This window comes from Arthrobacter sp. AQ5-05 (assembly GCF_003287975.1).
In the GTDB taxonomy this organism is placed as follows: Bacteria; Actinomycetota; Actinomycetes; order Actinomycetales; family Micrococcaceae; genus Paeniglutamicibacter.
This window is the reverse complement of the sequence record NZ_QMKQ01000026.1, coordinates 1-52,916: the sequence shown is the minus strand read 5'-3', so window position 1 is coordinate 52,916 and position 52,916 is coordinate 1. Positions and strand designations below refer to the sequence as shown.

Annotated in this window: 49 protein-coding genes; 23 read left to right on the top strand and 26 right to left on the bottom strand. The window is 59.9% G+C overall.

Annotation, left to right across the window (positions count from 1 at the left end):
* The first annotated feature begins 209 nt into the window (after positions 1 to 209).
* The gene (locus DQ353_RS17375) at positions 210 to 692 is read left to right on the top strand and encodes a hypothetical protein (protein ID WP_113764446.1); all 483 of its coding nucleotides are present in this window, start codon (positions 210 to 212) and stop codon (positions 690 to 692) included.
* A 168-nt stretch (positions 693 to 860) separates the two neighbouring features.
* Here the strand turns inward: DQ353_RS17375 and DQ353_RS17370 are convergent, their stop codons facing one another.
* From DQ353_RS17370 to DQ353_RS17355, 4 genes are all read right to left on the bottom strand, one after another.
* Positions 861 to 2,312 carry an NADH:flavin oxidoreductase gene (locus tag DQ353_RS17370; RefSeq protein WP_286166877.1) on the bottom strand — a complete coding sequence of 484 codons (1,452 nt, stop codon included), beginning with the start codon at positions 2,310 to 2,312 and terminating at the stop codon, positions 861 to 863.
* A gap of 126 nt (positions 2,313 to 2,438) precedes the next feature.
* Complete coding sequence (locus DQ353_RS17365; RefSeq protein WP_113764444.1) at positions 2,439 to 2,702, bottom strand: hypothetical protein; 264 nt, start codon at positions 2,700 to 2,702, stop codon at positions 2,439 to 2,441.
* A gap of 219 nt (positions 2,703 to 2,921) precedes the next feature.
* Positions 2,922 to 4,103 carry a 3-ketosteroid-9-alpha-monooxygenase, oxygenase component gene (locus tag DQ353_RS17360; protein ID WP_220094051.1) on the bottom strand — a complete coding sequence of 394 codons (1,182 nt, stop codon included), beginning with the start codon at positions 4,101 to 4,103 and terminating at the stop codon, positions 2,922 to 2,924.
* Positions 4,104 to 4,249: 146 nt separating this feature from the next.
* Complete coding sequence (locus DQ353_RS17355; protein ID WP_113764442.1) at positions 4,250 to 5,005, bottom strand: SDR family NAD(P)-dependent oxidoreductase; 756 nt, start codon at positions 5,003 to 5,005, stop codon at positions 4,250 to 4,252.
* A 404-nt stretch (positions 5,006 to 5,409) separates the two neighbouring features.
* Between DQ353_RS17355 and DQ353_RS17350 the strand changes: the two genes are divergently transcribed.
* Positions 5,410 to 6,876: an MFS transporter gene (locus tag DQ353_RS17350; RefSeq protein ID WP_113764441.1), complete on the top strand. Its 1,467-nt coding sequence runs from the start codon at positions 5,410 to 5,412 to the stop codon at positions 6,874 to 6,876.
* 395 nt (positions 6,877 to 7,271) lie between these two features.
* Positions 7,272 to 8,738, top strand: a complete 1,467-nt coding sequence (locus DQ353_RS17345; RefSeq protein ID WP_113764440.1) for an MFS transporter — start codon at positions 7,272 to 7,274, stop codon at positions 8,736 to 8,738.
* 204 nt (positions 8,739 to 8,942) lie between these two features.
* On the opposite strand, the gene DQ353_RS17340 is transcribed toward DQ353_RS17345, so the two are convergent.
* Positions 8,943 to 10,127 carry a thiolase family protein gene (locus tag DQ353_RS17340; protein WP_113764439.1) on the bottom strand — a complete coding sequence of 395 codons (1,185 nt, stop codon included), beginning with the start codon at positions 10,125 to 10,127 and terminating at the stop codon, positions 8,943 to 8,945.
* Positions 10,128 to 10,338: 211 nt separating this feature from the next.
* Here DQ353_RS17340 and DQ353_RS17335 point away from each other — a divergent pair, with 211 nt between their 5' ends.
* Positions 10,339 to 11,145: a hypothetical protein gene (locus DQ353_RS17335; protein ID WP_286166876.1), complete on the top strand. Its 807-nt coding sequence runs from the start codon at positions 10,339 to 10,341 to the stop codon at positions 11,143 to 11,145.
* A complete protein-coding gene (locus DQ353_RS17330) occupies positions 11,142 to 11,588 on the top strand; it encodes a nuclear transport factor 2 family protein (protein ID WP_181578471.1) in 447 nt (148 codons plus the stop codon). Before DQ353_RS17335 ends, DQ353_RS17330 begins: the two co-directional genes overlap by 4 nt.
* 128 nt (positions 11,589 to 11,716) lie before the next feature.
* Here the strand turns inward: DQ353_RS17330 and DQ353_RS17325 are convergent, their stop codons facing one another.
* From DQ353_RS17325 to DQ353_RS17310, 4 genes are all read right to left on the bottom strand, one after another.
* Positions 11,717 to 12,931: an NADH:flavin oxidoreductase/NADH oxidase gene (locus tag DQ353_RS17325; protein ID WP_113764436.1), complete on the bottom strand. Its 1,215-nt coding sequence runs from the start codon at positions 12,929 to 12,931 to the stop codon at positions 11,717 to 11,719.
* Between the two features lie 88 nt (positions 12,932 to 13,019).
* Positions 13,020 to 14,435, bottom strand: a complete 1,416-nt coding sequence (locus DQ353_RS17320) for an MFS transporter (protein WP_113764435.1) — start codon at positions 14,433 to 14,435, stop codon at positions 13,020 to 13,022.
* A complete protein-coding gene (locus tag DQ353_RS17315) occupies positions 14,436 to 14,963 on the bottom strand; it encodes an acyl-CoA thioesterase (protein ID WP_113764434.1) in 528 nt (175 codons plus the stop codon).
* A gap of 110 nt (positions 14,964 to 15,073) precedes the next feature.
* Positions 15,074 to 15,841 (bottom strand): SDR family NAD(P)-dependent oxidoreductase, encoded by a 768-nt coding sequence (locus DQ353_RS17310; RefSeq protein WP_113764433.1) that lies wholly within the window; start codon positions 15,839 to 15,841, stop codon positions 15,074 to 15,076.
* 127 nt (positions 15,842 to 15,968) lie between these two features.
* Here DQ353_RS17310 and DQ353_RS17305 point away from each other — a divergent pair, with 127 nt between their 5' ends.
* From DQ353_RS17305 to DQ353_RS17280, 6 genes are all read left to right on the top strand, one after another.
* A complete protein-coding gene (locus DQ353_RS17305) occupies positions 15,969 to 17,180 on the top strand; it encodes an ABC transporter substrate-binding protein (RefSeq protein ID WP_113764432.1) in 1,212 nt (403 codons plus the stop codon).
* 77 nt (positions 17,181 to 17,257) lie between these two features.
* Positions 17,258 to 18,115, top strand: a complete 858-nt coding sequence (locus DQ353_RS17300) for a branched-chain amino acid ABC transporter permease (RefSeq protein ID WP_113764431.1) — start codon at positions 17,258 to 17,260, stop codon at positions 18,113 to 18,115.
* Between the two features lie 134 nt (positions 18,116 to 18,249).
* Complete coding sequence (locus tag DQ353_RS17295; RefSeq protein ID WP_220094049.1) at positions 18,250 to 19,941, top strand: branched-chain amino acid ABC transporter ATP-binding protein/permease; 1,692 nt, start codon at positions 18,250 to 18,252, stop codon at positions 19,939 to 19,941.
* On the top strand, positions 19,934 to 20,668 hold the full coding sequence (locus tag DQ353_RS17290) for an ABC transporter ATP-binding protein (RefSeq protein ID WP_113764430.1): 735 nt from the start codon (positions 19,934 to 19,936) through the stop codon (positions 20,666 to 20,668). Before DQ353_RS17295 ends, DQ353_RS17290 begins: the two co-directional genes overlap by 8 nt.
* Before the next feature lie 143 nt (positions 20,669 to 20,811).
* Entirely contained in the window at positions 20,812 to 21,627 is an 816-nt protein-coding gene (locus DQ353_RS17285) for an SDR family oxidoreductase (protein ID WP_113764429.1), read from the top strand.
* Complete coding sequence (locus DQ353_RS17280) at positions 21,627 to 22,847, top strand: acetyl-CoA C-acetyltransferase (RefSeq protein WP_113764428.1); 1,221 nt, start codon at positions 21,627 to 21,629, stop codon at positions 22,845 to 22,847. Before DQ353_RS17285 ends, DQ353_RS17280 begins: the two co-directional genes overlap by 1 nt.
* Positions 22,848 to 23,045: 198 nt before the next feature.
* Here the strand turns inward: DQ353_RS17280 and DQ353_RS17275 are convergent, their stop codons facing one another.
* Together DQ353_RS17275 and DQ353_RS17270 are read right to left on the bottom strand one after the other, a co-directional pair.
* A complete protein-coding gene (locus DQ353_RS17275) occupies positions 23,046 to 23,813 on the bottom strand; it encodes a CoA-transferase subunit beta (protein ID WP_113764427.1) in 768 nt (255 codons plus the stop codon).
* Positions 23,806 to 24,678 carry a CoA transferase subunit A gene (locus DQ353_RS17270; RefSeq protein WP_113764426.1) on the bottom strand — a complete coding sequence of 291 codons (873 nt, stop codon included), beginning with the start codon at positions 24,676 to 24,678 and terminating at the stop codon, positions 23,806 to 23,808. Before DQ353_RS17270 ends, DQ353_RS17275 begins: the two co-directional genes overlap by 8 nt.
* 217 nt (positions 24,679 to 24,895) lie before the next feature.
* Between DQ353_RS17270 and DQ353_RS17265 the strand changes: the two genes are divergently transcribed.
* The gene (locus DQ353_RS17265; protein WP_113764450.1) at positions 24,896 to 25,639 is read left to right on the top strand and encodes an SDR family NAD(P)-dependent oxidoreductase; all 744 of its coding nucleotides are present in this window, start codon (positions 24,896 to 24,898) and stop codon (positions 25,637 to 25,639) included.
* A gap of 71 nt (positions 25,640 to 25,710) precedes the next feature.
* Here DQ353_RS17265 and DQ353_RS17260 read toward each other — a convergent pair whose 3' ends face one another.
* The 4 genes from DQ353_RS17260 to DQ353_RS17245 are packed head-to-tail and all read right to left on the bottom strand — an operon-like array spanning position 25,711 to position 29,861.
* Complete coding sequence (locus DQ353_RS17260; RefSeq protein WP_113764425.1) at positions 25,711 to 26,823, bottom strand: acyl-CoA dehydrogenase family protein; 1,113 nt, start codon at positions 26,821 to 26,823, stop codon at positions 25,711 to 25,713.
* A 7-nt stretch (positions 26,824 to 26,830) separates the two neighbouring features.
* Entirely contained in the window at positions 26,831 to 27,817 is a 987-nt protein-coding gene (locus tag DQ353_RS17255; RefSeq protein ID WP_113764424.1) for an acyl-CoA dehydrogenase family protein, read from the bottom strand.
* On the bottom strand, positions 27,814 to 29,007 hold the full coding sequence (locus DQ353_RS17250) for an acyl-CoA dehydrogenase family protein (protein WP_220094048.1): 1,194 nt from the start codon (positions 29,005 to 29,007) through the stop codon (positions 27,814 to 27,816). The genes DQ353_RS17255 and DQ353_RS17250 overlap by 4 nt, the downstream gene beginning before the upstream one ends.
* The gene (locus DQ353_RS17245) at positions 29,004 to 29,861 is read right to left on the bottom strand and encodes an enoyl-CoA hydratase (RefSeq protein WP_113764423.1); all 858 of its coding nucleotides are present in this window, start codon (positions 29,859 to 29,861) and stop codon (positions 29,004 to 29,006) included. Before DQ353_RS17245 ends, DQ353_RS17250 begins: the two co-directional genes overlap by 4 nt.
* A 137-nt stretch (positions 29,862 to 29,998) precedes the next feature.
* Between DQ353_RS17245 and DQ353_RS17240 the strand changes: the two genes are divergently transcribed.
* From DQ353_RS17240 to DQ353_RS17225, 4 genes are all read left to right on the top strand, one after another.
* On the top strand, positions 29,999 to 31,168 hold the full coding sequence (locus DQ353_RS17240) for an acyl-CoA dehydrogenase family protein (protein WP_113764422.1): 1,170 nt from the start codon (positions 29,999 to 30,001) through the stop codon (positions 31,166 to 31,168).
* Positions 31,165 to 31,968 (top strand): SDR family oxidoreductase, encoded by an 804-nt coding sequence (locus DQ353_RS17235; RefSeq protein WP_113764421.1) that lies wholly within the window; start codon positions 31,165 to 31,167, stop codon positions 31,966 to 31,968. Before DQ353_RS17240 ends, DQ353_RS17235 begins: the two co-directional genes overlap by 4 nt.
* Before the next feature lie 13 nt (positions 31,969 to 31,981).
* On the top strand, positions 31,982 to 33,133 hold the full coding sequence (locus DQ353_RS17230) for an acetyl-CoA C-acetyltransferase (protein ID WP_113764420.1): 1,152 nt from the start codon (positions 31,982 to 31,984) through the stop codon (positions 33,131 to 33,133).
* Positions 33,134 to 33,528: 395 nt separating this feature from the next.
* Complete coding sequence (locus DQ353_RS17225; protein WP_181578470.1) at positions 33,529 to 33,693, top strand: ISAzo13-like element transposase-related protein; 165 nt, start codon at positions 33,529 to 33,531, stop codon at positions 33,691 to 33,693.
* Positions 33,694 to 33,816: 123 nt separating this feature from the next.
* Here DQ353_RS17225 and DQ353_RS17220 read toward each other — a convergent pair whose 3' ends face one another.
* From DQ353_RS17220 to DQ353_RS17190, 7 genes are all read right to left on the bottom strand, one after another.
* Positions 33,817 to 34,125 (bottom strand): hypothetical protein, encoded by a 309-nt coding sequence (locus tag DQ353_RS17220; protein WP_146755314.1) that lies wholly within the window; start codon positions 34,123 to 34,125, stop codon positions 33,817 to 33,819.
* A gap of 247 nt (positions 34,126 to 34,372) precedes the next feature.
* Positions 34,373 to 34,639: a hypothetical protein gene (locus DQ353_RS17215; protein ID WP_113764417.1), complete on the bottom strand. Its 267-nt coding sequence runs from the start codon at positions 34,637 to 34,639 to the stop codon at positions 34,373 to 34,375.
* A 133-nt stretch (positions 34,640 to 34,772) separates the two neighbouring features.
* Entirely contained in the window at positions 34,773 to 36,296 is a 1,524-nt protein-coding gene (locus tag DQ353_RS17210) for an FAD-dependent oxidoreductase (RefSeq protein WP_113764416.1), read from the bottom strand.
* Between the two features lie 509 nt (positions 36,297 to 36,805).
* Positions 36,806 to 37,897: an NAD(P)H-dependent flavin oxidoreductase gene (locus tag DQ353_RS17205; RefSeq protein WP_113764415.1), complete on the bottom strand. Its 1,092-nt coding sequence runs from the start codon at positions 37,895 to 37,897 to the stop codon at positions 36,806 to 36,808.
* Positions 37,894 to 38,661 (bottom strand): CoA-transferase subunit beta, encoded by a 768-nt coding sequence (locus DQ353_RS17200; protein ID WP_113764414.1) that lies wholly within the window; start codon positions 38,659 to 38,661, stop codon positions 37,894 to 37,896. Before DQ353_RS17200 ends, DQ353_RS17205 begins: the two co-directional genes overlap by 4 nt.
* Positions 38,654 to 39,499, bottom strand: a complete 846-nt coding sequence (locus tag DQ353_RS17195; RefSeq protein ID WP_113764413.1) for a CoA transferase subunit A — start codon at positions 39,497 to 39,499, stop codon at positions 38,654 to 38,656. The genes DQ353_RS17200 and DQ353_RS17195 overlap by 8 nt, the downstream gene beginning before the upstream one ends.
* 8 nt (positions 39,500 to 39,507) lie before the next feature.
* Positions 39,508 to 40,254: an enoyl-CoA hydratase family protein gene (locus DQ353_RS17190; protein WP_113764412.1), complete on the bottom strand. Its 747-nt coding sequence runs from the start codon at positions 40,252 to 40,254 to the stop codon at positions 39,508 to 39,510.
* Positions 40,255 to 40,358: 104 nt separating this feature from the next.
* On the opposite strand from DQ353_RS17190, the gene DQ353_RS17185 reads away from it, so the two are divergent.
* The 6 genes from DQ353_RS17185 to DQ353_RS17160 all read left to right on the top strand — a co-directional run bounded on the left by DQ353_RS17185 (position 40,359) and on the right by DQ353_RS17160 (position 46,859).
* Positions 40,359 to 41,288 carry an SDR family oxidoreductase gene (locus DQ353_RS17185; RefSeq protein WP_113764411.1) on the top strand — a complete coding sequence of 310 codons (930 nt, stop codon included), beginning with the start codon at positions 40,359 to 40,361 and terminating at the stop codon, positions 41,286 to 41,288.
* Entirely contained in the window at positions 41,285 to 42,100 is an 816-nt protein-coding gene (locus DQ353_RS17180; RefSeq protein ID WP_113764410.1) for a MaoC/PaaZ C-terminal domain-containing protein, read from the top strand. Before DQ353_RS17185 ends, DQ353_RS17180 begins: the two co-directional genes overlap by 4 nt.
* 61 nt (positions 42,101 to 42,161) lie before the next feature.
* Entirely contained in the window at positions 42,162 to 42,953 is a 792-nt protein-coding gene (locus DQ353_RS17175) for an electron transfer flavoprotein subunit beta/FixA family protein (RefSeq protein ID WP_113764409.1), read from the top strand.
* Positions 42,950 to 43,936 (top strand): electron transfer flavoprotein subunit alpha/FixB family protein, encoded by a 987-nt coding sequence (locus tag DQ353_RS17170; protein WP_113764408.1) that lies wholly within the window; start codon positions 42,950 to 42,952, stop codon positions 43,934 to 43,936. Before DQ353_RS17175 ends, DQ353_RS17170 begins: the two co-directional genes overlap by 4 nt.
* 233 nt (positions 43,937 to 44,169) lie before the next feature.
* The gene (locus DQ353_RS17165) at positions 44,170 to 45,306 is read left to right on the top strand and encodes a cytochrome b/b6 domain-containing protein (protein ID WP_502696412.1); all 1,137 of its coding nucleotides are present in this window, start codon (positions 44,170 to 44,172) and stop codon (positions 45,304 to 45,306) included.
* Between the two features lie 239 nt (positions 45,307 to 45,545).
* Positions 45,546 to 46,859: a TetR/AcrR family transcriptional regulator gene (locus DQ353_RS17160; RefSeq protein WP_146755313.1), complete on the top strand. Its 1,314-nt coding sequence runs from the start codon at positions 45,546 to 45,548 to the stop codon at positions 46,857 to 46,859.
* 12 nt (positions 46,860 to 46,871) lie between these two features.
* On the opposite strand, the gene DQ353_RS17155 is transcribed toward DQ353_RS17160, so the two are convergent.
* Genes DQ353_RS17155 through DQ353_RS17140 form a run of 4 tightly spaced genes read right to left on the bottom strand, consistent with a single transcriptional unit; the run spans position 46,872 to position 50,913 of the window.
* A complete protein-coding gene (locus DQ353_RS17155; protein ID WP_181578469.1) occupies positions 46,872 to 48,065 on the bottom strand; it encodes a flavin reductase in 1,194 nt (397 codons plus the stop codon).
* Positions 48,066 to 48,113: 48 nt separating this feature from the next.
* Complete coding sequence (dmpG, locus tag DQ353_RS17150) at positions 48,114 to 49,121, bottom strand: 4-hydroxy-2-oxovalerate aldolase (RefSeq protein ID WP_113764405.1); 1,008 nt, start codon at positions 49,119 to 49,121, stop codon at positions 48,114 to 48,116.
* Positions 49,118 to 50,098: an acetaldehyde dehydrogenase (acetylating) gene (locus tag DQ353_RS17145; RefSeq protein ID WP_220094047.1), complete on the bottom strand. Its 981-nt coding sequence runs from the start codon at positions 50,096 to 50,098 to the stop codon at positions 49,118 to 49,120. The genes dmpG and DQ353_RS17145 overlap by 4 nt, the downstream gene beginning before the upstream one ends.
* Positions 50,098 to 50,913 (bottom strand): 2-keto-4-pentenoate hydratase, encoded by an 816-nt coding sequence (locus tag DQ353_RS17140; RefSeq protein ID WP_113764404.1) that lies wholly within the window; start codon positions 50,911 to 50,913, stop codon positions 50,098 to 50,100. The genes DQ353_RS17145 and DQ353_RS17140 overlap by 1 nt, the downstream gene beginning before the upstream one ends.
* A gap of 331 nt (positions 50,914 to 51,244) precedes the next feature.
* On the opposite strand from DQ353_RS17140, the gene DQ353_RS17135 reads away from it, so the two are divergent.
* A complete protein-coding gene (locus DQ353_RS17135; RefSeq protein ID WP_286166875.1) occupies positions 51,245 to 51,955 on the top strand; it encodes an IclR family transcriptional regulator in 711 nt (236 codons plus the stop codon).
* Positions 51,956 to 52,916 lie beyond the last annotated feature (961 nt).

Sequence of the window (52,916 nt, the reverse complement as noted above, 5' to 3'; positions counted from 1 at the left end):
CGGCACAGTTCATCCTTGAATTCCTGGCTGAACCTGCGTCGTGTTGGTGACATTTCGGTGATTCCTCATTCCGGTGAACCCCATCATTTCATGGGGCACCACTGTCCGAAATATCCAGAGCAGCCCAGTCCTACTACGCGCAGGATCCCGCGGGCGCACGTGCAGATTATGAAGCGCATCCACGGGACATCATCACCAAAATCTTCAATATGCTCTCCTCGTCCGGGGATTTTTCCCTGCTGTACGCCCACGCAACGGGTACCGCTTACCGTGATGCGCTACCGGAGCCGCCGCGGCTTCCCTGGTCGTGGATCGATGAATGGGAAATCGAATCCTATGTTTCGGACTACTCACGCAGCGGTTTTCACGGCGGGATCAACTGGTACCTGGCAGCCGACAGCAATTGGGAATACCGTCGACGGCGCGGCACGAACGTGACGGCCGTTCCCCTGTATTTCACCGCCTCGGAGGCCGACGTCCAGCTGGCCGAACAGCACGGTGCGCGGCTTGGTGCACAGCTTGCCCAAAGCCATGCCGATGTACGCGCGTTGCGCACGATTCAGGGCGGCGGTTACCTGCTGGCAATGGAACGGGCCAGGGAAGTCAGCGAAACCTTCATCGAGTTCTTGCGCGAGCTTGATTCGACACATCCGGCAGGGACCCCGGGGCTTGCCTCGGTCACTGCACGATAAGTCGGTCCTGGCCCGGTCAATGACGTAACCGGTGTCGATTCGCTCCTTCAAAGCCGAAGGAAGCGAGGACACCGGCTACATTGGCATGCCCCTATAAAGTTTGAGACCCCGATAAAGCGGGAATGAGGCAACGCCGGTAAAGGCGTGTTCCCGCGGTCCGTCCCGGGTTTAGACGGGGGTGACGGAAAGCCGGTGTTCCTCCGGGACCGAATAGCCGGAGACCGAGTCGTCAAGCGGCGAGAAATGGCTGTCGGGTTCCAGCACGCAGTGAGTGCGTGAGTAGACGGTGTACATGCACTTGTTGCAATGAACGCAACGGCTGGTTACGTTTCCGTCTTCCTTGATTCGGTTGATCAAGTCCGGTTCACGAAGCAAGCTACGGCCCATGGCAATGAAATCAAAACCTTCCTGCATGCCCGTGTTCATGTGTTCGAGATTGTTGATACCGCCCAGCAGGATCAATTTGGTGTTTTTCATGACCGGAACAAATTGCCGGGCGGCCTCAAGCATGTACAGGTCTTTATAGGGGAAGCTGCCCAGCGCGAACTTGCCAAACAGCCGAACACCGGTCTTCATGGGTTCCTTCACGACCGCGGCGAAATCCGAGACGGGGACATCCCCACGGAACAGGTACATCTGGCGAATGATCGAGGAACCCTGGGTCAGCTCGAGGGCATCGAGCGTGCGGTCCTGATCCAGGAGCTGGGCGGTGCGGATGGATTCGGTAAGCCAAATGCTGCCCGGCAGCCCGTCATCCATGCTGATCTTGGCAATGACGGCGACCTTGTTGCCCACGACTTCGCGCACCCGTTGGGCAATTTCACGCACGAAACGTGAACGGTTCTCGATGTTTCCGCCGTACTCGTCCTTGCGGCGGTTGAGCAGCGGGCTGAGGAACGAGCTCGGTAGGTAGTTGTGGCCAAAATGCAGCTCCACCGCATCGAACCCCGCCTCGACGGCGATCTTGGCGGCTTCGCCAAATTGGTCGATGACCATGGGAATCTCCTCGCGTCGCATGGCGCGGCAGTATTCCATGGAGGAAGGGTTGACGAAGCGGCTGGGGCCCATGGAGGTGACCCCGGTGATTTTCTTTGAGGCGACCATTCCCGCGTGGCCGAGTTGGGCGGAAACGGCTCCGCCTTCGGCATGCACCGCATCGGTGAGCCGGCGCAACCCTGGCAAGGCTTTTTCGCTCATCAGGATCTGGCCTGGCGCGGAAGCCCCTTCCTGGGAGACACAGCAGTACGCAACGGTGGTCAGGCCCGCGCCGCCACGAACATAGTCGAGGTGGAAGTCGATGAGATCGTCGGTGACCAGTCCCTGGGGAGAACGGCCCTCGGAAGTGGCGGCCTTGATAATGCGGTTGCGCAGCTGCACCGGTCCCAGGGTTATCGGTGCAAACAGGTCCGGATGCGGCTGTAGTGCCTGAGGCTGGGTACTTGTCAGGGACATGGAGTGCCTTTCACGAAGAGGGGCCGCAGCGAAGATACGGGTCTTCGTGTTCGGACGGCTTATCTGGGGTTTGAATCCGTATGGGGGGGAACGGGGTGCGGGGCGCAAAAATGGAAGCGCTGCAGTCTGTTCTTTGCCAGCCTGACCAGCGTTTTGTGTGCCGTTCAATCGGTGTTGCGGGAAAAACCCGAGGGGCCCACGTCGGCATGTGGCTGTGATGACGTGGATCCCTCGGTGGCGGTTCTTCTGTTGGATTTGGCCGAGGGACAGTGATCCGTTGGAAGCCGCGAAGATTTAGCCAAGCTGGCCGATGACCGGTTCCATGCGTCCGTCGATTTCGATGCGCCCCTGACGGACCGCTTCATCAATGGTGTCGCGTAGGGAGGAGCAAGACAGTCCGGTGGTGCCGCACAATCCACCTTCGCCGTTGGCGTTGGCCTGGGCGATTCGCGGGCATGCAGACGTCGAATCGCCCAGCCACTGAATGCTGGTGTGTGGAACTGAGAATTTCTCTACCAAGACGGCGGTGCCACACTCGTGGCAATCGATCGGTTGCATGCTTGCTCCTAGAAGTTCTTGAACCCGGCTGCCGCGGAAAAGTTGGGAAAGCAGCGCAGGGAATGTGTAGCTGTTGCGTTTGTTGATCCGTCAGGTCCCGGACGGGTTTGGTGTGTGACTACCGGTACGCCGGTGCTCCCCAAGAGTTTTCAAAGAATTCTCAGGGGAGCACCGGCCAGGTCGTCGCGGACCCCGGTGGCGGGGGGCCGGGATTGGTGGTTACTCGGCCGCCGCGGCAGCCTTTTCCATGTTTTCCTGAACCTCGACGGCCCAGCTTTCCAGGGCCTTGGTGGTGTCCACCTCGAACTCGAAGCGTGCGACCATGTCCTCGGTGATGTCTTCGACGTCAACGTAGAACTGCTCGTACCAGCGGCGAAGCTGGTAAACCGGGCCGTCTTCGGCTGTCAGCAGCGGGTTCTCGATGCGGGTCTTGTGCTTCCAGATAGCCACGTCCTGCTTGAACTGGGTCTCCACGCCCTCGGTGAACAAAGCGGCCATTTCGGCTGCCTTTTCCGGTGTCACACCGTCAACGGTTTTGACGCTGGTGCCGAACTGGAGCACGAAGGAGTCCGGGGAGATCGGGTAGTGGCAGTTGACCAGCTTGGTTTCAACCGTGGTGTCACCGGCAACGGTGTAGACGGTATCGAGCATGAAGGACGGGCCGTAGTAGGCAGCATCGGAGATGGTCTCGGAATCCGGCAGGTCAAACTGAACGCCGGTCTTGATGTCTTCACGACCGGTTGAACGCATGTGCTGGGCCGCTACGTGGCCTTCAAAAATGTTCTTGAAGAACTGTGGCATCTGGTAGTGCACGTAGAAGAAGTGCGCCATGTCGACAACGTTGTCGACGATCTCGCGGCAGTTTGAACCCTCCACCACAAAGGTGTTCCAGGTCCATTCGCTCCACTGATCGGTGCCGTAGCCTGGGATTTCCGGGATCGTGATGTCGGCCGGTGGCGGGTTGCCCTGCGGGTCGTTCCAGATGAAGAACAGATCGTTCTGTTCCATGGTTTCCCAGCGTGCGGTGCGGGCACGCATTGGCACACGCTGCGCGTATGGCACGGCCTTGCACTTGCCATCGCCGCCCCAACGCCAGTCGTGGAACGGGCAGGAGATCTCGTCGCCCTTGACGAGGCCCTGCGAGAGGTCTCCACCCATGTGACGGCAGTATGCATCAAGCGCGTTGAGCTTGCCCGTGGTATCTGCCCACACGACGATCTTGGTGCCAAAAACCTCAATCGAGTGCGGCTTGCCGTCGCGGAATGTCTTGGCCAGGCCCAAGCAGTGCCAGCCACGCGCGTAACGCGTGGGGTTCTTGCCCGATTCGATCAGACGTACTTCGTCGGAATCATCAAGGTCGATCTCAACAACGTCCTTCTGGGCAGTCATTTCAGTTGTCATGACTTCTCCAATCTATGGTGTTTTTTTACTTTTCGTTGTTTTGGTGCGAGTGAATGTTTTGGTTCCAGCAAGTGTTTTCAGCGGATTCAGGAAAGGTGTTCCCGTTGAAGGTCACGTAGAGGTGCCGAAAGATTCCAAGGTTGTGTTTAGCGCATCAGCACTTGTCCGCCATCGACCGGCAGCGAATGCCCGGTGATGTAGCGCGAGCTTTCCGAGCAGAGGAATACCACGGCTGGCCCGATGTCCGTTTCGCTGTCCCCAAGCCGGCCGAGCGGAATGGTGGTCATGTACTCGGCGGATTCTTCGGGATTGATCTTGGACCAGTCGTCGAGCGCCGGAGAATTTGCCAGTGGAAGAATGGCGTTGACGCGGATGCCGTGGGAAGCCCATTCGCAGGCTGCGGTTCGGGTCAGTACGCGAATGGCTTCCTTTGCCGCCGCGTAGCCGCCGTATCCGGTTGGATTCCAACGCACGCCGGCAGCCGAACCGAGATTGACGATGCTGCCATGACCGCGCAGGTGCGGGTGGGAGGCACGCATCAGCCGCCAGGTGGCCAACGGTCCGGATTCCATGCCGCGGAAGTAGTCTTCTTCCGGAAGGTCCAGCAGTTCACCATGAACCGTGCTCTGCGCATTATTGACCAGGATTGAGAGGCTGCCGAAATGATCGACAACCCCGGCAATGAGCTGTTCAATCTGTTCGGGGTTCAGGATGTCGCATGTGAATGCGTGTGCGTCGCCGCCTTCATTGCGGATTTCCGCTGCGACGTCTTCGACTTTTTGCGTGGTCCGGCCGACTATGGCCAAACGGGCTCCCTCGGCGGCGAGTGCACGGGCAATGCCACGTCCAACTCCTTGGCCGGCGCCGGTTACCAGCGCCACGCGGCCTGTTAGTACACCCATGTCTAGTGCTCCCTTTCGTCAAGGTATCAGCACACAGTTTGCACAGCAACGATGGGCAAAATCTTTGCCTATCCCACTCTCCGGGACTCCCACGCCACGCTGGATGTGATCCGCAACATACTATTTTCGGGCCGTTTGGCGGGGAAATACACTCCTTTGCGGGCACCGTCGGCAAGCCGGTATGACGGCTTGTTTTTCGTGATCCGGCAAGCCGGGAAACCCCTAAGAACAATAAGTCTGACAATGACCGCTTCGAGCGGATCGTGTCCAGGACTTGGGCATCTGGGTATGAAAACCGAACCGTGCGTAAGGGGTTCAAATACACATTCTTGAAAGACCAGGGATCTTCCACTGGTATCGAAGAAAATCTTGGATTCGTTGATTGTTAACAGATAGGACACACCATGGCGTTGACTCGTCAACAACGAGAATCACCGAAGGCGAGTATGCCTGGCTATGCCAAAATCATTGCCGTTTTACTTGTTGCGGAGTTCGTTGGCACCTTTGAATCGGCGATGATCTTCATTGCCCTTCCAAGCCTGATGCATGATTTTCAGGCCGATGCGGCAGCGGTTGGGTGGGCCGTAACCGCCTTCCTTTTGGTTGCCGCAGCCTCGGCAGCGATCTGTGGCCGCCTCGGTGATATCTATGGCCGCAAGAAGCTCCTGGTCATTGTCCTGCTGATCTCGGTGGTTGGGTCGATTGTCAGTTTCAGCTTCGGCTCCTTGGAGGGCGTCATTATTGGACGTGCCTTGCAGGGTGCTGCCGGTGCCACGCTGCCGTTGTGCTTGGGGTTGGCTCGGGAATCCCTCCCGAAAGCGAAAGTCCCGGGTGTCATTGCGCTTATTGCCGGTTCGTCGTTCCTTGCCGGCGCCGGCGGAAATCTCATTGCAGGTATTTTGCTTGAAGTCGGAAACTGGCAGGCGCTGTTCCTGGTTTCCGGAACCATGGGCATCATTGCCGCTGCTCTGGTGCTGTTCCTGCTCAAAAACTCTCACGTTTCCCACGGCACAAACCAAAGAATTGATTACATCGGGGGTGTTTTGTTCGCCCCGGCCATCGCGTTGGTCCTCTACGGCTTGACCAACTCCACCGCGTGGGGACTTTTCAGCGGCCGAACCCTGGCATTTGTATTCGGTGGGCTTGCCGTGGCGGCGCTGTGGTGCTGGTGGGAACTGCGCGTTACCAACCCGATGATCAACCTGCGTTTGATGCGCTCAAACAAAATGGCCCTCACACAGATGTGCACGGCAGTTCTCGGCATCGGCCCACTTGTTGCCGTGGGTGTGTTGACACCAATCATCTTGCTTTCGCCAGGGACGGATCCGGTGGGTCTGGGGGTCTCCCCTTCGGTTGGAGGCATGATTATTTTCAGTGCCGCCGCCCTATGCTTCATCGGTTCCCCGTTTAGTGGCCGAGTTGCAGCCGCGGTGGGTGCCCGCCGGGCCCTGCTTACGGGCATCGTGATTAGCCTTGTTGGCTATGCTGTCATGTTCTGGGCACAGCACAACGTCATTACGTTTGTCATTGCCACATACGTGATCTCGATCGGAACGATGTTTGCCTACACGGCGTTCCCGAACCTTGTCGCCGAGGCCGTTCCGGTGGAAAACACCAGCGAGGGAATGGGCATCAACACGGTGACCCGAACCATTTTCATGGCGGTTGGCACCACCGTCATCACCATGGCGCTGGCCTCATCGACCGTTGCCGATAGCACCGTTCCAACAGGGTCTTCGTTCCTTCTGGCCTACATCATCATCGCCTCGACCTGTGTGGTGAGCTTCTTCCTGGCCCTTCGTATCAAGGACGAGCCCGCGGATTCATCCAAATCCACTGAGGCTGCAGAGAAAATCGCTGTGCTGGATTAAGAGATTTGCCAAGACCTTGGTGAACGTAGTTGCCGTCGGTCTTGGCGGGTAGGGAGCCACCTCGCATTGGTGCTTTGGGGTTCCCTCGAACAAAGCACAGCACGGAGAAATCCGTAGCTGGGCTTCTGGGACGCGAGGTTTAGAGCCATCCCTCGCGCCACCACGTTACTGGGCCATCCGACCGGTGGGCTTGCCCCGTGACTTGGGCTAGAAAGCACCGACGCGTATGGTGTCCCGACTTTGCGGGGATGCCTACGTCGCCGGTGTTCTCCGATTGCGGAGGCGCTGTGAACGCGCGAATCCGATTCGGACTGCTTCTTCTGTACGCATCAAATCAGCACCTGCATTTTGGGGACTGCTTTTCACTCATGCACCAATAACAGATTGGAAACACAATGGCGTCGTTTCTCCAGAAACAAAAACCGACGGCGGTCACGGCTGCAAGCTATGCCACCATCATCACCGTCCTCATCGCTACCGAGCTTGTGGGCACCTTTGAATCGGCCATGATTTTCATTGCGATTCCCAGCCTCATGGCCGAATTCAATGCCGATGCCGCAACGGCCGGATGGGCTGCCACCTCGTTCCTGCTAGTTGCCGCGGCCTCGGCGGCCATTTGCGGCCGCCTCGGTGACGTGTATGGGCGCAAGCGCATGCTGATCATCGTCATGTCCATCTCGATTGTCGGATCGATCATCAGCTTCTCTTCCGGCACTTTGGCAGGCGTTATCATCGGACGCGCCTTCCAAGGGGCGGCCGGCGCAACACTTCCACTGGGCCTGGGCATCGCACGCGAGTCGTTGCCGAAGGAAAAGGTTCCCGGAGCGATTGCTCTGGTAGCAGCAGTATCCTTTATCGCCGGTGCCGGTGGCGCCTTAGCCGCCGGAATCCTGCTTGACCTTGGCAACTGGAAAGCGCTCTTCCTGGTGTCGGGTATCTTGGCGCTGATTGCCACGGTCATGGCAGTGTTTATGCTGCGCCCCTCGACCGGGCTGCCCGAAGCACGTAAGAAGATCGACTACATCGGCGGGGTGCTGTTTGCTCCGGCCATCGCCTTGATCCTCTACGGACTGACGAACTCCTCGGCCTGGGGCATTACCGACAGCCGCACTCTTCAGTTCATATTCGGTGGACTCGCGGTAGCCGCAATCTGGTGCTGGTGGGAACTGCGTGTCGAAAACCCGATGATCAATTTGCGTCTCTTGAAGTCAAACAAGATGGCCCTGACCCAGCTGTGTACGGCAATCTTGGGCATGGGCCCGCTGGTTGCGGCATCTATCATCGGTCCAATGATCATGCTCTCACCGGTTGGTTCACCCGTAGGTCTGGGACTCACCGCCACCATGGGTGGTCTCATTATCTTCGGTGCGTCTTCAATCGCCTTTATCACCTCGCCGATCAGCGGAAAGATCGCCGCAGTGTTGGGTGCACGTCAGGCACTCCTGATTGGCATCGTAACCATTACCGTCGGGTTTATTTTCCTCTTCTGGGCCCAGCACGGCCTCGTCACCTTCATCATCGCCGCGACCATCATCTTCATTGGCGCGATGTTCGCGTACACCGCTTTCCCCAACCTGGTCGCAGAATCGGTGCCCATGGAAAACACCAGTGAAGGAATGGGCATCAACACCGTAACCCGAACCATCTTCATGGCCGTGGGCACCACGGTCACCACGATGGCCCTGGCCTCATCGACCGTTCCCGAGAGCCAGGTTCCCACCGAGGCGGCCTTCGGGTTGGCTTACACGATCATCCTTGGCACGTGTGTTGTCAGCTTCTTCCTGGCGCTGCTGATCAAGGACAAGAAAGCAGCAGCTCCGGGATCGGAAAACCAGGATCTGGTAGCTTCACGAGAAGGATAAAGGGCGGCGAAAAAAGATACCGGCCAGGAAGCTCCGGTCCGCTTGTGGAATGCTGACGAAGCGGAACACCGGGTCTTCATGGTTTTGCCTTTGGAATCCGCATTCTGGTGGGCAACAGCCGAAATGCAACAAGGAGGGCTCTTGCATTGCGCAAGAGCCCTCCCTTGTGGCGTATCACATGCCAATTTTTCATGATTCGGACGGTTAACCGTCAAAGCGTTTGATCAGTGCGGCCAGTGCTTGCCCGCCTCCGATGCACATCGTGACCACCCCATATTCAAGGTTTCGGCGTTTGAGGTCCATTGCTGCGCGTAACAGCAAGATGGCGCCGGTGGCCCCAATCGGATGGCCCAAGGCAATGGCGCCACCGTAGGGGTTGGTGCGTTCGGGATCCAACCGTGCATCACGGATCACCGCAAGCGCTTGGGACGCGAAGGCCTCGTTGAGTTCGATGGTGCCGATGTCCTGGGGATTCAACCCGGTTTCGGCAAAAAGCCTGTGCAGGGCCAAGGCCGGGGCAAATCCCATGAGGCCGGGGTCCAACGCGGCCGTGGTGACATGCTCCAGGGTGGCCAAGCCGGTCAGGCCCTGTTCGCGTACTTGTTTCCGGGGCATCAGGACTACTGCGGCAGCTCCGTCGTTGATCCCCGAAGCGTTGCCAGCGGTGACCGTGCCGTCGGCCTGAAATGCCGGGCGCAGCGACGAGAGGCTTTCAAGGGTCGTCTCGGCCCGGGGGTGCTCGTCTATGCCCACGGTAACCGGTGTGCGGCCCTCAATGGTGAACTGCGCAATCTCCTCGGAGAATGCGGATTTTGCCTCAGGAGCAGCGGCCCGTCGTTGGCTTTCGGCGGCAAATTCGTCTTGGTCCCGGCGTGAAACACCGTACTTTGCGGCCACGTTTTCTGCGGTAATGCCCATGTGCTGGCCGCTAAAGGGATCGGTCAACATCGCAAGGGTGCCATCGAGCAGCTTCCTGTCACCTAAACGGGAGTTGTCTCGGGCATTGAAATCCAGGAAAGGCATGCGAGACATCGATTCGGTGCCGCCGGCAACGATTGCCTGGGCTGAGCCCCAGGCCAGCTGTTGGGCGCCGGACCAGATTGCCTGCAATCCGCTGCCGCAGAGTCGGTTTACCGTGAATGCGGGCGTCGACACGGACAAGCCCGCCCCCAAGGCGACTCGGCGGGCCACGTAGGCATCGGCGCCAACCTGGCCGACACACCCCATCACCACTTCATCAATGCTCTTGGGGCCAACACCGCTACGGGCCATTGCTTCGCGAGCTGCGAAGGCACCCAGCTCATGGGCGGGAACCGATTTGAGGCTTCCGCCGTAGCGTCCGACAGGTGTTCGTGCTCCACCGACTATGACAATTTTTTCTTTAGGCAAGGAGCTTTCCTTTGGCTAGCTGGTTTTGGGGTTTAGACATGGACTGACTGATGGCAGGGTCCGGGGCGCTGCCGTTTGAGTGGCAGACCCTCTTCCTATCTGGGCACGCTACGAAACCGGCAAGGATTGATGTGCGGATGATCCCGCTGTTTGGGATTCTTTACCCCGCGGGCGGCCTTGTCCGGCGACTATTGAAACTAAACATCAGTAGATGCCATTGCCCAGCAAGGGCATTAGAAAAGACCGGAACCACATGCTTTCTGAACTTGCCTTTTTCTCATTTGTCGAGCTTGCCGACGCGTCCCTGCACGGGGCATACAACCGCTGGCATCAACTTGACCACCGCCCGGAAAACCTTGCCCTGCCAGGGGTCTCATGGGGGGATCGTTGGCAACGTGTGCAAGAGCCGGGCCAGGGCCAGGACCCGGCCTTTGCCGATACGGACTTCGTGGCAATGTACTGGTTCCGGTCCCCGGTAGCGGAAAGCGTTGCGCAGTGGGACAAACTGGGGGAGGCCTCGTTCCAGTGGGGCAGGGGGCCGATCATTCCTGGGGTTGAACGTCGCCTGCTGGCGTTTTTCCGGCCGGTGAAGGGCTATGCGGCGCCGCGGGTATTGGTGGATCCGGATGTTCTTCCCTACCGGCCCAATCGTGGAATACATATGACCCTGACCCGTCATGCGGAGCCACACGGATTGCATGCCCATGAGTGCTTTGGCTGGGAGGACCGCCGAGTGATGCCCGGGTTGCTTGAGGTTGCCGGGGTTGCCGGCGGATGGACCTTCTCTTTCAGCCACACGCAGCAGCACACCACTTTGCCGTTTGCCGAAACAGTTACGCACCAGCCCGGTGAGCTGCGCATCCGCTTGCTGTACCTGGACGGTGAACCCGAAGTAACCGGTGCGGCAATACGGGAAGCCGAACAACGGATGGCCGCGGAAGCCGATGCGCCATCCCAGGCAGGCGAGGTGCTCTTTGCCTCGACGCTGAGCACAATCACTCCCTGGAGGGACTGGTGAAAAGCGTTGAAGAACGCCTGCAGGCGTTGGAAGACCGCGCCGAAATCGTTGACTTGATTGCCAGCTACGGGCCACATGCGGACTCCGGAAACGGCCGGGCAATTGAAGAGATGTGGGATGCGCAGGGTACCTACAGCTTTGACACCACCACGCTTGAACATTCGCAGCTTGCCGGGCTGGTTGAGTTTGAAACGCACCAAAACTACATGGCCGCGGGATGCGCCCACATCCTCACTCCACCCACGGTGCGAATTGACGGGGATTGCGCGGTGGCGATCAACTATTCGTTGGTCTTCGTGAACCGCGAGGAGCCGTGGCTTGCCGAGCGCGTCAGTTCGAATCGCTGGCACCTGGTTCGCACCGAGGCAGGTTGGCGGGTCGCAAAACGTGAGAACCGGTTATTGACCGGAAATCCACAAGCCTGGGAACTTTTCTCCAGGTAGCAGCCGGCCCTTGAAAGGGGTCCCGAGTCGATCCCAAGGGTCGGAATCGGCAAACGACCGATGGGTCGCCTCCCACCGTTAGGCAGGAAGCGACCCATCATTTTTTGGTAGCGGGGAAGTTCTCGCCGCTAGATGCCCGAATACTGGTTGAAACGGCTCAGCGGGGTCTCGCCGGATTCTGCAAGCTTCTTTAGGGAACTCAACCGCGGGCCCAACGCACTGCCATAGCGTTGGTGCCAGTGGTCGAATTCGTCGGTGCCGAGGCTGCGGCGCGCATGATGCACCCAATTGGGGTTGTCAAGCATTTCCCGACCGAGCAGCACGATATCGGTGTAGCCTTCCTCGATCAGCAAGCTGGCCTGTTCCGGGTCGACAATGAATCCCACGCAGGCCACCAGCGCACCGGTTTGGCTCTTGAGCTCGTGCGCAAAATCGGCATGGAAGGAGAACCCCCGACGCACACGGGTATCGGTTGAACGGTCCGCGCTGATCCCCCCGGAGGAGGTGTCAATGACATCAACGCCGGCTTCCACCGCATGCCGCGCAAATTCGACCACGTCGTGCAGTCCCATGCCGCCCTCGGGCGCTCCGTCAACGGCGGAAACCCGATAGGCAAGAATCGCGTCGTCTCCCAGTGCCTCACGCACGGCACGAATGACTTCCAAGGGATAACGCATGCGCTTTACCGCATCCCCGCCATAGCCATCGGTCCGTTGGTTGGAAACCGGAGAAAGGAAGGAATGCAGCAGGTAACCGTGGGCACCGTGCAGCTCGATAAACCGGAACCCCGCGCTGCGGGCGCGCCGTGCGGCAGCGGCCCATTGTTCGATGGAGTGGTCGATCTCATCGACGGTGAGTTCATGAGGTGTCTGCCATCCCTCAGGACCCGCCGGCACCGCGGAAGGCCCGATGATCGGCCAAGGCGGCAGTCCAAGCGCCGCATCCGTATCGTCCAGGGGAGCGCCGGCGAACCACGGCTCGCGCACGGCAGCGCGACGCCCCGCATGGCTGAGCTGGATTCCCGGGACCGATCCATTCGCTTCGAGGAGGGCCGCAATTCTGCTCATGCCCTCAAGTTGTTCGTCCTTCCACAACCCCACATCATGATGCGAGATGCGTCCTCGTGGCTCGATGGCGGTGGCCTCGACGATCACCAGTCCGGCCCCGCCCAAGGCAAAACGTCCCAGATGCGCCAGATGGAAGTCGGAGACCATTCCGTCAACGGAACCATACATGCACATGGGTGAGACCCCTGCACGCAGCGGAAGGGTGGTGCCACGAATTGTCAGTGGCGCAAAGAGCGCCCGGGCACGGGGGTCTACGGAGTCCACGTCATTGTTCATGATGACACTGTACGAATCACCAAGAATTCTTGTTCGGGCAGGCCCGGTGGGTGGGATGGGCCGGCGCCACGGGCATTCACGACCAATTTCATGGAACGGATACTTTCATGGTGGATGGCTGGTGCGCGGGGAGCCAGAGCGCCAGCACCGCAGCGAAAGCGCAACTGGCCGCGATTGCCGCAAATGCCATGGAAAGACCTGTCTGGGTAAGGTATTCGACACCTCCGGATGCGATCGCGGAGCTGGAGAGCAGAAGGCCGAACATTGCGCTGGCCACGGCACCGGACAGGGTGCGAAGCAGGGAATTTATACCATTGGCTGCAGCCGCCTCAGACCGCGGTACGTAGCCCATGATCAGCGTGGGCAGGGCGGCGTAGCTTAATGCGGTTCCGACGCCCACAAGGGTTGCTCCAATAACGATTGTCACCAAACTGCCATTGACCATGAGCCGGAAGACGAAGGCCAAAGACATTGTTGCCGTACCAATTGCCAACAGAAATCGTCCGTCAAGCCGGTTCAGCAGAAGCCCCGCGACCGGTGACAGCGTTGCCATGGCTATGGCCGCGGGCACCATGGTCAATCCGGCGCTTGCCGGGCCCATCGCCAGGCCTGCTCCGATGCCTTCAGGCGCTTGGACCTCATGGACCGTGAGCAGATGGTTGCCGAACATGCCGATTGAGGCGAAGAAGGTTGCAAGGTTGGTTTGGAAAACCGGCCGCTTGAAAGCGGTGCGCAGATCAATCACGGCATTGCTGCGACGTAGCTGTTGGGGTACCCACAGTAGCAACGCCACCGAGCCCAGGAGGAGCATCGAGAGGACCGCGGGACTCGTCCAGCCCAGTTCGCTGCCCTTGGAGACTATCAACAGGACGGGAGACAGGATTGCGGCAAGCAAGAATGCGCCAATGAAGTCGAACCTGCCTCCGGCATATTCGGTGCTTTCGGAAACAACGAAAAGAAGGAGCAGCCCAATGAGTGTTCCGGCAATGACCGTGAACCAGAAGAGGGCCCCCACACCCAACCACTCGGTCAACGTTCCGGAAAGCAGGAGACCCCCGGCGGAGCCAACACCGACGGTCCCGCTCATCAATCCCACCGCGGATCCGGCCCGTTGCGGGGGCAGGATGTCGCGCAACAGGCTCATGCCGATCGGAATGATTGAGCTGGCGAATCCCTGGAGGGCCCGTCCAGCCAAGACGACGGCAAAGGTCATGCCGCAAGCGGCGATGAATGCCCCCAAAACCAGAAGGGCAAGGGCAACCAGCAGTAACCGGCGGCGACCATACATATCTGCCATGCGTGCCAACACTGGTGTCGCAACCGTTCCACTGAGCAGCGTAATGGTGACAACCCAGGTGGCATCATTGGCTGAAACTTCCAGTGCTCCGGCGATGTCTGGAAGCGAAGGCACAAACAGCGTGAATTGCAATGACGCGAGCATTCCGCTTGCCGCGAGGATTGCCACGGTGAGCCGTTGAATACCCGTGGCTTTGCTTTGATGCATCTAGTGGTCCGGTCCGATCGCTAAGTGGTGGTCAAGGCCTGCGCTCGCCGGGTTCTCTGCCGGAGGGCTGTCTGGATTCCTGGTGAAACAGTTGGAACCGGAAGTGAGAACCTCACGGAAGTTCTCCGGGATCCTGATTGGCCGTTGATCCGGTGACACCGTAACCAGCCAGTTTGATGCGGTAGCCACGAGAGTTTCGTCTGCGCGGCGCCACATTTCAAAGTCGAAGCGCACCGAGGAGATTCCGATTTCCCCGATGCGCAGTTCCATCGTGATTTCTTCAAACAACCGCGCGGCTTGCAGGTAATCGCAATGCGTAGCCCGTGACACTGTCCACCACCCAAAGCGATCGAGCAGTGTGTCTTGCCGGAACCCCTTGAGAAACAGCCATTCGGTTTGTAATGCCTCCATGCGGGGGAACCACGTTGCGTAATAGAGAATTCCGGCAGGGTCGGTGTCTGCGTAGCTCAGTCTTTGCGTGTGCTGGTGGACAGGGGCTTGCCTTGAGAGAGGGGTAGTGACGTTCATATTGGCTCCCGGGTGTTGTGGACTCCGATTGATCCAACAGGCTAAGTCAATTCTTCGATCTCAGAACCCCATGTCCCATTGAGCAATCAAACGGACACCGATTGCTCGGCCTAGACGCTATAGCCCCCATCCACATTGAGGTTCTGACCGGAGATGAAATCAGCTCGATCAGAAGCCAGAAAGGCAACCGCCTCAGCAATATCGTGGGATGTGCCAAAACGACCCAAGGGTATGTTGCTGCTAGTGATTGCCAAGGAACGTTCATCAAGGTCACCCGCGGCGATGAGACGTGCTGCCATGCCGTCGTTTAACATTCCGGGACCCACGCAGTTGGCGCGTACGCCGTAGCGACCTTCTTCTACGGCAAGTGCCCGGACCATTGCTTCAACACCGCCCTTGGGGATAGCCGAGAGTCCGTCTCGTTTTGGATATCTCGATGTTGCGGCAGAGGTGACAGCGACTATTGACCCAGTCGATGATCGCAAAGCGGGCAGTGCTGCATGAACGATGTTAAAGAACCCTACGAGATCAGCATTGACCTGTTCCGCGAATTGATCGGGCGTAACGTGGGAAAGATGGACCATGGGAACGTGTGGTCCCGCAGCATGAATAAGTGTGTGGATTGAACCGTGGCGATCGAGTAAGCCTCCAATCAGTTTTTCTGCGGCAACTAAATCGCTCAATGTAAGTTGATGGGCTTCGACCTGCTCGCCCAGATCTGTCAAGAGTTCACTAGGCGCGTTGTTTCTGTATGTGAAAGCAACTTTCTGCCCGTCGGCCACGAGGCGCCGCACGACTGCAGAACCGATCCCGCCAGAACCTCCGGTGACTAGTGCTATTCCACGGGATTCTCCAGATTTGTCGGGTCTGTGTGTCATAAAGGCAAGCTATCACCCACCTTCATTGATTCCAAGCAAACGCATGCTTGGTATCTGAACGAGTAGGCCTTATGCTCGATGTAGCAAGCGTTAGGTTGCTAATTCCTGGACACTGAAAGGTGTGTACATGCGTCGCACAAAGGCAAAATTGGTAGTCGCTTCATTGGCAGTAGCCGGCATGGCCCTGACTGGATGTGCAGGCAGCACGTCGTCCGCTGCTGGCGAGAACAACCCGGATGGTCCGCTTAAGGTAATCGTTCTCGGCGGCATTGGTGCTGAGGGAGTTCTGGCCAACAATGCGGCAACGTCGGTTACTGCCGCACAGGCATCGGTGGCAGCTGTAAATGCAGACGGTGGAATCCTGGGCAAGCAAATTGAAATCGAAGTTATCGATGACCGGGCGGATCCAACGGTTGCCGTCACAAAACTGCGCGAAAAGCTGTCCGCCGGAAACAAGCCTGTAGCTGTCATGAACTCCGGGCCTTCGACGGTTGCCGAAGCTATTTTGCCAATCTTGACCCAGAATAAAATCCTGTCATTCAACATTGGGCCAACGGCCACCTCCGCAGACCCGGGCGTGAGTCCGTACAACTTCGATCTTTCACCCAGCGTTCAGGACTACATCGATGGATTCGTGCCGCAGATAAAGGATCAAAAGCACCAGAATGTTGCAGTGCTCCATGGTTCCAGTGCAACCGGAGAACTCTTTGGCAAGCTAACGGAATCTACGTTCGCGGCCTCTGGGCTGACCGTTAGCGGAAATCAAGGATATGACAACGCGTCGCTCGACATGACGCCGCAGCTGGAGCGGCTCAAGAGCGGAAATCCCGATGTCCTCGTGTTGGATTCTTACGGGGCACCACTGGCATATGTATTGCAGGGAATCGAAAAGCTCGGGTGGGATATCCCGGTAATCGGCAACAATTCGGTGGCGGCGACCAGCCTGATTGCCACCGAGCCTCCGACGGGAGTCCTCGGTACGAGCCAAGTCGAGAATCTCACGATGCAGGTCTTCCAAAGCACGAAGTACGATCCGAAGAACGAGAAACTAAACGCCGCGGTCAAGCTGATGGCAGAGACCGGAACGATCGGTTCATCGCTCATTCTTGCCTACAACTATGACTCCATGTGGCTCTTGAAGGCTGCAGCAGAGTCGGCGAACTCGCTGGACGCCGAGTCCTTGTCGGCCGCACTCGTCGACAATAAGGTGCAGGAAGCCGCCAACACGCAGATGATTCCAAAGTACTCATTTGCCAAGGACGCACATGCACCACACATGGCACCTGAGCACTTCGTCTTTATCTCGCCGTCGAAACTGGTCAACGGACAGTTCCAGTAATCGATGCCGCATCGTGGGTGGCTTCGGCACCCACGATGCGGTTGACACCCAAAAATGACACTAGAACAGGACATTCGATGACGATTATCTGGTCTGGCATGGCTATCGGTGCGGTCTACGCTCTTGTTGCCATCGGCTACAACATCGTGTTTCTCTCGCAAAAAACATTCAACTTCGCGCAAGCCTCTCTCATGATGTTGGGTGCATTCATTACCTATCTGGGTATCGTCGTCCTAGGTCTGCACTGGTGGCTGGTGGGGATTGGTGCGGCCATAATTATTGGTGCAATCGCAGCCCTGGAAGAACGAATCGCTATCCGGCCGGTAAAGGATATGCATAATCTTTTGGTCACAACCCTCGGAGCCTCGATCATCCTTCAAGGTGTCGCTCAATTGATCTGGGGTGGCGAGCCCTACCGAGTTCCGTTCTTTGCTGGCGATGGGGTTGTCGAGGTACTCGGTGGAAATGTCTATCCAGTAGAAATCGCTTTAGTTCTAGTTGTTATCTTGTTGGTCGTTGCGCTCACCCAGTTTGCAAAGCACAGTTTGGTTGGGATCGCTCTCATGGGAATGAGCGAGAACCGCGAGGCGGCACAGCTGCGTGGCGTTGACGTACGCCGTTTCGCCTTCCTGGCTTTCGCCTTTACCGGTGTTCTGGCCGGAGCCATGGGGTTGTTCGTAGGGCCAAAAACATATGCGGTGGCCACACTCGGTGCCTCATTGGCGCTGAAAGGCTTCGTGGTCCTGGCAATCGGCGGCTTTGGCTCGCTTTCGGGAACCCTGGCCGGCGGACTCATTGTCGGACTCGCCGAAGCGCTTGCCAGCCGTTACATTGGTGCGGATTTCGCAAATTTGAGCGTGTTTATCATTCTGGTCGTCATCCTCATGGCGAAACCGACGGGTCTCTTTACCCGTCGCAAAGAACGGACGGTGTAATAGTGTTATCGCTGTGGCTGAAAGCTCGTGCGCTACCCACATGGATCTTGCCAGTGGGCGTGGGCGTGGTACTTCTATTCATGCCTTTCTTGGGTATGTCGTACGGTATGACGCGACAGGTGATGCTCTCACTCATGCTCGCTTTGATTGTTTCGGGATTGAACCTCAATTTAGGCTACGCCGGTGAACTGGCAATGGGGCACATCGCCATGTATGCAGCGGGTGCTTACACTGCGGGTCTCATTAGCAAAGCTGGTGTCACTGAAATTTGGATCCAGCTTCTTGCCGGGGCTCTCGTAGCACTTGGAGTCGGACTCATCTCCGGAATTCCTGGTCTGCGGCTAGGCGGCTGGTCGTTGGCCATGACGTCGTTCTTCTTGATCCTTTTGGTGCCCGATATCCTATCGATTTTCAAGGAATCAACGGGCGGGCGTAATGGACTAACGGGAATCGTTCCCCCAACGCTCTTTGGGCAGCTCATGAGCGAAAAACAGTATTACCTTTTGGTAGTCGTTGTAACGATCGTCTGGTTCGCTTGCATGAGAAACATCGTTGTGTCACGCCATGGAACTGCTCTACGTGTGCTCAAGCAGAGCCCGGTACTTGCTTCTTCGGTGGGTATCTCGGTATTCCGGATGAAACTTACTGCTTATGCGCTTGGGTCGTTGCCCGCGGGCTTAGCTGGTGTCCTTTTCGCCAACCTTGATATGTACATATCCCCGGAGGCGTTTACGTTCACAGTCGCGATGACGGTGCTTGCAGCATCCGTTTTCGGAGGATCAGCCAGCATCTATGGTGCATTGATTGGAGCCGCCGTTCTGCAGTTCGGAATGAATCAGGCGACCAATTTCCAGGAATACGGTCTAATCATTACTGGCCTGTTTCTATTGTCCGGGGGAGTGCTTTTCAGCGGAGGCATCGCTGGATTGGGGCAGAATCTGGTCAGGAAGCTTGACAAGCTGGCCCGGGAACGTGTCGGTTCTCAACTGGTTCCCGCAGCTACGGCCGAAGTCGCTCCTATTCAGGGTGCACGACTAATGGTTGAATCGATTTCGAAATCATTTGGTGGTAACCAGGCACTCTCGCAGGTCAGTGTTGAAGCAAAGCCAGGAGCTGTAACGGCAATCATTGGTCCGAATGGTTCAGGCAAAACGACACTCTTGAATATGATCTCCGGCTACTACTCTACGGACGAGGGCAGCATCGCTCTTGATACTGAGGAAATTCACGGACTGTCGTCGTATCGTGTTGCTCGTGCTGGGGTTTCTCGTACGTTCCAAACGCCCAATATTCCTGAGAAGCTAAGTGTTATCGAGGCGGTGGAAGCCGGACGCTACGCCACGGAACGTGTGTCGATTCTGCAAGCAATACTTCGCACGCCGAAGTTTAAGCGCATCCGACGTGAGGACCGGTTGGAAGCCGAAAGAGTGCTAAATCTCGTGGGCCTTGGAGAGCAACGCGATTCAGACGCTGACGCGTTACCACTGGGCAATCGCCGCTTGCTTGAAGTGGCCCGCAGCCTAATCGGAGCCCCTAAAGTGATCTTGCTTGATGAGGTGGCTTCCGGGTTGGACGAAGACGAACTCGATGTTTTGGCAGATCTAGTGAATCGACTTCGCGATGCAGGACTGACTGTTGTCATTGTCGAGCATAATTTCCAGTTGGTTCTCCGCCTCGCAGACGAGATCTACGTGTTGGCGCAGGGCACCGTCATGGCACACGGGACGCCAGCTGAGATTGAGAGGAACCCTCGCGTGATGGAGGAATACCTCGGTGTGATCAATGACGCGGATGGCTCGAATTTGATAGGAGCGGGTAATGACTAGCGGCGAGCTATTGCTTGAAGTTGAACATTTGCAGACCGGTTATGGTGATCTGAAAGTCGTGAGGGATGTATCTCTGACGGTTCGCCGTGGCGAAATTACAGTTTTGCTTGGCCGCAATGGTGCAGGCAAGACCACAACGCTGCGTGCCATAACGGGATTGAACAAAACATATGGTGGCGAAGTCCGTTACCTTGGTGCAAAGCTTGGTGAAGTTCCGGCTCACCGAAGAGTAGCTCGGGGAATGTCGTATGTGCAGGAAGGCAAGCGAGTGTTTCATGAACTCACCATTGAACAGAACTTGCTTCTGGGTGGGTTCTCGACGCGTTTGAAGAAACGGGCACTGCTGGAGGCAGTAAGTGAGATCTACGAATTCTTCCCGATTTTGGGGGACAAGCGTGCGTTACCTGCCGCCAGCATGTCTGGTGGTCAACAACAAATGTTGGCCATCGGCCAAGCGCTAATGGCTAAGCCGCAGCTGCTTATTCTTGATGAACCAAGCCAGGGTTTGGCCCCATCGATTGTCAAAGAGGTGATGGAACGCGTGCACGCGCTTAAAGCCATGGGCCTTGGCATCCTTCTTGTGGAGCAAGCTGTACAGGAATCACTGGAAATTTCGGATGAAGTCTCGGTTGTTGACATGGGGCGAACAATTCTCGCGGGGCCCGCATCTACGATCAGCCTTGACCAGCTTCAAGATGCCTACTTTGGTGTAGGCACGGCTTCGTAGCTTTCCTGCCTAGGTAGGGTAACCGCCGATTGCGGCGGCCCCACCTAGGCACGGTTTTCATCCGCACGAAACCACAACCAAAATAAAACAAGCGTTTGTTTGGTAAAGCCAACAGTATCGCGGTGAGGAAGGATAGGTAAACGATGTCGATCGTTATTGATTTCAAGGAGCGCGTAGTGCTCGTGACAGGCGGCGCCCGCGGCGTGGGCGCGGGGATTGTCCAGGCGTTCCTTGACGCCGGCGCAGTGGTGGAGATCTGCGGGCGCAGTTTTCCCGAAAAGGAGCACCCCGCCGGAAGCGACTCCGTGCATTTCAGCGTTGTGGACGTGCGCAAAGCCGAACAGGTCCAAGCCTGGGTGGCGGATATCGAGCAGCGCCGGGGCCGTATTGACGTAGTGGTGAACAACGCCGGAGGTTCGCCGTTCGGCCGCTTTGAAGAAGGCTCGGCCCGCTACCACCAGGCAATCACGGAATTGAACTTCTTGTCGGCCGCCCATGTGGCCAACGCTGTGCAGCCGATCATGCTGCGACAGCCGGACAAGGGCTCGATCGTGAACATCACCTCCATCAGCGCCCGCCGGCCCAGCCCCGGGACGGCGGTTTACGGTGCGGCCAAGGCAGCCTTGGAGAGCCTCACGGCCAGCCTCGCCGTTGAATGGGCGCCACATATTCGGGTGAATGCCGTGAGCTGTGGATTGGTTGCGACAGAGGGCGCCGTGGACCACTACGGCGATGAGGAAAGCTACGCCAATGTTGCGGCAACCATCCCGCGCGGCCAATTGGCCACCCCGAGTGATATCGGGGCAGCCTGCGTCATGCTCGCCTCGGATCTGTCAGCACATATCACCGGCGCAGTGCTTGACGTCGATGGCGGCGGCGAATGGCCGGCGTTCCTGGCCCACACTCCCAACGCCGAAGTTTTGAAACCACTTGAACTAGCAGTAGAAGGAGCACACTGATGGCTGAGGCAGTAATCGTTTCCACGGCTCGTTCGCCGATCGGACGAGCATTCAAGGGGTCCTTGCGTGAAATGCGCGGCGACGACCTGGCGGCACAGATGGTGCAGGCGGCACTTGCCGCGGTACCTGAACTTGATGCCAGCACCATTGACGACTTGATGATGGGCTGCGCCCAGCCCGCCGGCGAGCAGGGCTACAACATTGCTCGCATGGTGGCCATGCAGCTCGGGCTCGATTCGGTGCCGGGAACTACCGTGCACCGCTATTGCTCATCGTCCCTGCAGACCACCCGCATGGCGTTCCACGCCATCAAGGCCGGCGAGGGAGACGCCTTCATTTCCGCGGGCGTGGAAACCGTTTCTCGCTTCGGCGCGGGCAAGTCCGACGGCATGCCGGACACCAAAAACCCGGCATTCACGGCAGCGATGGAACGCACCGCAGCGCTGGCCGCCGATCCCACCTTGAGCTGGAACGATCCCCGGCTCAAGGGGGAACTGTCGGATATCTACATCGCCATGGGGGATACCGCCGAGAACGTTGCACAGTTGCGCAACGTTTCACGTGCGGCACAGGACGAGTGGGCGGTGCACAGCCACCACAAAGCGGAGGCCGCGGCGGCCCGCGGGTTCTGGGCCAAGGACATCACCCCGGTCACGCTTGCCGATGGAAGCGTTGTATCAACCGATGACGGGCCACGTGCCGGAGTGCAGTTGGAGAAGCTGGCGGGAATGCAGCCGGTGTTCCGCGAACACGGAACCGTGACCGCAGCCAACTGCTGCCCGTTGAACGACGGCGCGGCGGCACTGGTGATCATGAGCGACACCAAGGCCAACGAACTGGGGCTCAAGCCCTTGGCCCGCATCGTTTCCACCGGAGTGGCGGCGATGACACCGGAGCTGATGGGCCTGGGCCCCGTGGAGGCGGTGCGTCGCGCGCTTTCCAACGCAAGGATGTCGATCAAGGACATGGACATCATGGAACTCAACGAGGCCTTTGCGGCCCAGGTGTTGCCCTCGATCGACGAAATCGGGATCGATCCGGAGAAGGTCAACGTGAATGGCGGCGCGATCGCACTGGGCCACCCGTTTGGCATGACCGGCGCACGCATGACCACCACCGCAATCAATGCCCTGCGGGAACGCGACGAACAGTTCGCAGTTGAAACCATGTGCGTGGCCGGCGGCCAAGGCATGGCATTGGTGCTGGAGCGCTTGAACTAGCGGCTGCGGGCCGAGGCGAAAGCCCTCAGTCACAAGGATAAGCGCGTGTCATGGGAGTCCCATGGCACGCGCTTTTTGCTCAAGACGGTGTTGTGCTAAATGGCAGGACATGGCTCTGGCCGTATGGACAGCGCACGCAAAAGGCTCGGGTCGGAAAGCTGCACTGCAGCTTTCCGACCCGAGCCATATGCGTTTTTTCTAGCCGACCGGCTGTGGTATCGGCACTTCGCGGTTGCGGGCCGCGCGTGGATCGATGACCTCACGGATGAGGCGCAGTTCCTCGTCGCTTGGGATGCGGGTCTCCGGCGCCTTTGAGGCCTCCAGGGGGAAGCCGGTGTTGTCGGTGACTTCCTGCGGGTCTACGCCCGGGTGTACCGAAAGGACCTTGATTCGGCCGCTTTCGTCGTAACCCAGCACCGCAAGGTTGGTGATGATGACACCCAGGTGGTGGTGTTTGAGACCTGCTGCCTTGGCCCGGTCGTTGCCCACGCCGGAAACCATGTCCACCGACTCAACAAACAAGCGTGCGCCGTGTCGGGCTATCCAGTAGTCCACGCGGTGGTTGGCGGTGTTTCCGGGTGCCCCGCGCACTCCGATGAGCTGGCGCTTGGGCTTCTTCCAGTCGCCGATCAACGAGATGTTCTGGTTTCCGTACTGGTCGATCTGGCTGGCGCCCATGATGCTCTGGCGGCGGCCCGTGGCAACGATGTCAAAGATGCGGCTAAAAGGCGCCCAGCCTTCGATGGTTCCACCGTGCGCCGCGGACTTGCCCAGTGCCGGCGGTTCGCTCATCATGAAGGCCTCTCCGTCGCTGAGGATGATGTCCGGCGAGTGGGTGAGCTTGGCCAGGCGTGCGCCAATGGTTGGGACAATGCCCACGGCATGGGCCAGCAACTCACCGGACTCGCGGTAGATGTCCGAGCATGCTGCAACGCAGATCTCGGCAATGGTGACGTCGTTAGACAAGGGATTTCTCCTGTTCTGCGTGGAAACGTTCAACTGCTGCTTGGAAGGCTGCTTCATCGCCCGTGAGGAACTGCGCGGTGAAAGCCTCCCAGGCCGCCGGGTCCTTGGCCGAGGCCGCATAGTGCTTCTGGAAGAGCTCGTCGCGACCGTAATCGGGCTCGCAGGTGGTGAAATGCGCGCCCTTTGGGGTCTCGATGACCCCGGTGACGTACATGCGGCTGAGCATCAGGGTGTGGAAGGATCCTTCGTCGAGCAGGTTCTCGGTGGGAACGATCTTTTCGGTGCTGACAAAGGTCCGGGTTGCGGCCATCGCGTACAGGTCGTCGAAGTACGGGTCCGGTCCCAGGAACTGGATGTTCCCGGCTGTGTCGGAACGGTTGGCGTGGATCAAGGCAACATCCATGGTGATGGCCGGGACCGCCACGTATTCATCGTCCGAGTACGGGGACTTGATGGTCTTGAGATGCGGATTTGCGGCAAGCACATCCGACCCGATTCCTGCCAGGGTGGGAAGGAAGGAAAGCCGGTTTGCTGCGGCACGCAGCCCGGTGACAAACATACCCTCGTCGTATTCCTGCAGCTCAAGCTCGCCGCGTTCGCGGGCTGCCGTGAACAGCGGATCCAGCGGGATGCTGTCCAGTGTGACGAAGCCGTAAATCAGCTTGCGTACCTTGCCCGCAGCCACCAGCAGCCCCACATCCGGGCCACCAAGCGATACCACGGTGAGGTCCTTGACGTCGCTGCGCAGCAATTCGCGAACGATTGCCATGGGCTTGCGCCGTGATCCCCAGCCACCGATGCCGATGGTCATTCCGGACTCAATCGACGCAACCGCATCACTGAGTTCTATTCGTTTGTCAGGCATGTGGTGTCCCTCATTTCTTGGAAAAATAATAAACCTAGCGCTCGCTTGGTTGTAAGGCTAGCATGTTCGGAAGGGGACTGTCGGGGTCATACCAGCCATCAGGATTGCCCTCAGGCAAACCGCTTTCACTAGGACGTTTCGGGGGTTGCCGGTTCCGGAAAACAATTTGGCCGAAGTCCTGCCCGGCACATTCAAGAACCAAAGCACTGGAGAAAACATGGAAAACGACCCGATTATCGACCTGAAAGACAAGGTCGTGGTGCTCACCGGTGCCGCCGGAGGGCAAGGAGTATCGCACGCCCGAATGCTGCACGGGTTGGGCGCCAAGCTGGTGCTTACCGATCTTGAGGAAGCCGCGATGGCAGCGGTGGCCGAATCTTTGGGAAGCGACGTCATTGCCCTGGGCCATGACGTCAGTTCGCTAACGGACTGGCATGCGACAGTGGAAACTGCGGTGGCGCATTTTGGAGGCATCGATGTATTGATCAACAACGCGGGGATCGCCCCGGTGGGAGAGCTCGCGGAAACCAGCGAAGCACAGCTACGCAAAACCCTGGATATCAATCTCGTGGGGCCGATGCTTGGCATGCAGGCGGTATTGCCGGCCATGCGCGAGAACGGCGGCTCAATCATCAATATCGCCTCGACCGCGGCCTTGGTGGGTTACCCGGGGCGGGCACCCTATGTTGCCTCGAAATGGGGTTTGCGCGGGGTAGGGAAATCCGTGGCGCGGGAATACGCGCAATTTGGAATCCGGGTCAACACCATCTGCCCGGGCGCTGTCGACACCGTCATGAGCGATCCCGATACCCGAGCGGGCGTCGGCATGATCACCCAAAATCCGATTCCGCGGGCGGGCCAACCACGTGAAATCTCCACCATGGTCGCGTTCCTGGCCAGTGAGGCAAGTAGCTATTGCACCGGCCAGGACTTCGTGGTCGACGGGGGCTCGACGGCTTAGCTTGTCATTTCGGTGCGGTGTTGCTCCTTGTCCAAGCCAGGAGCAACACCGCACCGGGAGGCTTGTGGCTCCTAGACCGCGCCAATTCCCAGCAGGGCAGCCAGGCGTTGCCGATGCGAGCGGGCCTGCCCAAAGAGCTGCGCCGTTGCGTGGGCCCGTTTGAACAGCAGCTGAGCATCATGTTCCCAGGTGATGGCAATGCCCCCATGCAGTTGCACGCATTCCGAGGCGATGTGTTCCAGGGCATCCGAACACCACGCCGCGGCCATGGCCGCCCGTTCGGGCAGATCCGGGGCGTCGGTACCGGCGGACCAGGCAGCCGTCCAGGCCGCGGTGCGCGCGGTTTCCACCTGCACCAGCATGTCCGCCATGCGGTGCTTGAGCGCCTGGAAAGAACCAATCTGCCGGCCAAACTGGACCCGCTGCGTGGAATATTCAACCGTCATGTCCAGCCCGCGCCGCGCGGTCCCGGCCTGCAGGCAAGCGCGCGCAACCAAGGCGATGTCCCGGATCTTTTCCAGTGCCTTGCCGGCATCCAGCAAGAGCGGCCGTGCCTCGACATGTGAAAAATCCAGCGTCGCAAAGCTCAGCGTGGTGTCCATGGCAGGAGTCTGCACCCGGGCAACATTCTGGGCATCAAGCACTTCAAAGAGCCCGATGCCGGCCGGGGTGGAAGCAACAGCCAGGATGATGTCCGCGGATTGCCCGTCAAGCACCAGGCTTGCGGTTCCGTTAAGCACCCATTGGCCATGGTGCGTGGCGGTGATGTCGCTGCGCGTGGTTTCCCACTGTCCCTGCGCAGTTGCCCAGGCCAGCGTTGCGATGCTGCTTCCCTCGGCGATTTCCGGCAGTATCCGTTCGCAGGCGTCTGCATCCGCGGCTTCCAGCAACGCTGCGGTTGCCAGCACGCCGGAGGCCAGCAGGGGACTGGGGGCCAGATGGTAGCCGAGCACTTCCAAGGCCAGCCCGGTTTCAATCCAGTTGCAGCCCGCACCGCCATATTCCTCCGGGATCGCCAGCGAGGCGACCCCGACCTCCTGGGCGAGTATGCGCCACAGATCTTTGTCATAACCGAGCTCCGACTCTGCTCCCTGGCGCACGGCGGCGGAATCCGCGTGGCGTTCCAACACTGCATGAAGGGTCTTGGCCAGCTCGTTTTGCTCGTCGGTCAGTGAGAAGTCCATGCCGCTCTCACGCAACCGGCGCCAGCTGGGAGACGGGGGACAGGATGAAGGACGCCACGCGGTTGCGGTGATACCTGGCGGTGCCCCATGCGCCCAGCAGGGCATGCACTCGGGTGATCCACAGGCTCAGGTCGTGTTCCTGGGTATAACCGATGGCCCCGTGAACCTGCAGTGCCACACGAGCGGCGAGCAGCGCCGCATCGCCCGCGGCAACCTTCGCGGCAGAGACGCTGCGCGGACCCGCCGGGCTGCCCAGGTCCAAGGCTGCGCCGTTGATCAAGGGGCGCGCGAAGGTCAGTGCCACCCGAACGTCGGCCAGTTGATGCTTGAGCGCTTGGTACTCGCCGATGGCACGGCCAAATTGGCGACGGATTTTCGCGTATTCGACGGCCTCATGGAGCAAGCGTTCCCCGGCGCCCAACAGGACCGCTGCGCAGCCAAGCGTGGCCCGGTCGATGGCGGTTGCCACCAGCTGTTCATCGAGTGTCGTTGCGCTTTCCGTTGCCTGCAATTCGCTCAGTGTGCGGGTCTCGTCGATGGAACCTATTGGTTCACCGGCCTTGGCCAAGGAGATGGAATCCGGGTTCACAATGAAGCTGTGGGTGCTGGAGGCCGAATCGAGCGCATAGGTGAGAAGTCCGGGGATGGCGGCGGTGGCGATGACCGAGCCGTCTATCAGTCCCTCGCGAATGGCGGGGTTCACCAAGTCCGGGAGCAGTGCCGCGGATTCCAGGTACGGTCCGGGGACCGCGTGATACCCCAATTGTTCAAAGGCCACCACGAGGTCGACCGGTGTGCCGCCCATGCCGCCGTCGGCCTCGTCGATGCACAGTCCGAGCATTCCCAGCTCGGCGAGATGTGCCCAAAGTTCCTGGCCCGGGGCCCGATCGCCGGCTGCCCAGGCGCGGGCAACACCGGTTCCGCCGGCCCCCTCAATAATCTGTTCGAGGGCCTCTGCCAGGGCTCGTTGTTCGTCGCTGATCACGAATTTCATGACGTTTTCCTTCCGTCGCCGCCGCGGGGCAGGCCAAGTAGACGTTCTGCGATGATGTTGCGTTGGATTTCGTTGGTTCCCGCATAGATGGGACCGCCCAGCGAGAAGACGTAGTCCTCGATCCAGCGGCCATTGGAGACTGCCGAGGGACCGCGAAGCTCGGCCTCGGGGCCCAGCAGCGCCAGGGCGGTGCCATGCAGTGCAATGTCCAGTTCGGACCAGAACACCTTGTTGACGCTGCCTTCGGCACCCACGTCGCCGCCGTCCTGCAGGGTGCTGACGGTGCCCCAGGTGTAGAGGCGGTAGGCCTCGGACTTGATCCATGCATCCACGACCGCGTCCTGGGCCAATGGTTCCTGTTCCTGGTGGGTGTGCCAGAGATCGATCAGTCGATCGGTGGCGGCGCAGAAGCGTCCGGGGGAGCGCAGCGACAGTCCGCGTTCGTTGCCGGCGGTGCTCATGGCAACCCGCCAGCCGTCGCCCGGCTCGCCAAGCACATCCTCATCGGCAACGAACACGTCGTCAAGGAAAATTTCGGCAAAACCGGTGGTGCCATCCAGCTGTGCAATCGGGCGGATGGTGATGCCCTCGGCGTCCAGCGGGAACAGGAAATAGGTCAAACCGCGGTGGCGCTGGGCCGCGGGGTCCGAGCGGAACAGCCCAAAGCCGCGATCCGCCCAGGGGGCACGGGAGCTCCAGGTTTTTTGGCCGTTGAGAATCCAGCCGCCGCGTTCCTCGTCGCGCCGCGCGGTGCTGCGGATGGAGGCCAGGTCGCTGCCGGATTCCGGCTCCGACCAGGCCTGCGCCCAGATCAGTGAGCCATCGGTCATGGGGCGCAGGAAACGTTCGCGCTGGGCGTCGGTGCCATGCCCGAAAAGGATTGGTGCAAGCAGTGAAATACCGTTTTGTGCGGCGCGGGTCGGTGCGCCGGCGCGGTAGTACTCTTCCTCGAAGAGCACCCATTCGATGAGGCCGGCTCCGCGGCCACCGAATTCTTCGGGCCAGGAGACCACGGACCAGCCGCCGCGGGCAAGCTCGGCCTCCCACGCACGGTGGGCGGCAAAGCCTTCGGCGGTGTCCATTGAGGGCAACGGCGTTGCGGGAACATGCTCGGCGAGCCAGGCGCGTGCCTCGGCAGCAAATGCGAGCTGTTCCTCGCTCAGGTCAAGGTTCATTGTGTCGGTGTTCATGATTGTGCGGCCGCCTCACGCATGCTCTTGGCTCCCATTCCGGCCAGCGAATCCTTGCCGACCTCTGCGTTGTGTGCATGGGCCGCATGATGCAACCCAAAAACCGAGTCCATGCCGGCACGCATGCCCTGCAGGTCCTCGACCTGGTTTACTGCTTTTTTGGCCAGGGCGAGTCCCAGGCGTGGCATGGCGCCAATGCGCTCGGCCATGTCGAGGACTGTCTTCTCAAGCTCGGCGACCGGAACCACGTGGTTCACCATGCCCAGATCGTGGGCCCGCCGAGCGCTGAAACGGTCCCCGGTGAAGAGGAATTCCTTGGCGGCGCGCGGGTTCATGACCCACGGATGGGCGAAGTACTCCACCCCCGGAATTCCCATGCGAACCACCGGATCGGAGAAGAACGCATCCTCGCTGGCGACGATGAAGTCACAAGACCAGGCCAGCATCAGTCCGCCGGCAATGCACGCGCCCTGGACCATGGCAATCATGGGCTTGGGGAGTTCGCGCCAGCGTCGGCACATCCCCAGATAGACCTCGGACTCCCGGGCAAAGCGCGAGTCGACGCCCTCGGCTCCCACATGGTCCCACCACATGACCGCCTTGCGTTCGAAGCTCTGGTCGGCATCCCGCTCCGGGGTGCCGATGTCGTGTCCGGCGCTGAAGTGCTTGCCGTTCCCGGCCAGCACGATGACCTTCACCGCGTCGTCGTTGACTGCCCTGGTGAATGCGGCGTCCAGCGCATAGGTCATTTTCGAGTTCTGCGCGTTGCGGTAATCGGGCCGGTTTAGCCTCACGATTGCCGTGGATCCGCGCACCTCGTAGGTGATGACGTCTTGAATGTTGCTCTCACTCATCGTTTCGCTCCCTTCCTGCCTCACTTGGTCAACTGGAAAACTTGCCTGGGACTAGACTAACCAAACAAGTGCTTGGTTTGCTAGCATAAGCGAAGTTTGAACATGTGACCAATGGATATCGAGAGTGAGGTGTAGCCGTGGATTTGAACTATTCGGTTCAAGACAACGAGTTTCGGCAAGAGATCCGCCAATGGCTCGAATCAAATCTTGTCAGCCGATTTGCCCGTCTGCGCGGGCTGGGCGGTTCGGGCCGAGAACATGAGGCCTTTGCGGAACGCCTGGAATGGAACCGTCATCTGGCTGCACACGGCTGGAGCTGTGTCAGCTGGCCCAAGGAACACGGTGGACGAGGGCTGAGCCTGCAACAGCAGGTCATTTTCCACGAGGAATATGCCCGGGCCAACGCGCCGGCGCGTGTAAACCACCTCGGCGAGGAATTGCTGGGGCCCACGCTGATCGCCTTTGGGACGCCGGAACAACAAGCCCGCTTTTTGCCGCGCATCATTGCCGTTGAGGAGCTCTGGTGCCAGGGATATTCGGAACCCGGTGCGGGCTCCGACCTGGCCTCGGTCTCCACCAAGGCCAGGCTGGAAGACGGCAAATGGGTCATTGACGGGCAGAAGGTGTGGACCTCGCTGGCGCACACCGCCAATTGGTGCTTTGTTATTGCCCGCACCGAAGCCGGGTCACAAAAGCACCGGGGGCTGTCCTACCTGCTGGTTCCGATGGATCAGGACGGCGTGGAAATCCGGCCGATCCTCCAGTTGACCGGAACCTCGGAATTCAGCGAAGTGTTCTTTGACGGTGCCACAACCGATCAGGACCTTGTGGTCGGTGAACCGGGTGCCGGCTGGTCGGTGGCCATGGGAACCCTCGGATTTGAACGCGGAGTCTCCACGCTGGCCCAACAGATCGCGTTCCAGGGCGAGCTGCAGGTCATTATCGATCTGGCCCGCAGCAACGGAGCCATTAACGACCCGCTGATCCAAGACAGGATTGTCCAAGCCCACATGGGCCTGGACATGCTGCGCATGCACGGGCTGCGCACGCTGAGCGGCGAGCAGGGCATCGAAGCCTCGATCACCAAGTTGTTGTGGGCGCCGTGGCATCGTTCACTGGGCGAATTGGCCATGGCTGTTGCCGGTTCCGGTGGCCTGACGGTCGCCGAAGCCCCGTACCGACTCGATGAGCTTCAGTCGCTCTATCTCTTTAGCCGAGCCGACACCCTCTACGGCGGCTCGGACGAAATCCAACGAAACGTGATTGCCGAGCGTGTGCTCGGCTTGCCCAAGGAGGCACGAGTATGACCGTGACACGCATTGCACAACCAGCTCCCGACTACGTCAAGGCCCATGGCCTGCTCGCCGGCCGCCGCGTGGTGATCACCGCCGCCGCGGGTGCCGGAATCGGCGCCGCCGCCGCGCGCCGCTGCCTCGAAGAAGGCGCCGCACTGGTGGTTTTGGGTGACACCCACGCTGGACGTCTCGAGGCCTCTGCCACCGAGCTGGGTGCGGAATTCGGTGCCGAGCGGGTGCGTTTCGCAGTATGCGATGTCACCGACGAAGCCCAGGTCCAGGCGCTCTTGGACGTCGCGGAGGAAGCCGGCGGGGTTGATGTCATGATCAACAATGCCGGGCTGGGCGGCACCGCCTCCATCCTGGAGATGGAAGACGAGCAGTGGGACAAGGTCCTGAACGTCACGCTGACCGGGACCTTCCGCTCGGTGCGTGCTGCAAGCCAGCGCATGGTCAAGAACAACACCAAGGGCGTGATCATCAACAACGCTTCGGTCATTGGTTGGCGTGCCCAGGAAGGCCAGGCCCACTACGCCGCGGCCAAGGCCGGCGTCATGGCTCTGACCCGTTCCGCGGCCATGGACGTTGCACCGCATGGCATCCGCATCAACGCGGTCGCTCCGTCCTTGGCCATGCACCCGTTCCTGGCCAAGGTCACCTCCGAGGAGCTGCTTGAGCAGCTGACCTCCCGTGAGGCCTTTGGCCGGGCGGCCGAACCCTGGGAAATCGCCAATGTCATGGTGTTTTTGGCCAGTGACTATTCCTCATACATGACCGGTGAAGTTGTCCCGGTGAGCAGCCAACAGGCATAAAGGAGCAAGAACAATGAGTGAAGCCTACATTATTGATGCTGTACGTACCCCGGTTGGACGCCGCGGCGGCTCCCTGGCGCAGATCCACTCCGCCGACCTTGGCGCACACGTGATTTCCGCGCTCATGGAACGCACCGGAGTCGATCCTGGTGCGGTTGACGACGTGATCTTCGGGTGCACCGACACCCTCGGGTCGCAGGCGGGCGACATTGCCCGTACCGCGTGGCTGGTCGCCGGCCTGCCGGACCATGTTCCGGGGGTGACCATCGACCGCCAGTGCGGTTCCAGCCAGCAGTCGGTGCACTTCGCGGCGCAGGGCGTCATGTCCGGAACAGCGGATCTGATCATTGCCGGGGGCGTGCAGAACATGTCCGCAATCCCGATTTCCGCCGCCATGATCGCCGGTTCCGATTTCGGATTCACCACCCCGTTTGCCGAGTCCCCGGGCTGGGTGGCCAGGTATGGGGACCAGGAAGTCTCCCAGTTCCGCGCCGCGGAAATGATCGCGGAAAAATGGGACGTTGCCCGCGAGACCATGGAACAGTTTGCACTCGAAAGCCACCAGCGTGCCGCAACTGCTGCAGACGAGGGCCGTTTTGATGCAGAAATCGTTCCGCTCAATGGACTGGAGCAGGATGAAACCATCCGCCGGGGGACCACCCTGGAGAAGATGGCGTCGCTGGATCCGCTCTCGGAGGGCGGCCGGTTGACCGCTGCGGTGGCCGCGCAGATTTGCGACGGTGCCAGCGCCATGCTGATCGCCTCGCAAAAAGCCGTCGACGAGCACGGGCTGAAGCCGCGCGCCCGCATCCACCACATCTCGGTGCGTGCCGATGATCCGGTCTGGATGCTCACCGGTCCAATCCGCGCGACCAAGTACGCGCTGGAACGAGCCGGCATGGGTGTTGATGAGATCGACCTTTTTGAATGCAACGAGGCGTTTGCCCCGGTGGTGCTGGCCTGGATGCAGGAGCTTGGCATTGACCGCAGCAAGGTCAACGTCAACGGTGGAGGCATCGCGCTGGGCCACCCGATTGGTGCCACCGGCACCCGTTTAATGACCACGCTGCTGAACGAACTCGAGCGCACCGGTGGGCGTTACGGCCTGCAGGTGATGTGTGAAGGCGGCGGTCAGGCCAATGTCACCATCATCGAACGGCTCTAAAAAGACTCATGGCTGACCGGGATCTGCTGGATCCACATTTGCGAATCTGTAGGTCCCGGTTTTTGGCGTCCAGCGAAAAATGTCAAGCTGTGCGGAGTCATTAGCCCCGACGTTGTTCCGTTAGGAGATGTCGCTAAACTACTGGCGCTACTTCCCGGGGTGGCGGCATCGGGATGAGCGGCTGCGTTGTTTGTCGATGGGGTCGAGGTCCGGGTGTTGGGCATGGCGGGGTCAAGATGGTGGGCCGGGCAGCGGGAGCCTCGGAGCACACCGCCTTGCGGGGAATCCACGATCTGGATACAGGTGAAACGCCGCTGGGCAGTACGCGTCTGCCCGGTGGGGGACGCGAGCGGATATCCGAGATGGATACCGGGCTGCTGCAGTAGTTGCTCGCGTTGGACGGACCGGACGAACGTGGGGCACGCGATGCCGTCTTCGCGGCGGACACCGTCGTCGGGCTGTTGCACCGGGCGGGTTTCAGCCTGCAGTCCAACGCCAAGACCCGGGAGGGCGATCAGGGCCCGGACCGCGACGCGCAGTTTCGATACTTCAACGACTAGGCCAAAACCCACCGCTAGCACTGGGGGCATGGGCACTTCGCGGTATCGGAATCGATGCCGCGGCGGCGACACAGCCGCTACTGCCATGACCCAAAAATGCGGGTTTGCTTCAATGCCATTCGGTTAGGGCGCGGGGTCGGTCCTCAAGATCGTCGTGGAGAGCGGTGCGGGATAGGTCCGGCGGCCGACATCCCGGGTCTTGGCGCGGTATTTGGAGACCGCCCGTTTGACCACTCTGACACCGGTGCGGATCCGACGCTTGGGCATCACCTCGGCCAGGACCGCGGACCCGATGCGTCCGACCAAGTCGATCAAGGCTTCAGCGGGAATCCCGCGGGCCTGGATCACCTCGTCGCGCGCGGTGTTCAGGGCGATGCTGAAGGACAAACGGTCGGGGTCGATGTCGGGGTGTTCCAGTGTCATATCGGTCATCGCGGTGCGCAGGATATGGCAGCAGGTCAGCAGCGGCCAGCTTTCCGGGATGACCGCCCCGGCGGGGTGCCGCCCCGCAGCACCCCGCCGCCCAGGATGCGTGATTTCAGCTCGCAGTATGCCGTTTCGATCTCCCATCGCCCGTGGTAACGGCTGACTATCTTCTGGGTGGGTGCTTGGCGGAGGTCAAGGATCGTGGTGACCAGCCGGTACTCGGTGGTGCTGGTCTTGGCCTCGGTGCTGGTAGTCAGTGCGGCATCGATGACCCGGACGCGTTGGCCCGCGGCGAAAGGTAGGAACCATCGGCCAGCTCGGCAAGGACCGGCAGTTTCATGGCCTTTTCGTCGGTCTTGGCGCGGAAGAGGGAATCCGCGCCCGTGGCGGCCACCTCGCGGAAGAAGTCATAGGTGGCGAAGCTGCGGTCCCAGAGCGCCGCATCGACCATCTCGGCCGGGACGACGCGGGTCAGTTCGCCCAGATGCCCGGGATCGAATACCCCCGCGGAAGGATTCATGGCAACAATCTAACATTGTGGCTCCCGTGGGGGTGGATCAGTCTTGGTGGACCGAACTACCCAAACAGGAGCCACACCCAATTCCCCTTCAAGTCACGCCGATTCGACGGTTCTTGACCCCATGCCCCGGCCGCTAACCCAATGGCATTGGGTTAGCTCTCCGTGCGGATGCCGTCACCTGGTGATCGTTTGTTTCCTGCGCCGCGCTCACGCCTGCGCGACGACCGAAGAAACTGCCGTCACCTAGGCTCGTTCCGCTGGCGTAGCCCCCGGCGCATACTCCCGAAGTGCAACGACCCGCGGCAAATAGTCCTGGAATGGGATTGCCGGAGACATGTAGCACTCGGGAGTCGACATCCGTCCTCAACCCTCCGAGGGTGAAGCCTCCGGTGCGACCTCGCAAGTCAATTGCGGCGATGGGAGTTCCCAACGGTTTGACCCACCGCGGATTCTTGCCTAGCAGTGGGTCAGAGCCCTCGGCAGCGTGTCGGTTGTACAACTCGACAGTGGATTGCAGGCTGCCGGCTGGAAGCCCAATTTCAACTTCCAGATCTCCGGTCGTCTCGCCAACCCATGTCGGTTGCAGCAGTAACTCCGGGGTCGCAGATTCACTCGCAAAACCTTCGTCGAACGCTGCCTCGTCGATGATCAGGAAAGCCTGGTTGTCTTGGTGGAACAAAGTGGCCTGTCCAATTCGTCCGGGGTACGTGTCCTCGGTGATGTAGCGCTGACCGCGGGCGTTGACCAGGATTCCACGCACCAATAATTGCGGATCGCAGAAGAAGGCGACCTCGGTTGCATCCATGTGAGCAGTCTCCGCGCCTAGCGCCTGACCCATCTGGATGGCTCTGCCGTCGTGCGCCTCAATGGATGCGGCGGGGTGCCCGAAGATTCGGGGAGCATTCTGTCGGACCATGTCCTCGTTGTAGGCGAAGCTACCCATCGCTAGAACCACGCCCCTTCGTGCCTTGGCGTAGACGTCCTTGCCGTACCGCCTGGACGCGACACCCACGACTCGGCCAGCGTCATCAACGACTAGGCTCTGAACACGAAGGTCGTATTCTGCGTGGACACCTAACTTTTCGGCAGTCTCGACGAGAGGCTTCATGAGCATATAGCCACCGCCTTGCTCGCCGGTTCTCTTTGTTGACATCTGCGGCACATGCCCGCGCGGCGCAGGGGGAATCAGAGAGCAAAAAGGCGCCGCATTCTCGCCGCCGGAATACATCAGTCCGTCGTCGTACGGCGGTTCCCAGCCCGGCTGCCCCCAGTAGGACTCTTTGAAGGAGACGCCGGCGTCGAGAAGCCAGTTGTAGTGGTCCACGCTTTCGTCGCAATAGACGTCAATCTTGTCCTCGTCAGTTCCCGGACCGAGAGCCGCTTTCATAAAAGCTTTCATGTTTTCCGGGGTGTCGTGGAAGCCCAAAGCTTTCTGCAAGGGTGTGCCGCCACCGAGATAGATGAACCCGCCCGCCATCGAGGCGGCCCCGCCCCATCCTGCAGATCGTTCAAGGACCAGCACCTCGGCCCCTGATCGCGCAGCTTCAATTGCCGCGCTCACCCCGGCGATTCCGTAGCCGGCCACGACAACGTCGGCTTCGAAATCCCAGTCATTGACATCTTTAGCTGAAATTTGGGTAATTTTGGCATCGGACATGGAAGAACAGCCTCTCGTAAACGAACCACAAATGTCTCGCAGGCTAGCAGTGCACCTCGGGCGTTGTCGGGCCAGGTCTCGTTCAGTGGATGGAAGGTCTGTGAAGTGACCGGATCAAAAATCGACAAGTCACATATGTGTGTAATCTCGCAGCGTCGTGGACGCCAGGTATCATCACTTCGTGGGCAGGTTGTCGCACTGCTTCGGGACGTCCCATACCTGCTATCAAAAGCCGCCTCACATACAGCCAGCAAGTGCGCGTGCTGGCAACTCATGGTTGTGCGCATCGGAAGAACATGCAATCGCCTTGAACGACTTTGATAGGTCCTTGCCGACGTCAGGGCTTGCAGGAATGGGACGCAATGAAAATTCCCTGTGCAGGCGGACTGGTAATGCTCCGGGCAGTATTCGCTCTTTGCACATTTGGTTCCTTCCCATTTCGCAGCATCGTTCACCAGCGCGGGCGGCGAGGGCCATTCTGGTTGGTCACTGATGAATCTCATGCAAGATTAAGCGACCGCTCCTTTGCGGTTTTGAGCTCCGCCTGCCACCGCTGAAAGCCGCGCAACCGCCTCATCAATGATCCGGTCCACCAGTTGCTCGCAGCTTGGCAAATCGTCAATGACACCAACGACCTGGCCGGCGGCCAACATGCCGGCCTGGGTGTCGCCGTCCACCAGTCCCGCCTTGAGCAGCATGGGGGTGTTGGCGGCAAGCATCATCTGACCCCAGCTACGTCCGCTGCTGCGCTTCATGGAGAACCCGTCACGAACTAGCGCAGCCCAGGACTGCCCGGAGAGCTCCTTGAACTGGGTGGTGCGTCGCAGGGTGGCCAACAGGCGGCCGATCGATGACCCGGATTCCAACCCATCAATGAACTCTGTGCGTAGCAAGCGGTGCGGCATGCCATCTGCCTTGGCCGTGACGACGGTTCCATCGAGCCCGAATTCCAGGTAGCGGCGCTTGATGTGTTCGGGCACCGCGCTGTCGCTGGTCAGCAGGAAGCGGGTGCCCATGCCGATGCCGGCGGCACCGTAAGAGAGCGCCGCGGCCAGGCCGCGTCCGTCGAAGAAACCGCCGGCGGCTATGACCGGGATATCCACGGCATCCAACACGGTGGGCAGCAACAAGGTGGTGGGGGTGGCGCCGGTGTGCCCGCCGCCCTCGCCGCCCTGGATCATGACCGCGTCGGCTCCCCACGAAGCCACCTTTTCCGCGTGCCGGGGCAACCCGACCGAGGGGATGACCACTGCGTCGTTTTCCTTGAGCTTGTCGATCAGCTCGCGTTTGGGGGCCAGCGCAAAGGATGCCACCTTGACGCGGTGTTTGACCAGCAGCTTCACCCGATCCATGGCATCGGCGGCATCTGCACGCAGGTTCACCCCGAAGGGCTTGTCGGTGCGGCTCTTGGTCTCGATGATTGCCTTTTCGAGTTCCGCGTAGGTCATGGTGGCCGAAGCGAGGATACCCAGCCCGCCGGCCTCGGCCGTGGCGGTGACCAGCTTCGGCCCGGCCACCCAGCCCATCCCGGTCTGCACGATGGGATGGTCAACGCCGGTCAGCTCGGTCAGTGCGGTGCGAATGCGGTTGGTGGTGCTCAAGATCGAACCTCTTGTTCTCTGCGTTGGAGCGGGTCCAGGACCTCGCGAATCAGTTGTAGTTCCTGCCGATTGGGCAGGCGGGTGGTTTGCACGTCGGCCGGGATGTCGAGTGCGAATCCGGTGGACTCAATGACTTCTTCGACCGTGACCCCGGGGTGGATGGATAGCAGGGACATGGTGTGTCCCGGTCCGTTGAAGTCAAAGACCCCAAGGTTGCTGACCACCCGGTGCACTTGGTGGAAGCGGGCGGCGCCCTTTCCTGCCTTTTCGGCGCGCGTGCGCCCGACGCCCGTCACAAAATCCACCTGTTGGACCATGGAGCGCCGACTGTGCTTGGGGATCCAGTAGCTTGTTCTGTGGTTGATGGTGTTGGTGGCCGCGGCACGCGAGCCCAAAAGCTGCCGGTGCGGCTTGGCGTGCTCGCCGATGGCAGAGAAGTTGTGGTTTCCCTCGCGGTCGATCTGCGCACCACCCATCACCACATGGCGTTTACCGGCGGCAATCAGTTCAAAGAGCTCCCGATAAGGCAGATAACCGCCCCGAACCCCTTGGTGTTCCAGCGTCGGCACGCCCGCGTAGATCGTGGATTCACCGTCGCTGAGCATGAGATCCGGAGCGTGCGTGAGGGCTGCCAGCCGTGCACCGATGGTGGGGATGGTCCCGGCAGGGCTGGCCAATATGTCGCGTTGCCCGCGGAATAGATTGCTGCAGGCGGTGACCGCGATCTCCGCGCGTGTCACGTGGTCCGTCGTTGGTTCAGTCATTGCCGGCCTCCGCGCCCCAGACATGCTCATTGTCGATATGCCGGGTCCGAAATTCTTCCCACAGCGCCGGACTGCCGGCGGAGTGCGCGTAGGCGCGTTGCCATTCTTCGTTGCGTGGGTAATCGGGAAGGCAGGTGGTGAAATGCGCCCCGCCGGGTGCCTCAAAAACATGGTCCACCATGGTGCGGTTGAGCAGGAGTGTGGAGGGGTGGTGGCCCTGGGTCAGTTCGCGGGTGCTGACAACCGATTCGGCACTGAGGATGGTGCGCTTGGCGGCGCGGGCAAAGAGATCGTCAACATAGGGATCCGGACCCAGGCATTGTCCGTTGCCTAGGTGGTCGGCACGGTTTAGATGGATCAGGGCCAGATCCAATTCCACGGCCGGCATGGCCACAAGGGTTTCGCCGTCATCATAGGGGGAATCGATGGTGCGAATCTGCGGATTGGCGGTCAGTATGTCCGAGCCGAGCCCGGTGCGCGTGACCTCAAAGGGAAGCCGTCGTCCCGCCGCGCGCAGTCCGGAAACCAGCATTGACTCATCAAGCTCGGTGGTTTGGATTTTGCCGGTTTGCCGGGCAGCGGCGAAGTGTGGTTCCACGGCAATCGAATCAAGTGTGACAAAACCGTGAACCACCTCTTTGACCTGGCCGGTGGCACAGAGCATGCCCACATCCGGTCCGCCGAAGCTGACAATGCGCAGATCGCGGGCCCCGGAACGGATGAGTGCCGCGACCAGGGCCATGGGTTTGCGTCGGGCGCCCCAGCCGCCAATGCCGATGGTCATTCCGTCACCAAAGAGATCGGCCAGGGTGCTCGAATCAATGACTTTGCTGGTCATGGTGGCTCCTAGGCGCCGGTGGCGACGAAGTCATCGCGTAGTTCATCGGCGACACCGCCGAGGTTGAGCTCGAAGGTGAATCCCTGCTCGAAGCGGTAGCTCTTGTTGACGTCGATCGGGTCTATGCAGTTCAAGGCCTCCTTGGCGGCGCGCATGACCCGGGGATCCTTGGACGCGATCTCGCCGGCGTAGGCGAACGCGGTCTCGTCGAGTTTGTCCGGGGACACGATTTCAGCAACGGAACCAAGTTCGGCCAAGCGCTGTGCGGAGATATTGCGGCTGGTGAAGTACAAGGTGCGCAACATGTGTGCGGGAACCAGGCGAGCCAAGTGGGTTGCCGCACCCAACGCTCCGCGATCAACTTCGGGGACACCGAAGTAGGCGGTGTCACTGGCGATGATGGTGTCGGAGTTGCCAACCAAGCCAACTCCGCCACCCAGGCAGAACCCGTGGACAGCGGCAATGACCGGGACCGCGCACTCGTAGATTGATTTGAATGCCGCGTAGCAGCCACGGTTTGCGCCAAGAATGGCGTTGAAGTCATCCGTTGACTGCATTTCCTTGATGTCAACGCCCGCATTAAAGCCACGTCCTTCGGCGCGCAGTATGACCGCACGGGTGTTTGGGTCCTTGCTGGCTTCGTCCATCGCCGCGCCGATGCCGAACCATCCTGCTACCGGAAGTGCGTTGACCGGCGGGTAATCCATGGTGACTACGCGAATGCCGTTGTGGTGCATTGCTGATTTGATGGCCATTTTTACTCCTGTACCTAACGTTTGCTTGATTTTTACCCTAGCACTTGCTTGGTTCGAGGTACACTGGCAATCCAGAGCAACAAAATCCAGAGGAAGGAAAGTACATGACGGGCATTTGTGAGGGCCGGGTCGCCATCGTGACCGGTGCCGGACGCGGACTGGGACGGGAACACGCCTTGGAGTTGGCGCGCCAAGGCGCCAAGGTGGTTGTCAACGATCTGAGCACCACTCTGGACGGGGTGGTCGAGGCTTCAAGCCCGGCCCATGAAGTGGTTGAGCTGATCCGCGCAGCAGGTGGAGAAGCTATTGCCAATGGCGCCGACGTCGCAGACTTTGAACAGGCCGGTGCCATGGTGCGCCAGGCCATCGAGACCTTCGGGCGACTCGACATCCTGGTGAACAACGCCGGATTCGTGCGCGACCGCATGCTGGTAAACACCTCCGAAGAAGAGTGGGACGCGGTGATCCGCGTGCACCTCAAGGGTCACTTCGCCCCGTTGCGCCACGCCAGCGAGTATTGGCGCAATGAGGCAAAGGCCGGCCGCACACCCGACGCCAGGGTGATCAACACCTCCTCGGGTGCCGGACTGCAGGGCAGTGTAGGCCAGGCAAGCTACTCTGCAGCCAAGGCCGGAATCGCCGGATTGACGCTCGTCGCCGCCCATGAACTGGCCCGCTACGGGGTGCGCGTCAATGCGATCGCGCCGGCGGCCCGAACCCGCATGACCGAGGGCGCCTTCGCCCAGGCCATGGCCGCACCCGAGAGCGGATTTGATGCCATGCACCCGGCAAACGTTTCACCCATCGTGGCCTGGCTGGCGGGAAGCACCTCCGGAGATGTCACCGGCCGGGTCATTGAAATCGAGGGTGGCAGGATCTGCATCGAGGAGGGCTGGAACCACGGTCCGGCTCACGATGCGGGAGAACGCTGGGATGCGGTCTCGGCAGGATCGGCAATTGAGGAACTGCTGGCGCGTTCGGCAACCCCGGAACCCGTGTACGGTGCCGCTCCGGTCCCTGTGGCAGCATCATGAGCGCGGCAACCACAGTGCCCGAGGCAGCTCTTGAAACCGGTGCCTGGGCCGGACGGCATCTGGGTGAGCGCACCGTAAGTTACACACAGGACGAGGCAATTCTCTATGCGCTGGCCATCGGCGCCCCGGTCAACGATCTGGAGCTGGTCTTCGAGGACCGGTTACGTGTACTTCCTTCCTTCGGTTTGACCCTGGCCCAGTGGGCCCCGGACCTCATGGCCGACCAAGGAGCCTTCGATAATCGCTCGGTTCATGGTTCCCAGGAATTGCTGGTAGCCAAGGAATTGCCACGCTCAGGCGAACTGCGGCTCAGCGCACGGGTCGGCGAAGTATGGGACAAGGGCAGCGCAGCGGTTTTCAACATCATTGTTGAATGCGACTACTTCCAGGCCACCTGGCAGATTTTTGCTCCCGGCTTTGGCGGTTTCGGTGGGGAACGCGGCCCGGGCAAGCCTGCAGCGCCCCACGGGGAACCACTCGGAGCGGCAAGCGTACAGACCCAACCGAACCAGGCCGCGCTATACCGCCTGCTCGGGGACAAACACCACATCCACATCGATCCGCAGGCCGCCAAGCGCATCGGACAGGATCGCCCGATCCTGCACGGGCTGGCAACGTTGGCAGCAACCACGTTGCCCTTGGCAACCCTGACCGGTGCACACCCGGCGGACATCGTGGAATTCGGTGGACGGTTCTCCGGGGTGGTTTTCCCCGGAGACAAGATCAAGGCCACGGTCTGGGACGGCGGCCGCTTTGCGGCCGCCGTGGGAGAACGCACGGTGATCTCCGAGGGCCTGGCCGTATTCAGCTGACCATGCGAAGCATCGCAGCCCGGCAGGGCTTGGACATTGCAAAGTCTAGGAAGGACACATCGTGAAAATCATCGTACTGATGAAGGAAGTTCCGGATACCTATGGTGAACGCACCCTGGATCTGGAGACCGGTCTGTTGAACCGGTCGGCAAGCGAACCGGTGCTCGATGAAATCACCGAACGCGCGCTTGAAGTTGCCCTGAGCCACCGGGAGAAGGATGCGAACACCGAGGTCGTCTTGCTCACCGTGGGCCCTGCCGGCACCCTGCCGGCAACCCTGCGCAAGGGCCTTGCCATGGGCGCGGACCGTGCGGTGCACGTGCAGGATCCGGCGCTCTTGGGCGCGGATCTGAGCCTCACCGCGCAGGTGATTGCCGCAGCGGCCAAGCACATCGGATTCGATCTGGTCATCGCCGGCAATGCCTCGACCGATGGCGGCGGCGGCGCCTTGCCCTCGATGCTCACCGAGCTGTTTGGAGTAGCCGGACTTGCCTCGCTGAGCACCGTGGCAATCGATGAACTGACCGTTTCCGGGAGCTGCAACACCGAGTTCGACAGCTATGAGGCGAGTATTGACCTGCCCGGCGTGATCTCGGTGACCGAAGCCCTGCCCGATGCACGTTTCCCGAACTTCAAGGGCATCATGGCCGCCAAGAAGAAGCCGTTTGAGACCCTTGACCTGGCCCAGCTAGGCATCGTCATTGACCAAGAAACCGCTAGATCCATCGTTATTTCGGCGGCGCAACGTCCGGCCCGCAACGCCGGTATCCGCATTGAGGATGCCGGTGACGCCGGAGACCAAATCGCAGAATTCCTTGCCCAGAACCAACTCATCAAAGGACGCTCAGCATGATCGGCTACCCAGCGAATTCAATTCTTGTGCTCGTCGAGGTTTCCCCGTCGGGCCAGCTCCGTTCCGGTGCGGCAGAGCTCATCGGCGCCGCGGCATCGGTTGGCAGCGCCGTGGCCTTGGCGCTCGCCCCGACGGGAAACGCCGAACGGCTCGGCACCGAACTTGCAGCGCTCGGAGCCGCACAGGTGCTGATCTCCGAAACCGAGGAACATGCAAGCTCGGTGGTGGTACCCGCCGTTGATGCGCTGGCAGCCGCTGCCGCGGTGGTTGCACCCGAGGCGGTGCTCACGGCAAACTCCATCCGCGGACGAGATGCCGCTGCCCGCTTTGCGGCACGCAGCGGTTCGGCCCTAGCCCTTGATGCGGTAGGAATCTCCCGGGACGAGGAGGGCATCATTGCCCATCACTCGGTTTATGGCGGCGCCTATCTGGTCGATTCCGCGGCCAGTACCGGTGCGTTGGTCATTACCCTGCGCCAAGGTTCCTCGGATCTGCGCTCCGAAGCACAGCCCTCAAATGTTCAGCAGTTGCCGGTCGCGGCATCAGGAGCCCCTGAAGCAACCATTACCGCTTACCGGGAGACCGCCGCGGCATCTTCGCGCCCCGAGCTGCGCGGTGCCGACATCGTGGTCTCCGGTGGCCGAGGGCTGGGTTCGGGGGAGAATTTCTCGCTGGTCGAGGGACTCGCCGACGCCCTGGGTGGTGCCATTGGGGCATCACGCGCCGCCGTCGATGCCGGATACGTCGCGCAGACCATGCAGGTGGGCCAAACCGGTGTCACGGTTGCCCCGCAGCTCTACATCGCCTTGGGCATTTCCGGTGCCATCCAGCACCGAGCGGGCATGCAGACCTCTAAGACAATCATCGCGATCAACAAGGACCCGGACGCACCAATCTTTGACATCGCCGACTTCGGCGTGGTTGGCGACATCTTTACCGTGGTACCGCAATTGGTCGCAGCAATTGAAGCAAAGCGAGGCTAAATCGAATGGCCAGACAGGGACTCCCACGTACTCCGGGCGCCGGGACAGCAGGTTCCGAGACCCCGGCCGCTCAGCAACTCCCAACCCAAGAACCGGTGCCGACTGCGATCGCATCCACGGTGGCAAAAGCCGCCGCGGTGCCGGCCGTGACAAGGCGACGTGGCCTGCCACGCCCAACCGACACCGAAGCTGCCACCACCGGAATCTCGGAGCCGGCGAAGGCATCACCCGCTTTGGAAACCGAAGTCGACAAAACTCCGGTGCCCGCACCGCCAACCGGACGCCGGGGACTGCCACGCACCACCGGCGCTGCCGTTGGAACAGCTCAGCAGACCGACACCGGTGGGGTTGGAGCTCCCGAAGCAGCGGTGGTTGGCACGGCTGAACCCCTGGCCGTTGTGCCTCGGGTGGAGACGCGAATCGACAACAGAAGCCCGGCAAGCCCTACCGCACCGGTGCGGGAAACCGGGGCTCGTGCAAAGCTGCCTGACAGCCGCGTTGGCCGCGCAATTCTTTGGGCCGTTGGTCTCCTGGTCCTGCTGGCCGTCGTGGTGTTTGCCGCGCGCTGGTTGATGACCACCGAAACGGTGCAGGGTTTTGTGGCGCGGTATCCGGGGGAAACCGAACTGCCGCACGGAGCACCGACGGGACTCCCTGGCTGGCTTGCCTGGCAACACTTCTTCAATATCTTCCTCATGGTGCTGATTATTCGTTCGGGTTGGCAGGTCCGTACCCAACGTCGCCCTCCGGCAAGCTGGACGCCTCGATGGGGCAAAAACCCCAAGAAAATCAGCATCAACCTCTGGCTGCACCAGTCCCTGGACATCCTTTGGCTGGTCAATGGGGCAGTTTTTGTGGTGTTGCTGATCGCCACGGGTCAATGGATGCGTGTCGTTCCGACAAGCTGGGAGGTCTTCCCCAATGCGCTTTCGGCAATACTGCAATATGCATCCCTGGATTGGCCCACCGAGAATGGTTGGGTCAACTACAACAGCCTGCAGGTTCTGACCTACTTCGCCACGATCTTTATTGCGGCTCCACTGGCGGCGCTTACCGGATTGAGGATGTCCGAGGCTTGGCCAAACAGGGCCCAGGGATTGAACAGGATCTATCCGGTGGAGGTGGCCCGTGCCGTCCACTTGCCGGTGATGTTCTACTTCGTTGGATTCATCATCGTGCACGTGGCCCTGGTGCTTTCAACCGGTGCGCTGCGGAACCTGAACCACATGTATGGCGGTCAGGACGCGGTCAACTGGTATGGATTCTGGATTTTCCTTGTCTCACTGCTACTCATTGTGGGTGGCTGGTTTGCGGCTCGCCCCTTGATCCTTGCACCCATCGCTTCGCTTTTTGGAAAGGTGAGCCGTTAGTAAGTTAGTAGAGAACTCGACGCCGAAGCCCGCGGAATCCCCTGGAAAATGATGGGATTCAGCGGGCTTCGGCGTTTGCGCAGCGCCAAGTATTTCCGTACCTTTCTTGACCTAAAGCATGTGTCCTAGGAGCCGGTGGGTGCGCCACCCGGAGGTGCTGAGTGACGAAACCACAGTTGCTAAGGGTTTAGGCTGGGAAGTGAGCTGGCATCCGGACGGAAAGATATGGGTGATCATAATTGCAGCGCAAAACGGACCGCAAGAATCAGCAGGGTGAAGAGACCCGGGTCCGAATCCTAGAAGAAGCAATGCGGCTGATGATTAGTCATGGCTATGCGGGCACGACTCTAGCTATGGTGCGCCGGGCCACGGGGGTGTCAGCAAGTTCCATCTACTGGCACTTTGCCAACAAAGAAAGCCTGATCGCGGCAGCCTTGGAGCACGCCTACCGGACGCAAGCCTCGCGACTGCCAAACTGGCTTGATACACCGCCCAGTCAAGTGCGTCGAGATGACTTGTACGCGGAGCTGATTCGTTCTCCAGCGGCAGGGGTAGATATGGAGTACTGGCGTGTGGGATTGCAGCTTGCTGTTGCCCGTCCCCATGAACCAATCCTCGCTCGGGACCGATTCTTGCAAATTCGACGCGAAAGCGTCGAATGGTTGGCACAGTGGTGGAGACGCACTCTACCCGCAGACATGGAACAAAAGGATCTTGCTTCGATCTTAATGGGCCAGCTCACCGTGGGGATCAGGGAGTGCGAGGTACTTAACCTCTATGAGCTGAGGCGTTTAGATGCCGAACCTCTGAACAAACTGATTGCTGCGTGCCTCGATGAGATTGCTGTTCGAATCGTCGAAATTGCAGCCGAGCGACCACTTGATACCCATCCCGTGGTTAAGGACCAACCATTTGAGACCACCTCGGAAGGAAGCCGGGAACTATTTGTCCGTGCGACCAAAGATGTCATCATGGAGCTCGGCTACGACGGTGTGACGATTGTCCGGGTCTGTGAAAAGGCCGGACTACCGGCAAGTTCCTTGTACTGGTTCTTCAAAGACAAGGACGAGCTGATCGCTACGGTTATTGAGGAAGCCTGCCAAGGGTGGGCTTCGATTCGGCAGAACTCACATCTTCGACCGGTCGATGGTGACTGGTCTGTTCTAGCCCGTCGGCACATTCTTCCCGCCTTGGATGGAAGTGCCGGAGGCGGCGTCCTGGCACTGGGACTTCTGCTTCTGTTGCAACGATCGGATCAGGTCTATGCGGGCCGCAAAGAACTAGAACTTGTCATGCAGGATGGTTTTGAAGTCACGGTGCTGTGGTTCCGAGAGATGCTTTCACCGATGCTGGAGGAGCCCAAACAAGAGGATTTGGCCAGGTACTTTACAGAATGCTTCTTCCGGTTGCTGGAAAGTAGCCTGCTGAGCAAGCAAGTTGAGGATCAACTGTGGGACCCGGCTTTACTTGCGGATTTGATAAGCACCGCGCTGTACCGGGTCGCAGGCAAGGTCCAGGACGGTACTACTGTTCTGGACCTTGTGCACCAATAAATAACTGAGTGACTAGCCACGAGATTTGGGTGCGATGCTCATTGCGGTAGCGGTAAGCATCAGTTGGTCTGCCCAAGCGGTGATCTGTCGTGCGGTGACGGAGCTTGGCAAGTGGGTAATGCGCAACACCAGCCGCACTTTACCTGCTGAATCCCATACCGGAGCCAACAACGAGTCAACCTCGTACCGTTCCCCATCCAGCAGCGTGATTGGAGCGTAACTGCTAGAGGTGCGGGAAATAATCTCACGAATATGGCGTTCCTGAGCCGGTGTGTAACGGCCCGATGAGTATTCGCGCAGGGCCGCAAAGACCTCTTCGTCCCGGTAATCACCTTTCATGGTCACCGACCAGCCGCGCTTGCGGACAGCCCGCAAGCGTTCGCGGTATTCCTGCGGGGAACATTCATCACTGGGCAGGGCGCGAGACAGCCAACGCTGAATGGCTTCTTCATCTTCCCAGGCCAAGCAGAGCTCACCCATGGGTGGCATGAGCGGAATGCGTTCCCCCAGTCGATCCGTGGTGTCCCACGGGACACCCGCCCCAGCGACCATCACGGCCATTTGATCGTTGACAACCGCCATGGCCGTGCATCCGGCATTCAACGACGAAGCCAGCCACTCCATTTCGGCCCGTCCTTGTTCGGCCAAACGCACACCGGCAATGAGATCCGTTTCGAACGGAGCATGCAGTGACAGCGGCGCGAATTGCCCATAGCCGCCCTGGAAGAACAGCAATGGCGCTACCGGCCGGCACACCTGAAGCTCTTGGACGGCACCCACCACGATGTAGTGGTCGCCGGCGTCGGAAACGGATTCAAAGATGCAGTCGATGTAGGCCACCACGCCATCCAGCACCGGGGCACCGGATGGAGACTGGGTCCAATCGACCGAATCGAATTTATTCTCGGTTCGACCGGCAAAACGGCGGCAGATATCTTCTTGATCACCAGCGAGAACATTGACGCAGAAAGACTTCGCCGTACGCAGCCGTTTGAATGTGTATGAACCGACGGTTGGCAGGAACCCCACCAGGGGTGGATCTAGGGAAACAGACGTGAAGGATCCCACGATCATGCCAACGGGTTCACCATCATCGGCAATGCCCGTAATGAGAACAACCCCGGTGGGGAAGTGTCCCAAAACATTACGGAAAGCCATTGGATCTTCAACGGTTGGGAGTTGCGCCCCCAAACTGACTGCGTTCATTGTCTTTCCTTCCAGACGGTCGTACCGGTTAGTCATACGAGAGGTGGGTTACTTCTGGTCCAATAGGTCTAGTGCTACATCCACGATCATGTCTTCTTGACCGCCAACCATGCGCCGGTTACCCAGCTCCATCAGGATCTTTGTGGTGGGGATTCCGTAGCGTTTGCTGGCGGTTTCCGCATGGCGCAGGAAGCTGGAATAGACACCCGCGTAGCCAAGTGAAAGCGTTTCACGGTCCACCCGTACCGGGCGGTCCTGCAGGGGACGAACCAGATCATCGGCGGCATCCATCAAGATGGGCAGCGAGCAACCATGTTCGAAGTTGTATTTATCGGCTGCGGCAATGAAGGCCTCGAGTGGAGCATTTCCGGCTCCGGCGCCCATACCAGCCAAAGAAGCATCGACGCGATTGGCACCGTGCTCCACCGCGGTGAGTGAGTTGGCAATGCTCAACGAGAGATTTTCGTGGGCGTGGATACCGATCTCGGTGGCCGGATCCAGTACGTCGCGAAATGCATCGATGCGTTCGGCCACGCCCTTGGGAGTCATCGCGCCGCCGGAATCAACCACGTAGACGCAGGTGGCCCCATAGCTTTCCATCAGTTTGGCTTGTTTGGCTAGCTCTGCGGGCTGGCTCATATGGGACATCATCAAGAAGCCCACGGTGTCCATGCCCAGTTCGCGGGCCGCGGCAATGTGCTGAGCGGAAACATCGGCTTCGGTGCAGTGGGTAGCGATGCGTACTACCGAGGCACCGGCGCTATGTGCGTCCTTGAGGTGGTGAATGGTGGCGATGCCAGGTAGCGCCAGCGTGGCGACCTTGGCATTCTTGACCGCGCCGGCAACTGCGGAGATCCATTCCAGGTCGGTGTGCGCACCGAAACCGTAGACACAGGAAGAGCCATTGATGCCATCCCCGTGAGCCACCTCAATCGAGGAAACACCTGCTGCGTCAAGTTCCGTGGCGATGGCGACGGCCTGGTCCACCGTGTACTGGTGGCGGATGGCATGCATGCCATCGCGTAGGGTAACGTCGGAAATGTAGAGCTTGCTCATGCTCCTACCTCCTGCAAAGTAGCTTCGGTGAGTTGTACTTCAACGCCGCCGTTTTCGGCCCAGCGTTCGGCAACGGCCATGGCCGCGGAGGTCATAATGTCCAGGTTGCCCGCATACGCCGGCAGATAGTGCGCTGCTCCGGTGACCTCGAGCATGACCGTGACACGGGTGCCATGGAATTTTCCGGAGCCGGGCAGGAAGAGCGGTGCCTCTTCGCGAATGGTTTCGAACTGTACAGCCTGCTTGAGCTGGTAACCAGGAACATATTGCTGAACCTGCGCAACCATCGAACCGATGGAAGCTTCTAGAGCTGCGAGGTCGTTGTTGCCTTCGACGAGGCAGTACACCGTGTTGCGCATGAGCATGGGCGGCTCGGCAGGATTCAAGATCATGATGGCCTTGCCCTCTGCAGCACCCCCAACCTTGACCAGCGCTTCGGAGGTGGTTTCGGTGAACTCGTCGATATTTGCGCGGGTGCCGGGACCGGCCGAGCGTGAAGATACCGAGGAAACGATCTCGGCATAGCGCACCGGAGCGACCTGGGAAATTGCTGCAACGATGGGAACCGTTGCCTGACCTCCACAAGTGACCATATTCAGGTTGGTCTCTTCTAAATGATCATCCATATTGACGACCGGGATGCAGGAAGGGCCGATGGCTGCGGGGGTCAGGTCAAGGACGCGAACTCCGGTGTCTTTGAGCAGCTCCCAGTTCGCCCGGTGGGCCGAGGCGCTGGTGGCATCGAAGACCACCTTGATATCCTTGAAGTTTGGCAGTTTCAACAGCCCTTCAATGCCTTCGGCGGTAGTCGGAACTCCAAATGATGCGGCTCGACGCAGGCCATCGGACTCGGGATCGATGCCTACCATGGCACCCATCTCCAGGCGTGTGGAGCCACGTAGTACCTTGATCATGAGATCGGTGCCGATGTTACCCGAGCCAATAATGGCCACGGGCCAGCGTTTTTGATTTTCCACTACTTCTCCTCGTGCGTGATACGGACCTGGCCGAGGCCCTGAATGGTTACAAGTGCGTTTGATCCCGGTGGGAAGTCGACCATGGGTCCCAGCGCTCCGGTCATTAGAATTTCTCCGGCGCGCAGCGGCCTGCCCAACCCCGCCATGCGTCGTACTAGCCACAAAGCTGCACGGTAGGGGTGCCCGAGACAGGCTGCTCCAGAACCGACGGATGCCACTTTCCCGTTGACTTCCATGACCATTCCGGCGGCGAATAAATCCAAGGCCGAAGGAAGTACTGGCACGGTCCCGGTGACGATTCGGCCGCAGGACGCATTGTCAGCAATAGTGTCCAGGATGGAAATATCCCAGTTATTGATCCGTGAGCCGACGACTTCGATGGACGGAAGCAGGTGGTCGATCGCCGCCATGAGCTCGTTCATGGTTGTGTCGGGATTGGGGAGGTCCTTTTTGAGAACCAAGGCCACCTCCGCCTCGACACGCGGCTGAAGGACTTCTCCCGCGGTAAGACTTTCACCGTCGGCTAGACACATATCAGCGAATAGCACCCCGAAGTCGGGTTGGTCCACGCCCATCTGGGCTTGCACGGCCTTGGATGTAAGGCCGATCTTGCGTCCCACGACACGGCGGCCCTGTGCGGTCCAGTGGTCTTCGTTCATTTGTTGCACAGCGTAGGCAGCTTCGATGCCGCCGAAGGCGAGTTCTTCGCGGATTGGCCAAATTGCCAAGCTATTGTCTTCGGCTTCACGTAGCCGTTTAGCTACGTCAGCAAGCTCCGCCATGCTGGCGGGTGCCGTTTCGATGAATGTAGTCATCCGTCCTCCCAGAGTGAAGCCCCAGTATGTCGCGGAGCGAGAAAGCTTCGATGAGGTGATCCCGGAGAGCGGGATGAAATGTGAGCCGAAGCACTAGCCCAAGCTCTGTAGTGAGGTGTACAGTGAAGGTCACCTCGAGTGCTCCGCATCACAGTGCATAAAGATTGTTTTTCGAGCCTTGGGGAATCTGGTCACTGTAGGTTTCATCTCTCCGTAAGCCGGAGAGTTTAGTATTTTTCCCGGAGGTTTCTTGATGAGTGTTGCTACCAGCACCCCCACTGACTGGTCTCCAGCGGCGGCAAGTAGCCGGCCCCCGTCGATGGCGGCTCGAATGACATTGATTATGGAGGCCTTCGAGCCCTTCAACGCCAGACTTTTGCTTGATGAAATCACTGAACGCACCAAGCTGCCACGCTCAACAACGCACCGAATCCTGGATCAACTTGTCCAATTCGGCTGGGTGGAGCACACCCCAGAAGGTTATGGAATGGGCTGGCGAACGATGAAGTACCGCAGCCATGACTCCATCAACGGCCGGATCCGCGCCGAGGCGGCGCCCCTGCTGCATGACCTGCAAATGCGCACGGGGATGGTGGTGCATCTGGCGGTCCTTGACGGGTCAAGTATTCACTACCTCGATAAGCTCGGTGGGCGTGCGGCGGTAACCGTTCCTTCGCGTGTCGGTGGCAGTAACGCTGCGCACGGAACGGCCCTGGGCAAGTCAATGCTTGCCTGGGTAGATCCCGAGGAGCTCGATGAATTGTATAAAGACGGGCTGCCGCAGACCACCCGTAACACCATAAAGGATACGCAAATGCTCTATGCCGAGCTGGGTCGTATCCGGCGCCGCGGTGGATTGGCTTACGAGTCGGGGGAGAGCTTCGATGGTGTTGCCTGTGTAGCTGCGGCCATTCGGGGGCGAAGGGAGCCCTTGGCCAGTATCTCTCTGGTGGGCCGGACCCAAGATCCACTTGAGCGTATGGCTCCCCTAGTGCTAGATGCCGCCCGCCAGGTCTCCGAAGCTCTTCTGGTTCACGCGTAGTTCGCGAGAAACGGGGGCAACCCCGCTTCGCCTTGGGGGTGTGTTCCGATGCCGTTCTTGCTGCCGACGGGGGCAATGATTGTGCCTTTCGGGCGAGTCCACAAGAGACCCTGTAGCCCGTTGACAACGGTGAATAGTCCGGAGCGCTGCTGGTTTCACTGGAACGTCTGAAGAACACCGACAACTCATCATTGGTTATTCGCCCTCGCGTACATGCAAGACGAAATTACGCACATGACCCTGCCTCACGCTGATTTTCCGGTCCACCTCGGCCGTGCGGTCAAAGCCACCATACGGCAATCACTTCATCATCCGAACGTTGACGGAGCCTCCAAAATTAGAGGTGATGCTCACCGGCGGCGGAGAACATGTCTTGGACATGGATGGGCTGCCTACCAGCCTCGGCCTCTCCGGCGTGGCTCCCTCGAACTCGACGATGTCCAAGTTCGTGGAATGGGCCGCGGGCCAACCCGAGGCCTTCGCCCACCGGTACGCCACCCGGATAGACCCGCTCATCATCGACTTCGGTGGCACGCTCGTCACCTCACACAGTGACAAGGAATGGGCTGCCGGAAGTTTCAAGGGCTGTTCGGGCTCGCCCCGCCGGTCACCAACCTCGACTACGGCAGGGGCAACGGCACCGGAGAGATCCTGGTCGCCGAGCGGCGGCCGGGAAACAAGACGGCCAACTCTGCCAGGACAATACCCGGGTGCTCGGCAAGGCACTGGACTAGCTGCCCGAGTCCATGCGCGACGAGAACGGAAACCTGGCCGCGGACAGGAATTTGGTGCGCACCGACAGTGCCGGGCCCGCCGCGAATTCCTGCCGTGCTTAGCCTTGATCCACCGATGAGATTTGGGAGCTGCTCGGCGTTTTAACCACGAAATGCCCGTCGTATCAGGGAAAATTGAACTTGCGACAGTAACAACATTCCTGAAATGAAGGGCATCTCGTAGATGC

Bases quoted from the DNA above. Each gene is read 5' to 3' on its own strand.
- DQ353_RS17375 (WP_113764446.1), top strand. From the start codon at position 210: ATGCTCTCCTCGTCCGGGGATTTTTCCCTGCTGTACGCCCACGCAACG.
- DQ353_RS17365 (WP_113764444.1), bottom strand. From the start codon at position 2,702: ATGCAACCGATCGATTGCCACGAGTGTGGCACCGCCGTCTTGGTAGAG.
- DQ353_RS17360 (WP_220094051.1), bottom strand. From the start codon at position 4,103: ATGACAACTGAAATGACTGCCCAGAAGGACGTTGTTGAGATCGACCTT.
- DQ353_RS17355 (WP_113764442.1), bottom strand. From the start codon at position 5,005: ATGGGTGTACTAACAGGCCGCGTGGCGCTGGTAACCGGCGCCGGCCAA.
- DQ353_RS17350 (WP_113764441.1), top strand. From the start codon at position 5,410: ATGGCGTTGACTCGTCAACAACGAGAATCACCGAAGGCGAGTATGCCT.
- DQ353_RS17345 (WP_113764440.1), top strand. From the start codon at position 7,272: ATGGCGTCGTTTCTCCAGAAACAAAAACCGACGGCGGTCACGGCTGCA.
- DQ353_RS17335 (WP_286166876.1), top strand. From the start codon at position 10,339: ATGCCATTGCCCAGCAAGGGCATTAGAAAAGACCGGAACCACATGCTT.
- DQ353_RS17325 (WP_113764436.1), bottom strand. From the start codon at position 12,931: ATGAACAATGACGTGGACTCCGTAGACCCCCGTGCCCGGGCGCTCTTT.
- DQ353_RS17320 (WP_113764435.1), bottom strand. From the start codon at position 14,435: ATGCATCAAAGCAAAGCCACGGGTATTCAACGGCTCACCGTGGCAATC.
- DQ353_RS17315 (WP_113764434.1), bottom strand. From the start codon at position 14,963: ATGAACGTCACTACCCCTCTCTCAAGGCAAGCCCCTGTCCACCAGCAC.
- DQ353_RS17310 (WP_113764433.1), bottom strand. From the start codon at position 15,841: ATGACACACAGACCCGACAAATCTGGAGAATCCCGTGGAATAGCACTA.
- DQ353_RS17305 (WP_113764432.1), top strand. From the start codon at position 15,969: ATGCGTCGCACAAAGGCAAAATTGGTAGTCGCTTCATTGGCAGTAGCC.
- DQ353_RS17300 (WP_113764431.1), top strand. From the start codon at position 17,258: ATGACGATTATCTGGTCTGGCATGGCTATCGGTGCGGTCTACGCTCTT.
- DQ353_RS17295 (WP_220094049.1), top strand. From the start codon at position 18,250: ATGCTCGCTTTGATTGTTTCGGGATTGAACCTCAATTTAGGCTACGCC.
- DQ353_RS17290 (WP_113764430.1), top strand. From the start codon at position 19,934: ATGACTAGCGGCGAGCTATTGCTTGAAGTTGAACATTTGCAGACCGGT.
- DQ353_RS17285 (WP_113764429.1), top strand. From the start codon at position 20,812: ATGTCGATCGTTATTGATTTCAAGGAGCGCGTAGTGCTCGTGACAGGC.
- DQ353_RS17280 (WP_113764428.1), top strand. From the start codon at position 21,627: ATGGCTGAGGCAGTAATCGTTTCCACGGCTCGTTCGCCGATCGGACGA.
- DQ353_RS17270 (WP_113764426.1), bottom strand. From the start codon at position 24,678: ATGCCTGACAAACGAATAGAACTCAGTGATGCGGTTGCGTCGATTGAG.
- DQ353_RS17265 (WP_113764450.1), top strand. From the start codon at position 24,896: ATGGAAAACGACCCGATTATCGACCTGAAAGACAAGGTCGTGGTGCTC.
- DQ353_RS17260 (WP_113764425.1), bottom strand. From the start codon at position 26,823: ATGGACTTCTCACTGACCGACGAGCAAAACGAGCTGGCCAAGACCCTT.
- DQ353_RS17255 (WP_113764424.1), bottom strand. From the start codon at position 27,817: ATGAAATTCGTGATCAGCGACGAACAACGAGCCCTGGCAGAGGCCCTC.
- DQ353_RS17250 (WP_220094048.1), bottom strand. From the start codon at position 29,007: ATGAACACCGACACAATGAACCTTGACCTGAGCGAGGAACAGCTCGCA.
- DQ353_RS17245 (WP_113764423.1), bottom strand. From the start codon at position 29,861: ATGAGTGAGAGCAACATTCAAGACGTCATCACCTACGAGGTGCGCGGA.
- DQ353_RS17235 (WP_113764421.1), top strand. From the start codon at position 31,165: ATGACCGTGACACGCATTGCACAACCAGCTCCCGACTACGTCAAGGCC.
- DQ353_RS17230 (WP_113764420.1), top strand. From the start codon at position 31,982: ATGAGTGAAGCCTACATTATTGATGCTGTACGTACCCCGGTTGGACGC.
- DQ353_RS17220 (WP_146755314.1), bottom strand. From the start codon at position 34,125: ATGACCGATATGACACTGGAACACCCCGACATCGACCCCGACCGTTTG.
- DQ353_RS17215 (WP_113764417.1), bottom strand. From the start codon at position 34,639: ATGAATCCTTCCGCGGGGGTATTCGATCCCGGGCATCTGGGCGAACTG.
- DQ353_RS17210 (WP_113764416.1), bottom strand. From the start codon at position 36,296: ATGTCCGATGCCAAAATTACCCAAATTTCAGCTAAAGATGTCAATGAC.
- DQ353_RS17200 (WP_113764414.1), bottom strand. From the start codon at position 38,661: ATGACTGAACCAACGACGGACCACGTGACACGCGCGGAGATCGCGGTC.
- DQ353_RS17195 (WP_113764413.1), bottom strand. From the start codon at position 39,499: ATGACCAGCAAAGTCATTGATTCGAGCACCCTGGCCGATCTCTTTGGT.
- DQ353_RS17190 (WP_113764412.1), bottom strand. From the start codon at position 40,254: ATGGCCATCAAATCAGCAATGCACCACAACGGCATTCGCGTAGTCACC.
- DQ353_RS17185 (WP_113764411.1), top strand. From the start codon at position 40,359: ATGACGGGCATTTGTGAGGGCCGGGTCGCCATCGTGACCGGTGCCGGA.
- DQ353_RS17180 (WP_113764410.1), top strand. From the start codon at position 41,285: ATGAGCGCGGCAACCACAGTGCCCGAGGCAGCTCTTGAAACCGGTGCC.
- DQ353_RS17170 (WP_113764408.1), top strand. From the start codon at position 42,950: ATGATCGGCTACCCAGCGAATTCAATTCTTGTGCTCGTCGAGGTTTCC.
- DQ353_RS17155 (WP_181578469.1), bottom strand. From the start codon at position 48,065: ATGAACGCAGTCAGTTTGGGGGCGCAACTCCCAACCGTTGAAGATCCA.
- dmpG (WP_113764405.1), bottom strand. From the start codon at position 49,121: ATGAGCAAGCTCTACATTTCCGACGTTACCCTACGCGATGGCATGCAT.
- DQ353_RS17140 (WP_113764404.1), bottom strand. From the start codon at position 50,913: ATGACTACATTCATCGAAACGGCACCCGCCAGCATGGCGGAGCTTGCT.
- DQ353_RS17135 (WP_286166875.1), top strand. From the start codon at position 51,245: ATGACATTGATTATGGAGGCCTTCGAGCCCTTCAACGCCAGACTTTTG.